47 protein-coding genes, 4 tRNA genes and 1 pseudogene (2 of these 52 only partly in view) are annotated in these 57,671 nt (G+C 61.6%); 29 read left to right on the plus strand and 23 right to left on the minus strand.

The features are described 5' to 3' along the window. The 11 genes from folC to ACVI9W_RS20080 all read left to right on the plus strand — a co-directional run. Window positions 1-974 carry the 3' portion of a bifunctional tetrahydrofolate synthase/dihydrofolate synthase gene (gene folC / locus ACVI9W_RS20030; protein ID WP_461530941.1) on the plus strand. It extends 334 nt beyond the left edge of the window, so the window shows 974 of its 1,308 coding nt (coding positions 335-1,308); the start codon falls outside the window, past its left edge; its stop codon occupies window positions 972-974. Continuing rightward, window positions 958-1,635: an SPOR domain-containing protein gene (locus tag ACVI9W_RS20035; protein ID WP_461530942.1), complete on the plus strand. Its 678-nt coding sequence runs from the start codon at window positions 958-960 to the stop codon at window positions 1,633-1,635. The genes folC and ACVI9W_RS20035 overlap by 17 nt, the downstream gene beginning before the upstream one ends. A 99-nt stretch (window positions 1,636-1,734) precedes the next feature. After that, the gene (locus tag ACVI9W_RS20040) at window positions 1,735-2,289 is read left to right on the plus strand and encodes a CvpA family protein (protein WP_038608687.1); all 555 of its coding nucleotides are present in this window, start codon (window positions 1,735-1,737) and stop codon (window positions 2,287-2,289) included. A gap of 41 nt (window positions 2,290-2,330) precedes the next feature. After that, window positions 2,331-3,836, plus strand: coding sequence for an amidophosphoribosyltransferase (purF, locus tag ACVI9W_RS20045; RefSeq protein WP_038608689.1), 1,506 nt, complete (start codon window positions 2,331-2,333; stop codon window positions 3,834-3,836). A 15-nt stretch (window positions 3,837-3,851) separates the two neighbouring features. Beyond that, window positions 3,852-5,063, plus strand: coding sequence for an O-succinylhomoserine sulfhydrylase (locus ACVI9W_RS20050; protein ID WP_461530943.1), 1,212 nt, complete (start codon window positions 3,852-3,854; stop codon window positions 5,061-5,063). A gap of 11 nt (window positions 5,064-5,074) precedes the next feature. Next, entirely contained in the window at window positions 5,075-5,833 is a 759-nt protein-coding gene (locus tag ACVI9W_RS20055; RefSeq protein ID WP_274297072.1) for an SDR family oxidoreductase, read from the plus strand. A 93-nt stretch (window positions 5,834-5,926) separates the two neighbouring features. Further along, a tRNA-Val gene (locus tag ACVI9W_RS20060) sits at window positions 5,927-6,002 on the plus strand. A 76-nt stretch (window positions 6,003-6,078) separates the two neighbouring features. Further along, a tRNA-Asp gene (locus ACVI9W_RS20065) sits at window positions 6,079-6,155 on the plus strand. Window positions 6,156-6,254: 99 nt separating this feature from the next. After that, window positions 6,255-6,331 (plus strand) — tRNA-Asp (locus tag ACVI9W_RS20070). A gap of 112 nt (window positions 6,332-6,443) precedes the next feature. Further along, a tRNA-Asp gene (locus tag ACVI9W_RS20075) sits at window positions 6,444-6,520 on the plus strand. A 157-nt stretch (window positions 6,521-6,677) separates the two neighbouring features. Beyond that, window positions 6,678-7,556: a DUF2242 domain-containing protein gene (locus ACVI9W_RS20080; protein ID WP_461530944.1), complete on the plus strand. Its 879-nt coding sequence runs from the start codon at window positions 6,678-6,680 to the stop codon at window positions 7,554-7,556. 215 nt (window positions 7,557-7,771) lie between these two features. On the opposite strand, the gene ACVI9W_RS20085 is transcribed toward ACVI9W_RS20080, so the two are convergent. Both ACVI9W_RS20085 and ACVI9W_RS20090 read right to left on the minus strand, forming a co-directional pair. Further along, window positions 7,772-8,812 carry an AraC family transcriptional regulator gene (locus ACVI9W_RS20085; RefSeq protein ID WP_461530945.1) on the minus strand — a complete coding sequence of 347 codons (1,041 nt, stop codon included), beginning with the start codon at window positions 8,810-8,812 and terminating at the stop codon, window positions 7,772-7,774. Window positions 8,813-8,819: 7 nt separating this feature from the next. Further along, the gene (locus ACVI9W_RS20090; RefSeq protein WP_461530946.1) at window positions 8,820-9,941 is read right to left on the minus strand and encodes a nitrilase-related carbon-nitrogen hydrolase; all 1,122 of its coding nucleotides are present in this window, start codon (window positions 9,939-9,941) and stop codon (window positions 8,820-8,822) included. A gap of 671 nt (window positions 9,942-10,612) precedes the next feature. Between ACVI9W_RS20090 and ACVI9W_RS20095 the strand changes: the two genes are divergently transcribed. The 5 genes from ACVI9W_RS20095 (at window position 10,613) to ACVI9W_RS20115 (ending at window position 19,208) form a co-directional block, all read left to right on the plus strand. After that, a complete protein-coding gene (locus ACVI9W_RS20095; RefSeq protein WP_461530947.1) occupies window positions 10,613-11,242 on the plus strand; it encodes an Hpt domain-containing response regulator in 630 nt (209 codons plus the stop codon). Then, window positions 11,239-11,889 (plus strand): response regulator, encoded by a 651-nt coding sequence (locus tag ACVI9W_RS20100; RefSeq protein WP_461530948.1) that lies wholly within the window; start codon window positions 11,239-11,241, stop codon window positions 11,887-11,889. The genes ACVI9W_RS20095 and ACVI9W_RS20100 overlap by 4 nt, the downstream gene beginning before the upstream one ends. Before the next feature lie 809 nt (window positions 11,890-12,698). Next, complete coding sequence (locus ACVI9W_RS20105) at window positions 12,699-15,899, plus strand: autotransporter outer membrane beta-barrel domain-containing protein (RefSeq protein WP_461530949.1); 3,201 nt, start codon at window positions 12,699-12,701, stop codon at window positions 15,897-15,899. Window positions 15,900-16,202: 303 nt separating this feature from the next. Beyond that, complete coding sequence (locus ACVI9W_RS20110; RefSeq protein WP_461530950.1) at window positions 16,203-18,239, plus strand: oxidoreductase; 2,037 nt, start codon at window positions 16,203-16,205, stop codon at window positions 18,237-18,239. 72 nt (window positions 18,240-18,311) lie between these two features. Then, window positions 18,312-19,208: a 1-aminocyclopropane-1-carboxylate deaminase/D-cysteine desulfhydrase gene (locus tag ACVI9W_RS20115; protein ID WP_461530951.1), complete on the plus strand. Its 897-nt coding sequence runs from the start codon at window positions 18,312-18,314 to the stop codon at window positions 19,206-19,208. On the opposite strand, the gene ACVI9W_RS20120 is transcribed toward ACVI9W_RS20115, so the two are convergent. Further along, window positions 19,205-19,753, minus strand: coding sequence for a cytochrome b (locus ACVI9W_RS20120; RefSeq protein ID WP_038608713.1), 549 nt, complete (start codon window positions 19,751-19,753; stop codon window positions 19,205-19,207). The genes ACVI9W_RS20115 and ACVI9W_RS20120 overlap by 4 nt on opposite strands. Before the next feature lie 171 nt (window positions 19,754-19,924). On the opposite strand from ACVI9W_RS20120, the gene ACVI9W_RS20125 reads away from it, so the two are divergent. Beyond that, window positions 19,925-21,211 (plus strand): arsenic transporter, encoded by a 1,287-nt coding sequence (locus tag ACVI9W_RS20125; protein WP_461530952.1) that lies wholly within the window; start codon window positions 19,925-19,927, stop codon window positions 21,209-21,211. Between the two features lie 59 nt (window positions 21,212-21,270). Here ACVI9W_RS20125 and ACVI9W_RS20130 read toward each other — a convergent pair whose 3' ends face one another. Beyond that, complete coding sequence (locus ACVI9W_RS20130) at window positions 21,271-22,212, minus strand: DUF1853 family protein (RefSeq protein ID WP_461530953.1); 942 nt, start codon at window positions 22,210-22,212, stop codon at window positions 21,271-21,273. Window positions 22,213-22,347: 135 nt separating this feature from the next. On the opposite strand from ACVI9W_RS20130, the gene ACVI9W_RS20135 reads away from it, so the two are divergent. From ACVI9W_RS20135 to ACVI9W_RS20185, 11 genes and pseudogenes are all read left to right on the plus strand, one after another. Next, a complete protein-coding gene (locus ACVI9W_RS20135) occupies window positions 22,348-23,238 on the plus strand; it encodes an NAD(+) kinase (RefSeq protein ID WP_422415277.1) in 891 nt (296 codons plus the stop codon). After that, window positions 23,238-24,209: a metallophosphoesterase gene (locus tag ACVI9W_RS20140; RefSeq protein WP_461530954.1), complete on the plus strand. Its 972-nt coding sequence runs from the start codon at window positions 23,238-23,240 to the stop codon at window positions 24,207-24,209. Before ACVI9W_RS20135 ends, ACVI9W_RS20140 begins: the two co-directional genes overlap by 1 nt. Then, on the plus strand, window positions 24,206-25,078 hold the full coding sequence (locus tag ACVI9W_RS20145) for a rhomboid family intramembrane serine protease (RefSeq protein WP_461530955.1): 873 nt from the start codon (window positions 24,206-24,208) through the stop codon (window positions 25,076-25,078). Before ACVI9W_RS20140 ends, ACVI9W_RS20145 begins: the two co-directional genes overlap by 4 nt. Window positions 25,079-25,091: 13 nt before the next feature. Further along, the gene (locus ACVI9W_RS20150; RefSeq protein ID WP_038608730.1) at window positions 25,092-25,352 is read left to right on the plus strand and encodes a YeaC family protein; all 261 of its coding nucleotides are present in this window, start codon (window positions 25,092-25,094) and stop codon (window positions 25,350-25,352) included. After that, on the plus strand, window positions 25,349-26,179 hold the full coding sequence (locus tag ACVI9W_RS20155) for a DUF2797 domain-containing protein (RefSeq protein ID WP_461530956.1): 831 nt from the start codon (window positions 25,349-25,351) through the stop codon (window positions 26,177-26,179). The genes ACVI9W_RS20150 and ACVI9W_RS20155 overlap by 4 nt, the downstream gene beginning before the upstream one ends. A 13-nt stretch (window positions 26,180-26,192) precedes the next feature. Next, the gene (pepN, locus tag ACVI9W_RS20160) at window positions 26,193-28,850 is read left to right on the plus strand and encodes an aminopeptidase N (protein ID WP_461530957.1); all 2,658 of its coding nucleotides are present in this window, start codon (window positions 26,193-26,195) and stop codon (window positions 28,848-28,850) included. A gap of 229 nt (window positions 28,851-29,079) precedes the next feature. Then, window positions 29,080-30,126 carry a WD40/YVTN/BNR-like repeat-containing protein gene (locus ACVI9W_RS20165; protein WP_461530958.1) on the plus strand — a complete coding sequence of 349 codons (1,047 nt, stop codon included), beginning with the start codon at window positions 29,080-29,082 and terminating at the stop codon, window positions 30,124-30,126. 20 nt (window positions 30,127-30,146) lie between these two features. Beyond that, window positions 30,147-32,528 (plus strand): efflux RND transporter permease subunit, encoded by a 2,382-nt coding sequence (locus tag ACVI9W_RS20170; RefSeq protein WP_038616321.1) that lies wholly within the window; start codon window positions 30,147-30,149, stop codon window positions 32,526-32,528. Between the two features lie 114 nt (window positions 32,529-32,642). Then, window positions 32,643-32,934 (plus strand): annotated as a pseudogene (locus ACVI9W_RS20175) (DUF5629 family protein). Next, window positions 32,900-34,039, plus strand: coding sequence for a lactonase family protein (locus tag ACVI9W_RS20180; RefSeq protein ID WP_461530959.1), 1,140 nt, complete (start codon window positions 32,900-32,902; stop codon window positions 34,037-34,039). The pseudogene ACVI9W_RS20175 and the gene ACVI9W_RS20180 overlap by 35 nt, the downstream one beginning before the upstream one ends. Window positions 34,040-34,160: 121 nt before the next feature. After that, the gene (locus ACVI9W_RS20185) at window positions 34,161-34,340 is read left to right on the plus strand and encodes a hypothetical protein (protein ID WP_038616324.1); all 180 of its coding nucleotides are present in this window, start codon (window positions 34,161-34,163) and stop codon (window positions 34,338-34,340) included. A gap of 236 nt (window positions 34,341-34,576) precedes the next feature. Here the strand turns inward: ACVI9W_RS20185 and ACVI9W_RS20190 are convergent, their stop codons facing one another. The 19 genes from ACVI9W_RS20190 to ACVI9W_RS20280 form a co-directional block, all read right to left on the minus strand. Continuing rightward, window positions 34,577-35,170 (minus strand): glutathione S-transferase, encoded by a 594-nt coding sequence (locus ACVI9W_RS20190; protein ID WP_461530960.1) that lies wholly within the window; start codon window positions 35,168-35,170, stop codon window positions 34,577-34,579. Then, window positions 35,167-38,814 carry an AAA family ATPase gene (locus ACVI9W_RS20195; RefSeq protein WP_461530961.1) on the minus strand — a complete coding sequence of 1,216 codons (3,648 nt, stop codon included), beginning with the start codon at window positions 38,812-38,814 and terminating at the stop codon, window positions 35,167-35,169. The genes ACVI9W_RS20190 and ACVI9W_RS20195 overlap by 4 nt, the downstream gene beginning before the upstream one ends. After that, entirely contained in the window at window positions 38,811-40,052 is a 1,242-nt protein-coding gene (locus ACVI9W_RS20200) for an exonuclease SbcCD subunit D C-terminal domain-containing protein (RefSeq protein ID WP_038608748.1), read from the minus strand. The genes ACVI9W_RS20195 and ACVI9W_RS20200 overlap by 4 nt, the downstream gene beginning before the upstream one ends. 51 nt (window positions 40,053-40,103) lie before the next feature. Then, the gene (locus tag ACVI9W_RS20205) at window positions 40,104-41,732 is read right to left on the minus strand and encodes a BatD family protein (protein WP_461530962.1); all 1,629 of its coding nucleotides are present in this window, start codon (window positions 41,730-41,732) and stop codon (window positions 40,104-40,106) included. Next, on the minus strand, window positions 41,729-43,447 hold the full coding sequence (locus ACVI9W_RS20210) for a vWA domain-containing protein (protein WP_461530963.1): 1,719 nt from the start codon (window positions 43,445-43,447) through the stop codon (window positions 41,729-41,731). Before ACVI9W_RS20210 ends, ACVI9W_RS20205 begins: the two co-directional genes overlap by 4 nt. Next, window positions 43,444-44,520: a vWA domain-containing protein gene (locus ACVI9W_RS20215; RefSeq protein WP_461530964.1), complete on the minus strand. Its 1,077-nt coding sequence runs from the start codon at window positions 44,518-44,520 to the stop codon at window positions 43,444-43,446. Before ACVI9W_RS20215 ends, ACVI9W_RS20210 begins: the two co-directional genes overlap by 4 nt. After that, window positions 44,513-45,007 (minus strand): DUF4381 domain-containing protein, encoded by a 495-nt coding sequence (locus ACVI9W_RS20220; RefSeq protein WP_191831971.1) that lies wholly within the window; start codon window positions 45,005-45,007, stop codon window positions 44,513-44,515. Before ACVI9W_RS20220 ends, ACVI9W_RS20215 begins: the two co-directional genes overlap by 8 nt. Next, a complete protein-coding gene (locus ACVI9W_RS20225) occupies window positions 45,004-45,948 on the minus strand; it encodes a DUF58 domain-containing protein (protein WP_038608762.1) in 945 nt (314 codons plus the stop codon). Before ACVI9W_RS20225 ends, ACVI9W_RS20220 begins: the two co-directional genes overlap by 4 nt. A gap of 4 nt (window positions 45,949-45,952) precedes the next feature. Next, the gene (locus ACVI9W_RS20230; RefSeq protein ID WP_038608766.1) at window positions 45,953-46,912 is read right to left on the minus strand and encodes an AAA family ATPase; all 960 of its coding nucleotides are present in this window, start codon (window positions 46,910-46,912) and stop codon (window positions 45,953-45,955) included. A 172-nt stretch (window positions 46,913-47,084) separates the two neighbouring features. After that, window positions 47,085-48,017: a phosphatidate cytidylyltransferase gene (locus tag ACVI9W_RS20235; RefSeq protein WP_191831970.1), complete on the minus strand. Its 933-nt coding sequence runs from the start codon at window positions 48,015-48,017 to the stop codon at window positions 47,085-47,087. Window positions 48,018-48,019: 2 nt separating this feature from the next. Then, window positions 48,020-48,640 (minus strand): lysophospholipid acyltransferase family protein, encoded by a 621-nt coding sequence (locus ACVI9W_RS20240; RefSeq protein WP_461530965.1) that lies wholly within the window; start codon window positions 48,638-48,640, stop codon window positions 48,020-48,022. A 15-nt stretch (window positions 48,641-48,655) separates the two neighbouring features. Then, window positions 48,656-49,105, minus strand: a complete 450-nt coding sequence (locus ACVI9W_RS20245; protein ID WP_157191783.1) for a hypothetical protein — start codon at window positions 49,103-49,105, stop codon at window positions 48,656-48,658. Further along, window positions 49,095-50,447, minus strand: coding sequence for a phosphatase PAP2/dual specificity phosphatase family protein (locus ACVI9W_RS20250; protein ID WP_461530966.1), 1,353 nt, complete (start codon window positions 50,445-50,447; stop codon window positions 49,095-49,097). Before ACVI9W_RS20250 ends, ACVI9W_RS20245 begins: the two co-directional genes overlap by 11 nt. Then, complete coding sequence (locus ACVI9W_RS20255; RefSeq protein ID WP_461530967.1) at window positions 50,447-52,204, minus strand: bifunctional alpha/beta hydrolase/class I SAM-dependent methyltransferase; 1,758 nt, start codon at window positions 52,202-52,204, stop codon at window positions 50,447-50,449. Before ACVI9W_RS20255 ends, ACVI9W_RS20250 begins: the two co-directional genes overlap by 1 nt. Before the next feature lie 10 nt (window positions 52,205-52,214). Further along, window positions 52,215-52,838 carry a CDP-alcohol phosphatidyltransferase family protein gene (locus ACVI9W_RS20260; protein ID WP_038608780.1) on the minus strand — a complete coding sequence of 208 codons (624 nt, stop codon included), beginning with the start codon at window positions 52,836-52,838 and terminating at the stop codon, window positions 52,215-52,217. A 189-nt stretch (window positions 52,839-53,027) separates the two neighbouring features. Further along, entirely contained in the window at window positions 53,028-54,356 is a 1,329-nt protein-coding gene (locus tag ACVI9W_RS20265) for an MFS transporter (protein ID WP_461530968.1), read from the minus strand. 45 nt (window positions 54,357-54,401) lie between these two features. Further along, window positions 54,402-55,595: an L-2-hydroxyglutarate oxidase gene (lhgO, locus tag ACVI9W_RS20270; protein ID WP_461530969.1), complete on the minus strand. Its 1,194-nt coding sequence runs from the start codon at window positions 55,593-55,595 to the stop codon at window positions 54,402-54,404. 118 nt (window positions 55,596-55,713) lie between these two features. Then, on the minus strand, window positions 55,714-56,424 hold the full coding sequence (locus ACVI9W_RS20275; protein WP_157191789.1) for a FadR/GntR family transcriptional regulator: 711 nt from the start codon (window positions 56,422-56,424) through the stop codon (window positions 55,714-55,716). 74 nt (window positions 56,425-56,498) lie between these two features. After that, window positions 56,499-56,852 (minus strand): hypothetical protein, encoded by a 354-nt coding sequence (locus tag ACVI9W_RS20280; protein WP_157191790.1) that lies wholly within the window; start codon window positions 56,850-56,852, stop codon window positions 56,499-56,501. A gap of 349 nt (window positions 56,853-57,201) precedes the next feature. On the opposite strand from ACVI9W_RS20280, the gene ACVI9W_RS20285 reads away from it, so the two are divergent. Next, window positions 57,202-57,671, plus strand: partial view of an NAD-glutamate dehydrogenase gene (locus tag ACVI9W_RS20285; RefSeq protein WP_461530970.1) — the 5' end (the start) only. The gene runs 4,396 nt beyond the window's last position; the window shows 470 of its 4,866 coding nt (coding positions 1-470); the start codon lies at window positions 57,202-57,204; its stop codon lies beyond the right edge, outside the window.

Raw genomic sequence — 57,671 nt, forward strand, 5'->3', positions numbered from 1 at the left:
CTTCCCTGACCTATTTCGAAGCCGGTACCCTGGCAGCGTTCTGGCTGTTCAAACAGTCGGCGCTGGATGCCGTGGTGCTTGAGGTTGGGCTTGGCGGGCGTCTGGATACGGTCAATATCGTCGATGCCGATATGGCGCTGGTCACCAGCATCGGTGTTGATCATGCCGATTACCTGGGCGATACCCGTGAGTCGGTGGCCTTCGAAAAGGCCGGTATTTTCCGCCAGGGCAGGCCTGCGCTGTGCGGCGACCTGAATCCGCCGCAACCGCTGCTGGACAAGGCCTGTGAGCTGGGTTGCCCGTTCTTCCTGCGCGGTCGTGATTTCGACCTGGCCAGCACTGATCAGTACTGGCAGTGGCGGGGCGTGGATAGCCGCGGCCAGCAGGTCGAACTGCACAACCTGCCGCTGCTCGATCTGCCAATGGAAAACGCCGCACTGGCGCTGCAGGCTTATTTGCTTATGGATCTGCCTTGGGATGCCGGGCAGATTGCCACGGTCCTGCAGTCCACGCGGATGGTCGGTCGCCTGGATCGTCGGGCGTTTCGCTGGCAGGGCAAGGCGTTGACTATCCTCATGGATGTCGGCCATAACCCGCACGCTGCCGAGTACCTGGCCCAGCGCCTGGCGGCACGGCCGGTAGCGGGCAAGCGCCTGGCGGTGTTCGGTCTGTTGGCCGACAAGGATCTGGCCGGGGTGGTGCAGCCCTTGCTGGGTGCGGTTCAGGATTGGGCGGTTGCGCCCCTGGATACTGCGCGCAGCCGTCCTGCAAGCGAGCTTGAAGCGGCGCTGGCGAGCCTCGGTGCTGATGTGAAGTCTTATTCCAGCGTGGCAGCAGCCCTTGACGGGCAGTGCGCGCTGGCAACGGCGGATGATGAAATCCTGCTGTTCGGATCGTTTTTCTGTGTCGGCGAAGCCTTGCAGTGGCTGGATCGGCAGGCCACGGAGGATGGGGCAAATGGCATTGCTGGATAAAGTGGTCAAACAACGGATGGTAGGTGCGCTGGTGCTGGTGGCACTGGCAGTGATCTTCCTGCCGATGCTGTTTTCCCGGGAAGACGAGATGCGTCAAGTACGCGTCGAGGCGCCTGAAGCCCCCGCCGCGCCGAGCATGGCGCAGGTGCAGGTCGAACCTGTGCCGGTGCCTGAACCCCAGGTTTTGCCAGAAGAAAACCCGGTGGTGGTTGACGAGTCCACTGCGCCAGTCCAGGCGCCAAGTGCGCCGATCGCTCCCGCGCCTGTTGCGGTGCCAGTACCTGTTCCGGCTCCAGCGCCGGCACCCACCGTTGCAGCCAAGCCTGCAACGCCGCCGCCAGCGGCCAAGCCGCAAACCCAGCCAGCTCCTGCTGTCGCCAGCGCGACCAAGCCAGCGGCAGGCAAGATCGACGCCAATGGCCTGCCGGTCAGCTGGTCGGTGCAATTGGCCAGCCTGTCCAATCGGGCTGGTGCCGAGAACCTGCAGAAAACCCTGCGCAGCCAGGGCTACAACGCCTATATCCGCTCGGCCGGCGGCATGAATCGGGTGTATGTCGGGCCGTTGATCGAGCGCGCCGAGGCCGAACGCCTGCGTGATGTGATCAGCCGCCAGCAGAAGCTCAACGGTATCGTCGTACGCTTCCAGCCTGAGCGCAGCTGATTGATCGTCGCCCGGCCAGCGCCGGGCGGTAAATCACTGCTTACCGACAGCCCGCTGCTCTGGTAAAATGCGCCGCCTTATCCGTTTGCAGGCAACACTGTGGCATTTACCTGGGTCGACTGGGCGATTTTCGCGATCATCGCCATTTCTTCGCTGATCAGTCTCAAGCGCGGCTTTGTCAAAGAAGCCTTGTCGCTGCTTACCTGGATCATTGCCGGCGCTGTGGCCTGGATGTTCGGTGGCTCGCTGTCGCAGTACCTGGAGTCTTACATCCAGACGCCTTCGGCCCGGGTCATCGCCGGATGTGCCATTCTTTTCGTCGCCACCCTGCTGGTGGGGGCCATGATCAATTTTCTCATTGGCGAGCTGATTCGCGTCACCGGGCTTTCCGGGACCGACCGCTTCCTGGGTATGGCCTTCGGTGCCGCCCGTGGAGCCTTGCTGGTGGTGGTGGCTGTCGGGCTGTTGAGCCTGGGGCCGGTACAACAGGATCAGTGGTGGCAGGAATCTCGCCTGATACCACAATTTCTATTGGTGGCTGACTGGTCGAAAAACCTCATTCTGGGGTTCACCAGCCAGTGGCTAGCCAGCGGGATCAGCGCACCGGCTGATCTCCCGTTCAAGGATCAGCTTCTGGGGCCCAAAACGCCTTGAGAGCTGCTCAGTCCAGTTTCATTAAGTAGGGGTTGCGTCGCATGTGTGGCATCGTCGGTATCGTCGGTAAGTCGAACGTCAATCAGGCGCTGTATGACGCGCTAACCGTCCTCCAGCACCGCGGCCAGGACGCTGCCGGTATTGTGACCAGCCATGATGGCCGGTTATTCCTGCGCAAGGACAACGGTCTGGTCCGTGATGTGTTCCAGCAGCGCCATATGCAGCGCCTGGTCGGACACATGGGTATCGGCCATGTGCGTTACCCGACTGCGGGCAGCTCGACCTCGGCCGAGGCTCAGCCGTTCTACGTCAACTCGCCATACGGCATCACCCTGGCGCACAACGGCAACCTGACCAACGTTGAACAGTTGGCCAAGGAGATCTACGAGTCCGACCTGCGCCACGTCAACACCAGTTCCGACTCTGAAGTCCTGCTCAACGTCTTCGCCCACGAGCTGGCGGTGCGCGGCAAGCTGCAGCCGACCGAAGAAGACGTGTTCGCTGCGGTCACTGACGTGCACAACCGCTGTGTAGGTGGTTATGCGGTAGTGGCGATGATCACCGGCTACGGCATCGTTGGCTTCCGTGACCCTAACGGCATTCGTCCGATCGTCTTCGGCCAGCGTCATACCGACGAAGGCGTGGAGTACATGATCGCCTCCGAAAGCGTTTCCCTCGACGTCCTCGGCTTCACCCTGATCCGCGACCTTGCGCCGGGCGAAGCGGTGTACATCACCGAAGAAGGCAAGCTGCACACCCGTCAGTGCGCGACCAACCCGCAGCTGTCGCCGTGCATCTTCGAACACGTCTACCTGGCGCGTCCTGACTCGATCATCGACGGTGTCTCGGTCTACAAGGCGCGTCTGCGCATGGGCGAGAAGCTGGCCGAGAAGATCCTGCGCGAGCGTCCGGATCACGATATCGACGTGGTCATCCCGATTCCTGACACCAGCCGTACCGCCGCGCTGGAGCTGGCCAACCACCTGGGCGTCAAGTTCCGTGAAGGCTTCGTCAAGAACCGCTACATCGGCCGTACCTTCATCATGCCCGGCCAGGCCGCACGCAAGAAGTCGGTGCGCCAGAAGCTCAACGCCATCGAGCTGGAATTCCGTGGCAAGAACGTGATGCTGGTGGATGACTCCATCGTGCGTGGCACCACCTGCAAGCAGATCATCCAGATGGCCCGCGAAGCCGGGGCGAAGAACGTCTACTTCTGCTCGGCAGCGCCGGCTGTGCGTTACCCTAACGTCTACGGCATCGATATGCCGAGCGCTCATGAACTGATCGCCCACAACCGCAGCACCGAAGATGTCGCCGAGCTGATCGGCGCCGACTGGCTGGTCTACCAGGACCTGCCGGACCTGATCGAAGCGGTTGGCGGTGGCAAGATCAAGATCGAGCATTTCGACTGCGCGGTGTTCGACGGCAAGTACGTTACCGGCGACATCGACGAGGCCTACCTGGACAAGATCGAGCAGGCGCGCAACGACGCCTCCAAGGTCAAGAACCAGGCGGTCAGCGCGATCATCGACCTCTACAACAACTGAGTTAGGAGCAGCGGCATGACACAGGAATGGGATGCCGGGCGCCTGGACAGCGACCTCGAAGGGGTCGCTTTCGATACGCTGGCGGTACGCGCCGGCCAGCATCGCACGCCGGAAGGTGAGCACAGCGATCCGCTGTTCTTCACCTCCAGCTACGTGTTCCGGACAGCGGCCGACGCCGCTGCACGGTTCGCCGGCGAGGTTCCAGGCAACGTCTATTCACGCTACACCAACCCGACCGTACGCGCGTTCGAGGAGCGCATTGCCGCCCTGGAAGGTGCCGAGCAGGCGGTGGCCACTTCCACCGGTATGTCGGCGATCCTCTCTACGGTAATGGCCCTGTGCAGCGCTGGTGACCACGTGCTGGTCTCCCAGAGCGTATTCGGTTCGACCATCAGCCTGTTTGAAAAGTACTTCAAGCGTTTCGGTGTGCAGGTCGACTACGTACCGCTGGTGGATCTTGCTGGCTGGGACGCGGCAATCAAGGCCAACACCAAGCTGCTGTTCGTCGAGTCGCCGTCCAACCCGCTGGCCGAGCTGGTGGATATCGCCGCACTGGCCGAGATCGCTCACGCCAAGGGCGCGCAACTGGTGGTCGACAACTGTTTCAGTACGCCAGCCTTGCAGCAGCCGCTGAAGCTGGGCGCTGACATCGTCGTGCATTCGGCGACCAAGTTCATCGACGGCCAGGGTCGTTGCATGGGCGGTGTGGTTGCCGGACGCAGCGAGCAGATGAAAGAAGTGGTGGGCTTTCTGCGCACCGCGGGGCCGTCGCTGAGCCCGTTCAACGCCTGGATCTTCCTCAAGGGCCTGGAAACCCTCAACCTGCGTATGCGTGCCCACTGTGCCAACGCGCAAGCCCTGGCCGAGTGGCTGGAGCAGCAGGACGGCATTGAAAAGGTCCACTACGCCGGGCTGCAGAGCCATCCGCAGCACAAGCTGGCCAAGCAGCAGATGAGCGGCTTCGGTGCCGTGGTGAGTTTTGAGGTCAAGGGTGGCAAAGAGGGTGCCTGGCGCTTCATCGATGCCACGCGGCTGATCTCGATCACCGCCAACCTGGGCGACAGCAAGACCACCATCACCCATCCGGGCACCACGTCCCACGGCCGTCTGTCGCCGCAGGAACGTGAAGCCGCAGGCATTCGCGACAGCCTGATCCGGGTGGCCGTGGGCCTGGAAGATGTGACTGACCTCAAGGCCGACCTGGCTCGCGGTCTGGCGGCGCTGTGATCGACTGGTCGGTGAGCGACAGCAGCCATAACGGCCGCGTCGCGCTGGTGACCGGTGCGGCACGGGGGATCGGCCTGGGCATTGCTGCCTGGCTGATCGCCGAGGGCTGGCAGGTGGTGCTCACTGACCTGGATCGGGTGCGCGGCGCCAAGGCGGCCAAGGTGCTGGGAGACAATGCCTGGTTCATCGGCATGGATGTTGCCGATGAAGCCCAGGTCAAGACCGGGGTGGCCGAGGTGCTTGGCCAGTTTGGTCGTCTCGACGCGCTGGTGTGCAATGCGGCTATTGCCGATCCGCACAACACCACCCTGGAAACCCTCAGCCTGGCTTACTGGAATCGCGTGCTGGCGGTCAACCTGGGTGGGCCGATGCTGCTGGCCAAGCACTGTGCGCCTTATCTGCGCGCTCACGGCGGGGCCATCGTCAACCTGGCGTCGACCCGCGCCGCTCAATCCGAACCCGATACAGAGGCCTATGCGGCCAGCAAGGGCGGCCTGTTGGCGCTCACCCATGCGCTGGCCGTGAGCCTGGGGCCGGAGATCCGCGTCAATGCCGTGAGTCCTGGCTGGATCGACGCACGGGACCCGTCCCAGCGCCGCGCCGAGCCGCTGAGCGAAACCGATCATGCCCAGCATCCGGCGGGCAGGGTAGGGACGGTAGAAGACGTGGCCGCCATGGTTGCCTGGCTGCTGTCGCGCAATGCCGGCTTCGTCACTGGCCAGGAGTTCGTGGTCGACGGTGGCATGACCAAGAAGATGATCTACACGTAACACTGCTTTTTGCCCTTTTTGAAAAAAACTTCAATGGGGGTATTGACTTAGGTTCGATACCTGCGTAAATTTCGCCACCTCAGCGAAGCACACGGGTGATTAGCTCAGCCGGGAGAGCATCTGCCTTACAAGCAGAGGGTCGGCGGTTCGATCCCGTCATCACCCACCACTTCCTGAGATGTTCCTGACCCGACACTTTCGCAAGAAGGTGTTACCAGAGAGGAACCGGACGCAAGTCCATATGCGCAGCGGTAGTTCAGTCGGTTAGAATACCGGCCTGTCACGCCGGGGGTCGCGGGTTCGAGTCCCGTCCGCTGCGCCACTTTTCTCCAGATCGGTTTAACGACCGGTTTGAGGTCGGAAGGCACCGAAGCCTTCAGGCCAGATCCCAGTTTCAAACAGGCGAAAGCTTGTGTGATACGCAGCGGTAGTTCAGTCGGTTAGAATACCGGCCTGTCACGCCGGGGGTCGCGGGTTCGAGTCCCGTCCGCTGCGCCATATTCGCTTTGAGGCCCTTGAACTCCTCGAAGCTACAAAGAGAGCGACCTAAGGTTCGCTTTTTTTGTGCCTGAGATCAGCGGCTATTGCGCAATCCAGGTCTGCACGACACGCAGCGGTAGTTCAGTCGGTTAGAATACCGGCCTGTCACGCCGGGGGTCGCGGGTTCGAGTCCCGTCCGCTGCGCCATATTGAAGTCACAAAGAAAGCGACCCAAGGGTCGCTTTTTTTGTGCCTGTCATTTGCTTCCGGCGATGAATTTTCTGTGGTGATTTCCCGGCTACGGTTTCAGTGATCCGCCGATGTGTTGCACAATAGGCACCGATCGTTTTACTCAGGATTTGCAATGTCAAAGTCAACCGTCTTCAGTGCGCTCGGGCTGGCCCTGGTGCTGGCGGGTGTTTCCGGCTGTTCTTCGAAGAAAGCTGCCATCTACGAACACGAGAATTTCGACGACTCGGGTACCTATTCACGCAGCTTCCCGGTCAGCGAAGCCAGTACCTGTGAAGCGGCCCGGCGTGCTTTGCTCAGCCAGGGTTACATCATCACCAGCAGCGATGCCGGGCAGGTCAATGGCAACAAGAGCTTTCAGCAGACCGGCGATTCGCACCTGCAGATCAGCTTCAACGTGGTCTGTGCCCGCGACAGCGGCGACGAGCAGCGCTCGACCATGTTTGCCAACGCCTTGCAGGACCGTTACGCGCTGAAAAAATCCAATACCTCGGCCAGCGTCGGTGTGGGCGTGCTGGGGTCGCTGTCGATGCCGATTGGCTCCACCGACGATTCGATGGTCAAGGTGGCCAGCGAGACCGTGACCTCGGCCAAGTTCTACGAGCGTTACTTCGCCCTGGTCGAAAGCTTCCTGCCCAAGGAGCAAAAGAAAAAGGCATCGCTGAAAAAGCCGGAAGCGACGTCTGCGCCAGCGTTGGGGATTCCCGAAAGTACTCCGGTGCCAGCACCTGCGGCCCTGGCTCCGGCCGAAGCAACTGCGCCTGCGCCAGCACCTGCGGCGATTGAGCCGGCTCCGGCGCCAGCCCAGCAGGTACCGGTTGTCGAAGCCGCATCGGCGCCTGTGGTCGACGACAGCAAGGGTTCCAAGCCGGTGCCGCCACCGGTCGAGGCGGAGCCGATCAATGCCGAGCAGCCTGCGCCAGCAGCCGCTGAACCGGTATCGAGCGTGGCGCCGGCAGCACCTGTCAGCAGCCCTGAGCAGGCGCCGCAGTAAGGGCGGATAATTTTTCCAACTGCTGCTACGTTGTTTTGATAAGCGTCATTGTCATTTTTCTTTCATCGCGGCACTTTAGGCTCGATGACGAATCAATGAAATGAATGAGAAACGACGGAGCAGACGATGGACGATTATCAAGAAGAACTACTCGAATACCGCGCCTTTGAGCTCGATCCACCCGAGCCTGCCGAAGACGCCACCGAGCTGTAGCTTCAGCCGGTACGCCGCTGGCTGCGGCGAAACTCGCCCGGGGTCATGCTGTTCCAGCGCTTGAACGCGCGCTGAAAGGCCTCGGCCGAAGCAAACCCGAGCAGATAGGCGATCTCGCCAAAGGCCAGTTCCGTATCACGGATATAGGCCATGGCCAGGTCGCGGCGGGTATCGTTGAGGATGGCGCGAAACTGCGTGCCTTCCTCGGCCAGCTTGCGCCGCAAGGTCCAGGTCGGCAGTTGCAGGTGCCGCGCCACTTCCTCCAGATCCGGTTCCCGGCCGCCATTGAGCAGCGGTCCGAGCAAATGGGCGATGCGTTCGCCCAGGCTGCGGATTCGCGTGAGTTGCTCAAGTTCCGCCTCACATAACTTCAACAGATGCTGCCAGGTGCTGGGGCAGTGCGCCGGATTGCGCAGGGCAAGGCTTGCCTGGCTCAGGCGTAACTGGTTGGTCTGCGCGCCAAACTGCACCGGGGTGCTGCACAGCGTCTGGTAGTGGGCGGCATAGGCGGGTGCCTCGAACTCGATCTCCATCCGCTCTGCCACCAGCTTCACGCCGGCCAGGCTCGACAGCTGCGCGAGCCAGCCGGACAGCAGCGAATCGACCACAAAGCGGTTGTAGGCGTTATAGGGGCTGATCGAGTAGAAGCGCAGCCAGGCACCGCCGCTGTCGGCGTGGAAGCTCGAATGGCCACGGTAGTTGGCGGCGTACAACGGCTCGAAGCGCAGCAAGGTGCGCGCTGCTTCGCCGACAGTGGGCGCCTGGGCCGCAGTGACGCCGGCCAGACCTGCCTGGCTGAGGCGGCTGATGCAACCCATGTGCAAGCCCAGGGCCGGATCTTCGGTCAGTTCGATGGCCGCATGGCCCAGGTGCATGTAGCGCGGGATGGACAAGCGCGCACCCGCTTCGGTCAGGCGTGCAGTGTCCAGGCCGTAGCGTTCCAGCAGCGCTGTAGGCTCGATCCCGCGTTGCTGCAGGATTTCACTCAGGGGCTGGATAAAGCCGACTGAGAGATCACCCAGGCGCATCCGTGGGCGGTTCATGGCTGACCTACAGCCACAGGTTCAGCAGACGCGCACCTGAAGTGCGGTTGCCGTTCAGATTGAGGCCGGCGCGGTTGGCAAAGCCCTGGCCATCGGCGATCACATCCCAGAAACGCCCGCGCAGGAACACGCTCATGCTGCTCATGTCGCCGGGATTGGCCTTCAGGGTCAGTTGTTGCCAAGCCTGGGCTTCACTGACTTCGCCGGGCTTGAACGGCAGTGAAGCCGCCAGCGGTTGATGGCGGTTGCCGCGCCAGGGTGCATTCCAGCTGTCTTTACCACCTAGAAACGCCGGATTGGCGATGAACTGCGCCGACTGATTAGCCAGTTGTTGCTGATTGCTCGGGTACCAGCTGTCGCTGCCGATCAGCACGCCCAGGCGTCCGGCCGGGGTCTGCAGGACTTGCGGCGGCTGGTCGATGCCGCTGTCGATGTAGCGGCGTACTTCACTGTCCGGGTGTTGCTGGCGTTGGGGCTGGCCGAGCACCGAGCCGTCGCCGGCAAACACCAGGCTGCTGTTGTACAGGGCGCCGGAGCCGACTTTCAGGGTGCCACGCTCGACATAGGGGGAGGGCAGGACAATCGAGCCCGCCACCAGGGTCACGCCGAATTCCCTGGCCAGGCCGCCGAAGAGTTGCTGGTAGTCGCTGGCCATTTGCTGCGCCTTCATGCGCAGGTGGGCATCGGTGCGACGGTCATCACCTTCGGCGCCGAGCATGGCCAGACCGTAGCTGATCGGGTTGCTCAGCTCCAGCCATTGCCAGGCTTCGCGGCGCTGGGTGACCTGGTACAGCTCGTTCTTTTCGCCCCGGGCCCAGAGCCAGGTGCCGATATGCTCAGGCAGGATGACGATGGTCCGGGCATTGATCAGGCCCTGGCTGCGCGCCTGCTGCAGATAGGCGGCCAGCTTGCGGTGCAGGCGTTGCAGGTTCTGGTAGTCACTGGGATATAGCTGCGGCTCGACCCCCAGCAGGTTGCCATGGTCGGCGGGAACGCCTTCGCTCAGGGCCAGCTCGATGCGCAGGTCCGACAGGTAATGCCCGGTCGGTCGTTGCCCGGTCCAGAACCCGTAGCCGCACAGCGCAGCAATGACAACCAGCGCCAGGGCGCTCAACAGAAATTTTCGCATGACTTTAATTTTCTTCGAAATCTGAACTAGAAGTACAGTAAATCAATGCGTTGGGGCAGCTTTTTCCTGAAATACCGGGAATTTATTTCGTTAGAAACTATATTTTGCGGGTGTTTATCATCGTCGTCCTGGATTGTCAATGTTCTGAATAACTGACGCAGGTGGGAAGTTAATCTCATCAGGCTAACGGCAGGGGGCAGTGGTGAGAGGGGGAATTGAACGGCACAAGCTCTGTTGATCGATTAATGAATATCGATTGTCAGTAGACCCTGGGGGTTGAGCCGCACAGCAAGCGCTTTGCAAAGCTGAATGTTCCCAATGTCTTGGTGGGGCCGAACAGATCACATACTTGCTTAATGAAAGAAGGTGAGTATGTGTGGTTTGGTCGTAAAAATTAAATAGAGTGCTTTCGCCAAAGTCGACCTACGGCCGCTCGGGCTGATTAAGCATGCCTGTAATCGGGTTGATAAAATTAGGTAATTTGGTTGATGAAATTAAGCAATTGAACTGTCTGTATTTCTGATTAATTAAGAATATTCCTATGTTTTGCTGGGGAGGGAGCAGCTACCCTTAAGTAGCATCTGTCAGCAAGGGGCAAGCTCTTTAGTTCACCAGCGGCGTAGCGCCAGGAGAAAGTCCTTCAGATCTCACGGGTATCGACCGCGCGCCCGGTGTGTAAAATAAGTTTCACGTTTGCCGTAGAAGATCACCCCGTCAATCAGAATGTACTAACCGAGCAACTGGAGCGGTTAGGCTGTCGGTTAACCATGGCATCGAATGGAAGGGAAATACTGCAACTATGGCAGCGCGGACTGACATTTGATGTTATGTTGAGCGACGTGAATATGCCACATTTAGATGGATGTCATTTGGCCGGTCAACTTCGGAACGTTCGTGCCAAAACACCTGGCGAGGGGGGCGCTAGCGCTCTTGCAGAAGCGGGAGAACGATGTCTAGCGGCTGGTATGGGGGCATACCTTGTTAAACCTGCTTCGCAGAGCAAGTCCGCACCAAGCATCTTGTTGACCTTGAATCGATTACAGTCGGCTATGCGTGACTTGTTTATTTTGACCGCAAAAGAGGATTGGTCAGCAATGACGTCCTCGTTTGCGGATGGAAATACAATAGGAGTCATAGAGCATGCACATCGCTTGAAAGGCTCGTTCGCTACTATTGGAGATATGGACGCTGCGTACATGTGCTCAGACATTGAAGCGCATGCGCAGGTGGGTCGCCAGATAGATGAGCAGTTAAAGAACCTGGCGCAGTATTTGAGTCCTATTCTTGAGGTAACATCATGAACCTAAAAGTGATTCTGGCAGACGACCATCCTATTGTATTGCTAGGTATGCGTATGTCCCTTGAACTTGAACCAGGTATCGAGGTTTGTGGTGAGGCTGCAGATTCGACCGAGTTGGTTGAGTTGATGGATCGGGTAAATCCGAATGTGTTGGTCAGCGATTTCTATATGCCAAGTGGGGCGCACGGTGACGGACTTACGTTGATCACCTTCGTCAAACGTCACTATCCACATGTCAAGCTGATCATTCTGACAATGATGACGAACGCCTCAATTCTGGAAAAAATAGTTGCAGCCGGGGCGGATGGAATTTTGTTGAAGAGTGGCCGGCAGGCTGATGTGGTAAACGCCATTCGCTTGGTTGCTTCTGGGCAAAAGTACATCGGAGTAGAGGTCAAAAAGATACTTCATGAGTTTCGGTTGGGTCAAACCAACTCAAAGGGTAAGTTTGACCAAAAGGCACTGTCGAAGAAAGAGTCTGAAGTACTGAGGCTTTATGTAGCAGGGCGTAGCGTTTCTGAAATCGCAAGCATGCTGAACCGGAGTGTCAAAACGATCAGTCACCAAAAAATATCTGCGCAACAAAAGCTGGGGATCGCCAATGACAAACAATTATATGAGTACGCCATGAAAAATGGCTTGCTGTGACTGGACGCTCCTCGACGTTTGTATGCCGAAACGAAAGCTATGCATTCGCGTTGCAAACCTCATTTCTCTCCCGGAAATGAGGCCTCAATGTAGGGCGTCAAAGCGGGAGAAATGTCAGACGAGCCTGCTTTTTTTGTCACCATGAAATGCGACTTGGCGTAAGTTTCCTGGCTTGAAAAGCCGTGCCGGCAGAGCAATTCTGCTCCTGCTGGTACAGAGCGGCCTCACCAGGCAGGGCGACTGCTCGCACGGCATCATTACTCCATTCCCGCCCCCTTCAGCTTTACGTAAATTTAAGAAAAATCTCATATTTTTAAGCAATCTTGTCGGCGATCATTCGTTTTGGGGCAGGGTGTCAGGTGTTCTTGTGATTCAGGTTTTTTATTTTTGAAAGTAGATGCCAGAGCGTGCGCATTCAAATTTTAATTTAAGAGATGCGATTTCGAAAAGCGTCCTATTTGAATCACATTAAACATTGCTTAAGTTCGCCTTCGTTTTCTGCTGGCTGCCATGCCGTTGTTGCTCGCTTTGGCGTTGCCCGGCGTGGCGGCGGCGACAGCCATAAACGTATTCACTGGCGCGCGGGCCCTGCATCACGGAATTGTTGATATGCAGTCATTCGCAAATCAACAACATCGTAAATTTGGCAGTCAGTATAAATCCACTCCTCCTGTGGGGTGCGGTGTTTTGCACCTGGCAGTGCGAGGGTGTTAGCTAGAAAAATCATTCAGGTATACTTTGTGAAAACCACGCCAAGAAAAACAGTTAGGAGTTTATACGGTCAAAGTATGGGCGTTCCCAGGTTGTCCGTGGAAAAAACATCTTTGGCCGCAGCGATCATTATCGCAATCGCCCCCGCCCACCTGCGAGCCGCGGACTATCTGAATGATTCCGGAAGAACCGATAACATTTCTGATAAAACGTATGGTTACGTGGAGGTTGGCGGCAGTAATAGCCGCCTCAATGGCACAAGGCTCACACTTGACTCGCCACTCGGCGCAGCAGCTTATATCTACGGTGGGGGTGTTTTCAATTTGGTGGATAGCACCATCAAGTCAAAAGACTCCGGTATAGTTCTTGATGAGGCTGGAACTACTGCATCCGTTTCGTCAAGCACTATTGAAACTTCGGGCGACGGCTTGAAGTTGTACTATGGTGCTACGGCTAATTTACATGACGTAACGATAACCACTAAAAAAAACGGCAGCCATGGTATTTCTGTTAGCGACGCCAGACTCACCGCGGACCATGTCAACATCACTACTAATGACCCCTATTCCCACGGTGTCTTCGCCGAGGGAGTTGATTCGAATGTGGTTATGGACGGTCTGAACATAACCACGCTGTCCGAAAACTCCTACGGGCTGGGACTTCGTAATGGTGCTCACCTGACTGTAACCAACGCCAGGATCAACACTAGCGGTTCTTATAGTGGAGGTGCCGGTACTCAGACAGGTTCCCAACTGAGCCTCAAAAGCACGAGCATCTCCACCTCGGGAACGTTCGGTGGCACTGGCGTGAGAGTGGAGTCTGGCAGCTCGGCTGATTTGGTTGATGTGACAATAACCTCGCGTGGTGAGTATTCCGATGGGATTTTAGTTAGGGGGCTAGATTCGAGTGTTGTTGCGGACCAACTAAACGTAACCACTCTGGGGGGCGACGCCTACGGGCTTCGGGTCGAGGATGCTGCGCACCTGACGGCAACCAATGCCCGGATCAACACCAGCGGCAATTCAAGTTTTGGTGCTCTCGCTAAAGGCGCAGCCACTCAGTTAAGCCTCAAAGATACAGAGATCACCACCTCTGGGGTCAAGGCCGTGGGTGCAGGGTCAAGCCTGGGAGGCAGCACCCAACTTGAAAACGCTACAGTCACCACCACCGGCAACGGTAGCTACGGCCTGAACGCAACTGGCGCAGGCTCGACGTTGACAGCGCGTAACGTATCGGTTGAAACCTCTGGCACAAACGATGGCACAACGTCCGCCTCAGGCGCGGTGGCCGAACTTGGCGCCAACATCACGTTGTCGAACAGCACTATCAAGACCACTGGCGAGGGGAGCGCAGGTATTTATGCTCGGGGCCAAGCGGCCACCGTGAATGCGACGGACACCAATATTGCCACCACGGGCGCCAAGGCAGCGGGTGTCAAGGTGGTCGACGGCACCGGCAATCTGCTGCGCAGCAACGTGCGCAGCGAAGGCGCCGATGCGTTTGCTGCAACTGTCAACAACGGCAGCCTGAATGTCGACGGGGGCTCGCTCTACAGCAAAAACTCTAGCGCCCTGCAGAGTGATGCTGCATCTATCGCACTGTCCAACGGTGCACAGGTCGAAGGCGGTAACGGTGTCTTGCTCGAAATTGCATCTGACAAACAAGCTTCCCTGGCCTTGGATGAGCAAGTGACGGCCGTGGGCGACATTGTGTTTGGCTCGGGCGTGACCTCCCCCCAAGTGTCCAATACTGACGTTTCCTTGAGTAATGCCTCACGCTGGACGGGCAGCACAACAGCGGTCAACAACTTGTTCATTGCCAGCGGCAGTCAGTGGACGATGACCAGAGATTCCACCGTCCATCAGTTGACCATGAACGACGGCAGCGTGGCATTCAGCGCCCCTCAAGGCAATGGCTTCAAGACGTTGACAGTCGATGGAGACTTGAGTGGTCACGGCAACTTCTTGATGCACAGCGACCTGGCTGCTTTGCAGAGTGACCTGCTGCGGGTAAAAGGCCAGACCTCTGGTGCCCATACTTTGGTAATTGCGGATTCCGGCCGTGATCCAAGTGCGGCGGGACAACAACTTCGTGTCGTCGAAAGCAATGGCGGTGACGGGAAGTTCTCGCTGTATGGCGATCATGTCGACGCGGGCGTGTTCCGTTACAACCTCGCGCAGCAGGCAGGCGATTGGTACCTGGTTAACTCGGCCACCGTACCGGGGAAGCCTGACGTGCCTGCGAAACCTGATGTACCTGCGAAGCCTGACGTGCCTGCGAAACCTGACGTGCCTGCGAAACCTGATGTACCTGTGAAACCTGATGTACCTGCGAAGCCTGACGTACCGGTTGCCCCTCATGCTCCGATACATCCCGGCCCAAAAAATCTGTCCAAAGGAGCTAACGCCGCAGTCGCCTCACAAAGTTCTGCCGCTAACATGTGGAACGCGCAAATGAACGCGCTTGTCAAACGCCTCGGTGACCTGCGTATGGGCAAAGACGAGGGCGGCGTCTGGACGCGTGCCATTGGCAAGCAGTTCAATGTGGATGGCGGTTCGAGTCGTGCGTACGATCAGAACGTCACGGGGATGGAGATCGGTGCAGACAAGGCCTTGGCGGTCGATGGCGGGAAGGTATACCTCGGCGCTGTGATCGGCAGCGCACACTCGACTGCCGACTTTGGTGAAAGTTCTTCCGGCGAAATCGACAGTACCATGGGCGGCGTGTACGCCACGTACATTGACGACAGTGGCTACTACGTTGATAGCGTATTGAAGTACAGCCACTTCAACAATGACATCAAAATCACTACCAATCTGGGCGATCGGGTCAAAAGCTCATATAGCGGTAACGGTATCGGTGGTGATATCGAAGTGGGTAAGCACATTGCACTTAAGGATGGTTGGTTCGTAGAGCCGCAACTTGAAATCACCGCGACTAAAACCGACGGCGGCGATTACACCGCAAGCAATGGCCTGAGAGTGAATGCTGATGACGTCGATTCGCTGCAAAGCCGTGTGGGCGGTTTGGTGGGGCGTACCATCACTATGTCCAATGGCATGCACATTCAACCCTACGTGAAAGCATCGTACGTGACCGAACATGCCGCAGACAACAACGTGTATGTGAACGACACCAAGCTGAAGGCCAAGCTGACTGGCAACCGGACAGAGACGGGCTTTGGCGGAGTCATGCAGTTGAGCGCGAACAGCAAGGTTTCCCTGGATGCCGAGTACGCAAAAGGCGCTGACATCGAACAACCGTATGCTGTCTCACTGGGCTACCGTTATCTGTGGTAAGTAATGACGGGTAAAGCATAAAGCTGCTTGATGTAAAAAACGCCCAATGCATTGCATTGGGCGTTTTCAATTGGTAGTGAAAAAATCAGTTCATAGTGATAAGCCAAACATGAATCAGCACAGCGCCAGCAAGGGGTTCAGCGCTTAGGGTCGATCTCGAGTGCAGCAGGATCAATAACTTGTCACTTTCGGTCATTGAGCCTTCGCGGCTGGCTCTTTAATGTCGGTCACAGATAACCGACGGGCCCCGCCATCCGTGCGAGGCGCCCGCATCCCGTGATTACGCCTGTTGTGGAGTTCACTATGGCTGCTGCTCATTACCCGCACCTGCTAGCCCCGCTGGACCTGGGGTTCACCACCCTGCGCAACCGCACCCTGATGGGCTCGATGCATACCGGCCTGGAAGAAAAACCAGGTGGTTTCGAGCGCATGGCCGCCTACTTTGCCGAGCGCGCCCGTGGCGGCGTCGGCCTGATGGTCACCGGCGGTATCGGACCGAACGTGGAGGGCGGGGTGTATTCCGGCGCCGCCAAGCTGAGCACGCCGGAAGAAGCCGATAAACACCGCATCGTTACCAAGGCCGTGCATGAGGCCGGTGGCAAGATCTGCATGCAGATCCTGCACGCTGGTCGTTATGCCTACAGCCCCAAGTCGGTGGCGCCAAGCGCCATCCAGGCGCCGATCAACCCGTTCAAGCCGCATGAGCTGGACGAAGAGGGTATCGAGAAGCAGATCCAGGACTTCGTCAACTGCTCGCTGCTGGCACAAAGCGCCGAGTACGACGGTGTCGAAATCATGGGCTCGGAAGGTTACTTCATCAATCAGTTCCTCGCCGCCCACACTAACCAGCGCACCGACTGCTGGGGTGGCAGCTACGAAAACCGCATGCGCCTGGCGGTGGAAATCGTTACCCGTGTGCGTGAGGCCGTCGGCCCGAATTTCATCATCATCTTCCGTCTGTCGATGCTCGACTTGATCGAAGGCGGCAGCAACTGGGAAGAGATCGTGCAACTGGCCCGGGCGATCGAGAAAGCCGGCGCAACGATCATCAACACCGGCATCGGCTGGCATGAGGCACGGATTCCAACCATCGCCACCAAGGTGCCACGGGCGGCGTTCAGCAAAGTCACGGCCAAGCTGCGTGGCGCGGTGCAGATCCCGTTGATCACCACCAACCGCATCAATACGCCGGAAGTGGCCGAGCAGATCCTCGCCGAGGGCGATGCCGACATGGTCTCCATGGCGCGTCCGTTCCTTGCCGACCCTGAGTTCGTCAACAAGGCGGCGGCCGGCCGGGGCGACGAGATCAATACCTGCATCGGTTGCAACCAGGCCTGCCTGGATCACACCTTCGGCGGCAAGCTGACCAGCTGCCTGGTCAACCCGCGGGCCTGTCATGAAACCGAGCTCAATTACCTGCCGGTCACCCAGGTCAAGCAGATCGCCGTGGTCGGTGCCGGTCCTGCCGGGCTTGCCGCCGCCACGGTGGCTGCTGAGCGCGGCCATCAGGTGACGTTGTTCGACTCGGCCAGCGAGATCGGTGGTCAGTTCAACGTGGCCAAGCGCGTGCCGGGCAAAGAAGAGTTCTACGAAACCCTGCGCTACTTCAAACGCAAACTGCAGACCACCGGCGTCGAGCTGTGCCTGAACACGCGCGTCGATGTCGAGCAATTGGCGGCAGGCGGGTATGACGAGATCATCCTGGCTACCGGCATCGCACCGCGCCTGCCGGCGATTCCGGGGATCGAGCACAGCAAGGTGCTGAGTTATCTGGATGTACTGCTTGAGCGCAAACCGGTGGGCCAGAAGGTCGCGGTGATCGGTGCTGGCGGTATCGGATTTGACGTCTCGGAATTCCTGGTGCACCAGGGCAAGGCCACCAGCCTGGACCGCGAAGCGTTCTGGAAGGAGTGGGGTATCGATACCGCACTGGAGGCCCGTGGTGGCGTGGCCGGAATCAAGCCCGAACCGCATGCCCCGGCGCGTCAGGTGTTCCTTCTGCAGCGCAAGAAATCCAAGGTCGGTGACGGCCTGGGCAAGACCACTGGCTGGATTCACCGGACGGGCTTGAAGAACAAGCAGGTGCAGATGCTCAACAGTGTCGAGTACCTGAGCATCGACGACGCCGGCTTGCATATTCGTATCGCCGAGGGCGAGCCGCAGGTATTGCCCGTCGATAACGTGGTGATCTGTGCCGGTCAGGACCCGCTGCGTGAGCTGCAGGATGGTCTGCTGGCCGCAGGCCAGTCGGTGCACCTGATCGGTGGCGCCGACGTGGCCGCCGAGCTGGATGCCAAGCGGGCGATCAACCAGGGCTCGCGCCTGGCTGCCGAGCTCTGAGTGCTTTGCGCGGCGGGGTGTCTGCCCCGCCGCGCTGGTAAACTGCCGCTTCCCTGCGGCAGTGATCTGTACATGACCGGTTTTGACACGCTTCCCAACGCCCCCCTGCAGCGCCTGGCGCTGAGCTGGCTGCGTCCGTTCGGCGTCGAGCTGGCGGTGCTGCGCCTGGACCTGATCGACCCGCTGATCAGCGGCAACAAGTGGTTCAAACTGCTTGAACACCTGCGTCTGGCCAGGCAAGCACAAGCCCCTGGCATCATCAGCCTGGGCGGTGCGCATTCCAATCACCTGCACGCCTTGGCCGCAGCTGGCAAGCGCTTCGGCTTCGCCACGACAGGCCTGTTGCGTGGTCATTTTCAGGACACCGCCACCGTTCGCGACCTGCAAGCCTTCGGTATGCAATTGCACTGGTTGGGTTACGCCGGCTATCGGGCGCGGCATCAGCCGGACTTCTGGCAACCCTGGCAGGCGCAATACCCGGGCTGGCACTGCGTGCCCGAAGGCGGTGGCGGCCCGCTGGGCGTCAAAGGCTGTGCGTTGATCGTCGAGCAGGCCCAGGCACAGTTGGCGAGCCTGGGTTGGGCGGACTACGACGCTTGGTGGTTGGCGGCGGGAACCGGCACCACGTTGGCGGGGCTGGTATTGGCTGAAGGCGCTGCTCATCAGGTCCATGGCGCTTTGGCGGTACGGCTGGACCATGGCGTACCCGCGCAGGTCCGGGCCTTGGCCGGGGACAGTGGATACCATCTGTACGAGGCCAGTCGCGGCGGCTTTGCCAAGGTCGATGAAGCGTTGCTGGCGTTTATCAATGCCTGCGAGGCTGAGTCCGGTGTGCCGCTGGAGCCGCTGTACACCGGCAAGGCGCTGCTGGCGCTGCGCGAGCAGGTTGAGGCCGGTGTTTTTGCCCCCGGCACACGCTTGATCTTTCTGCACAGCGGCGGCCTCCAGGGCCGCCGCGGTTTTGCCTAGTTGCTACGCGGCAGCATGCGCACCAGGGTGTTATCACGCTGAACATAGTGATGGTAGAGCCCGGCCAGGGCATGCAGGCCGATCAGCCAGTAACCCCAGCTGCCGATGCGCTCGTGCCAGCCCTTGATGAACTTGGCCATGTCCGGATCCGGTGCGATCAGGGCTGGCAGTTCGAAGCCATAGAACGGAATCGGTTTGTTGGCCGCGCTGAGAATCAGCCAGCCGGCAATCGGCAGGCCGATCATCAACAGATACAGGGCCAGGTGCATCAGGTGCGCAAGGCCGGTCTGCCAGGCTGGAGGGGCAGGGACGATGGGCGGCGTCGGGCGGCTCAGGCGCAGGGCCAGGCGTAGCCAGACCAGCACGAACACTGTCAGGCCGAGCATGAAGTGCAGATCTTTCATCAGGTTGCGCTCGACGCTGTCCTTGGGGAACAGGCCGCGCAGTTCGATCAGGGCATACACCGCCGCCAACAGCACCAGCATCAACCAGTGCAAGGTAATCGACAGGCCGCCATAGCGAGCCGGGGGAGTCTTCAGGGTCATGGACATTCCTCGTGATCAGGTCTGGATCCGCGCTCTTCTGGCGCAGTGACATCACTGTAATCGCTGGGCAGCCGATTACTCGCTTATTGCAACAAAAAATTGCCAACGCCGCATTGATCTGTCGCTAGAATTCGCCGCTTCGCCCACTTATTCGTTTTCAAGGCCTGTGTAATGTTGATGGCGTCGCTGATTTTCCTCCTGACCATTACTCTGGTGATCTGGCAGCCCCGCGGGCTGGGGGTTGGCTGGAGTGCTACTGGCGGTGCGGTGCTGGCATTGCTCAGCGGAGTGGTGCAGTGGGGTGATATTCCGGTGGTCTGGCAGATCATCTGGAACGCCACCGGCACCTTCATTGCCCTGATCATCATCAGCCTGTTGCTCGATGCCGCCGGTTTCTTCGCCTGGGCGGCGCTGCATGTGGCGCGCTGGGGGCGCGGCAGCGGGCGCCGGTTGTTCTGTTACATCGTGCTGCTCGGGGCGCTGGTTTCGGCGCTGTTCGCCAATGACGGCGCGGCCCTGATCCTCACGCCGATTGTGGTGGCGATGCTCCTGGCCTTGCGCTTCAGCCCGGCGGCGACCCTGGCGTTTGTCATGGCCGCAGGTTTCATCGCCGACACTGCAAGCTTGCCGCTGGTAGTGTCGAACCTGGTCAACATCGTCTCGGCCGACTTCTTCGGCATCGGTTTCAACCGCTATGCCGCGGTGATGCTGCCGGTCAACCTGGTCAGCGTGGCGGCGACCCTGGCGGTGCTGCTGTGGTATTTCCGCCGCGACATTCCGGCCGACTATGACCCGCTGCAACTGGACCGCCCGCGTAGCGTGGTGCAGGATCCGGCGACCTTCGTTGCCGGCTGGCTGGTGCTGGTGATCCTGTTGATTGGCTGCTTCGCTCTGGAACCGCTGGGTATCCCCATCAGTGCGATTTCGGCGGTGTGTGCCGCCGTATTGCTGCTGGTGGCAGCGCGCGGGCACAAGATATCCACGCGCAAGGTACTCAAGGAGGCACCCTGGCATATCGTGGTGTTCTCCCTGGGCATGTACCTGGTGGTCTATGGCCTGCGCAACGCGGGACTGACTGATTATCTGGCCGGTTGGCTCGATGACTTCGCTGGCGCTGGTGTATGGGGCGCGGCCATGGGCACGGGATTGCTGGCGGCGTTGCTGTCTTCAGTCATGAACAACTTGCCGACGGTACTGATTGGCGCCTTGTCGATTGATGCCAGCGCAGCCAGCGGTGTGGTCAAGGAAGCAATGATTTACGCCAACGTGATCGGCAGCGACCTGGGGCCGAAAATCACCCCGATTGGCAGCCTGGCCACCTTGCTGTGGCTGCATGTGCTGGAGCGCAAGGGGGTGAAGATTGGCTGGGGCTACTACTTCAAGGTCGGGATTGTGCTGACCGTGCCGGTGTTGCTGCTGACTTTGGCGGCGTTGGCGCTGCGACTAACTCTGGGCTAGTGCCAGATCTGTGGGAGCCGGCTTTGCCGGCGATCGCCTGCGTAGCAGGCGCACCCTGGTCATCCCGGTAAATTCGGCCACACATCAGACACCAGAAACACCCGCTGCGCTTCCTCCCAATCCCCATCGAGACCTCCCGCCAAGCGCACCAGCAGCTGTGCCGGTGCCAGCGGATCCAGCCCCTGCAACCAGGCACTAAAGCGTTCCTGGTTCCAACGCTCCTCAGGTACACAGCGTGCTGACGCCAGCCAGGCCTGGCGCGGCAATGGCTGCCAGCAGCCGGGATTGAGTTCGACAAAGGCTGGCCAGTCGCGCTGATGCAACCATTGCCCGCGCAGGTGCTGCGGGTGTGAGCCCGTAGGTGAATCGGCATGCCCGGGCCAAGGATAGAACAGGTAACCGGCGAGCCAGAGCTGGGCGCTGAACTGCTCGATATCCAGTGCCGCCAGGGCCTCGCGGCTTTCCGCGCGGGCGGAAATCGGCAACTGGTGATCGGCCAGGTGCGCAAGCTTGCGGTCCAGGCGGTCGTGGCAGCCCGGACCCAGCCAGTGCGCCGGGTCCTTGCCATCGCCGCCCGGTGGCCCCAGGTAGAGCTTGATGGCCAGCTCCTGGTGATGCACGCCTTCAGCATCGCGCAGCAGGATATCCAGCTCGCCCAGGGTGTGGCCGCCCGTGCGGATCGGCAGATTGGCGGCCAGCAACTCCACGCCAGGCGCCTGCTGCAGGGCAAACTGCCAGAGACGTTCGTAGTACAGGCCCAGGCGCCGGGTCGCGGTCTGCGCGAGCCAGTGATCCAGCGCACGGCTGTCGCTGTCCAGGGCACACAGCCATTGCTGCAGCTGTTCGGGGTGCGCAATCCAGTCACTGGCAGCCAGCGGATGACGCTGGGGCCAGGGCGTGTCGCGCAGCATCGGCGGCGCGAGGATGACCCAGGCCAGGTCGCGCACCTGAGGCTGGCGCAACTGGCGGGGCAGGTCGATCAGGCCGGGAAAAGGGTTCATCCAGCGAGCATAGCCGCTAAGCTCCAGGCCTTGGCGATTTTCTCCAGTGTTTGCCGCTACCCGGCGCTTTCGCCCATAATCGACTCTTTGGCGAGTCCCGCCTCTTTACCCGCTGTAGCGCCTAGCAGGAGCCCCATGGAGCAATTTCGCAATATCGGTATCATCGGCCGCCTCGGTAGCTCGCAGGTGCTCGATACTATTCGCCGACTGAAAAAATTCCTGCTGGAACGGCATCTGCACGTCATCCTCGAAGACACGATTGCCGATGTCCTGCCCGGCCATGGCCTGCAGACCTCTTCGCGCAAGCTGCTGGGTGAGGTCTGTGACCTGGTCATTGTCGTTGGCGGTGATGGCAGCCTGCTCGGCGCCGCCCGTGCCCTGGCCAAGCACAATACGCCGGTGCTGGGCATCAACCGTGGCAGCCTGGGCTTTCTCACCGATATCCGCCCGGACGAGCTGGAAGTAAAGGTCGCCGAGGTGCTCGACGGCCATTACCTGGTGGAAAACCGCTTCCTGCTCCAGGCCGAAGTACGCCGGCATGCCGAAGCCATCGGCCAGGGCGACGCGCTCAACGACGTGGTGCTGCACCCGGGCAAGTCGACGCGGATGATCGAATTCGAGATCTACATCGATGGCCAGTTCGTCTGCAGCCAGAAGGCCGACGGCCTGATCGTCGCCACTCCGACCGGTTCGACCGCCTACGCGCTGTCGGCGGGCGGGCCGATCATGCACCCGAAACTCGATGCCATCGTGATTGTGCCGATGTACCCGCACACCCTGTCCGGACGGCCGATTGTGGTCGACGGCAACAGTGAGCTGAAGATCGTGGTGTCCAAGGATCTGCAGATCTATCCGCAGATTTCCTGTGACGGCCAGAACCACTTCACCTGTGCTCCCGGCGACACCATCACGGTGAACAAGAAGTCGCAGAAGCTGCGCCTGATCCACCCGCTGGATCACAATTATTACGAGGTCTGCCGGACCAAACTCGGTTGGGGCAGCCGCCTGGGTGGTGGAGGCGAGTGATGCTCGATCCAGCCCGTAGTTACGACCTGATTGGTGACGTGCACGGCTGTGCGCACACCCTCGAACGCCTGCTCGATACCCTCGGCTACAAACGCCAGGGCGGGGTATGGCGCCATGCCCAGCGTCAGGCGCTGTTCCTCGGCGACATCATCGACCGCGGCCCGCGGATTCGCGAGGCGCTGCACATCGTCCACGACATGGTCGATGCCGGCCAGGCCCGCTGCATCATGGGCAATCATGAGTACAACGCCCTGGGCTGGAACACCCCGGCCTTGCCCGAGACGGGCAAGCAGTTCGTGCGCGAACACAACCCGCGCCACGGTAGGCTGATCTACGAAACCCTGACCCAGTTCGAGCAGCATCCGGGAGACTGGCATGACTTCCTCGAATGGTTCTACGAGTTGCCGCTGTTTCTCGATGCCGGGCGCTTCCGCCTGGTCCACGCCTGCTGGGACCATCGGTTGATCGATGCGCTGCGCCAGCAACACCCCGACGGCTGCATCGATGAGCATTTCATCCAGGCTTCAGGGGTGTCCGACAGTTTTGCCGCGACGGTCTGCAACCGATTGCTGCGCGGCACCGACATGCGCCTGCCGGATGGTCTGACCCTGACCGGCGGCGACGGCCTGACCCGCGCCTTCTTCCGTACCAAGTTCTGGGAAGAGGATCCGCAGACCTACGGCGATATCGTCTTCCAGCCCGACGCCTTGCCCGAAAAAGTCGCCAGTACGCCCTTGAGCCACACTCAGAAGAATGCCTTGCTGCGTTACGGCGAAGATGAACCGATGCTGTTCGTCGGTCACTACTGGCGCAGCGGCAAACCGGCACCGATCCGTTCCAACCTGGCCTGCCTGGATTACAGTGCGGTGCTGTACGGCAAACTGGTCGCATACCGTCTCGATGATGAAACCCGGATCGACCCGCGCAAATTCGTCTGGGTTGATGTCGACCGGCCGGAGGCCAGCCAATGACTGCAGTGGTGGTGTTACGCATGCCTTTGAACACCGACCTCAGCGGCTTTGTCGGCCTGCTGCGGCGTTTGCAGGTGCCGCACAGGGTCAGCGAGGAGGGCGGTGACCAAGTGCTGTGGGTGGCGGAAAACCTCGCTGAGGATGTGCGCGAGCTGTACCAGCGCTTTCCCGAGGGCGATGCCGATTTCCAGCTGCCTGCCGAGGCTGCCCTGAAGCCGCCTGCGCGGCCGGGCCTCGCCGAACAGTTGCGCGCCAGCAAGGCCACGGCAGTGGTGTTGTTGCTGTGCCTGATCGTCGCCGGCCTGACCGGCCTTGGCGACAACTTTGCAACCCTGAGCTGGCTGACCTTTCTCGATTTTCGCGTACAGGGCGACTACCTGTACTTCACGCCGCTGGCCGCGAGCCTGGCCGACGGCCAATGGTGGCGCCTGTTCACGCCGATGCTGGTGCACTTCGGCATCCTCCACCTGGCCATGAATGCCCTGTGGTACTGGGAACTGGGCCGGCGTATCGAGTTGCGCCAGGGGCCCTGGTCGCTGCTCAGCCTGACCTTGCTGTTCAGCCTGGTATCCAATGCCGCGCAGTACCTGTTCGGCGGGCCGAGCCTGTTTGGTGGCCTGTCGGGGGTGCTCTATGGCTTGCTCGGGCACATCTGGTTGTACCAGTGGCTGGCGCCGAACCCGGTCTATCGCATGCCGCGCGGGGTCCTGGTAATGATGCTGGTCTGGCTGTTGCTGTGCCTGTCCGGACTGGTCAGCCTGCTGGGCTTCGGCCAGATCGCCAACGCCGCCCACGTCGGCGGGTTGTTGGTCGGTTGCCTCAGCGGGCTCTTGGGCGGGGCGCTGGCCCGGCGTAAACTTACGGCTTGATTTGGGAGACGCTATGTCCACTTTTGCGCAAATGATCGAGAACATCACCCCGGAAATCTACGAGAGCCTGAAACTGGCCGTGGAACTGGGTAAATGGGCGGATGGGCGCAAGCTCACCACCGAGCAGAAAGAGCTGTCGCTGCAGGCGGTGATCGCCTGGGAGATGCAGAACCTGCCGGAAGAGCAGCGTACCGGTTACATGGGCCCGCAAGAATGCAGCTCGAAGTCGGCACCGGTCGCCAACATCCTGTTCAAGTCGGACGCGATCCATTGATCGAACTTGGCCGCGGCTCCATCAGTAAAATGTCGGCGCGTCTCGACGCGCCTGTGGTGCAGTACGCTTTTCGTCTGGGCGAGCAGGAAGTGCCGGTCAATCCGCTGATCGGCAAGACCCTGCGCCTGGAATATCTCGGTGCCATCCATTGCAGTCACTGCGGTCGCAAGACCAAGACCAGCTTCAGCCAGGGGTACTGCTACCCGTGTATGACCAAGCTGGCCCAGTGCGATGTGTGCATCATGGCTCCGGAAAAATGCCACTACGACCAGGGCACCTGCCGTGAACCGTCCTGGGGCGAGCAGTTCTGCATGACCGATCATGTGGTGTACCTGGCCAATTCCTCGGGGATCAAGGTCGGCATCACCCGCGCCAGCCAGCTGCCGACCCGCTGGCTTGACCAGGGCGCCAGCCAGGCTTTGCCGATCGTGCGGGTCGCCACCCGCCAGCAGTCGGGGCTGGTCGAAGACCTGTTCCGCAGCCAGGTGGCCGACCGTACCAACTGGCGGGCGCTGCTCAAGGGCGATGCCGAGGCAGTCGACCTGCTGGCGGTGCGCGATCAGCTGTTCGACAGTTGTGCCGAGGGCTTCAGTGCCTTGCAGACGCGCTTCGGCCTGCAGGCCATCCAGCCGCTGAGCGACGCCGAAGTCCTGGAAATTCGCTACCCGGTCGAGGCCTACCCAAGCAAGATCGTCAGCTTCAACCTGGACAAGAACCCGGTGGCCGAAGGCACGCTGCTGGGCATCAAGGGCCAGTACCTGATCTTCGACACCGGTGTGATCAATATTCGCAAGTACACGGCGTACCAGCTCGCCGTGCATCAGTAAAAAGGACCGCCACATGCGTACCGAACAGCCGCAAGTGATCTACCTCAAGGACTATCAGGCGCCCGAGTACCTGATCGACGAGACGCACCTGACCTTCGAACTGTTCGAGGACCACAGCCTGGTCCACGCGCAGCTGGTCATGCGCCGCAACCCCGCCCGTGGCGCCGGCCTGCCGCCGCTGGTCCTCGATGGCCAGCAGCTGGAGCTGCTCAGTGTCGCGCTGGACGACCAGGCCCTGAGCGCTGGCGACTACCAGCTCGACGACAGTCACCTGACCGTGCAGCCCAAGGCCGCGACCTTCACCCTCGACACCAGCGTGAAGATCCACCCGGAAAGCAACACCGCGCTGGAAGGCCTGTACAAGTCCGGCAGCATGTTCTGCACCCAATGCGAGGCCGAGGGTTTCCGCAAGATCACCTATTACCTCGACCGCCCGGATGTGATGAGCAAATTCACCACCACGGTGATCGCCGAACAGCATCGCTATCCGGTGTTGCTGTCCAACGGCAACCCGGTCGGCACCGGGCCGCAGGACGATGGCCGGCACTGGGCGACCTGGGAAGACCCGTTCATGAAACCGGCCTACCTGTTTGCCCTGGTGGCCGGTGACCTGTGGTGTGTCGAAGACAAATTCACCCGCCAGTCGGGCCGTGACGTGACCCTGCGCATCTATGTCGAGCCGGAAAACATCGACAAGTGCCAGCACGCCATGACCAGCCTGAAGAAGTCCATGCGCTGGGACGAAGAGGTCTATGGCCGCGAGTACGACCTGGACATCTTCATGATCGTCGCGGTCAACGACTTCAACATGGGCGCCATGGAAAACAAGGGCCTGAACATCTTCAACTCCAGTTGCGTGCTGGCCCGCGCCGAAACCGCGACCGATGCCGCGCACCAGCGGGTCGAGGCGGTGGTCGCCCACGAATACTTCCACAACTGGTCGGGCAACCGCGTGACCTGCCGCGACTGGTTCCAGCTGTCGCTCAAGGAAGGCTTCACGGTATTCCGCGATTCGGAATTCAGTGCCGACATGAACTCGCGCACGGTCAAGCGTATCGAGGACGTGGCCTACCTGCGCACCCACCAGTTCGCCGAAGACGCCGGCCCTATGGCCCACGCCGTGCGCCCGGACAGCTTCATCGAGATCTCCAACTTCTACACCCTGACCGTCTACGAGAAGGGCTCGGAAGTGGTGCGCATGGTGCGTACCTTGCTGGGGGCCGAAGGTTTCCGCAAAGGCAGCGACCTGTACTTCGAGCGCCATGACGGCCAGGCCGTGACCTGCGACGACTTCATCAAGGCCATGGAAGATGCTAACGGCGTCGACCTGACCCAGTTCAAGCGCTGGTACAGCCAGGCCGGCACCCCGCGTCTGGCGGTCAGCGAACATTATGACAGCGCTGCGCAGACCTACAGCCTGACCTTCCGCCAGAGCTACCCGGCGACTCCAGACAAGGTTGAGAAGCAGCCGTTTGTGATTCCGGTCGAACTGGGCCTGCTCGATGCCGAGGGCAACGACCTCGTCCTGCGTCTTCAGGGTGAAGCGGCTGCTGTCGGCACCTCGCGGGTGCTGTCGGTGACCGAGGCGGAGCAGACCTTCACCTTCGTTGACATCGCCGCCAAGCCACTGCCATCCCTGTTGCGTGGCTTCAGTGCGCCGGTAAAGTTGAGCTTCCCTTACGATCGCGACCAGCTGATGTTCCTCATGCAGCATGACAGCGACGGCTTCAACCGTTGGGAAGCCGGCCAGCAATTGTCGGTGCAGGTACTGCAGGAGCTGATCGCTCAGCATCAGCAGGGTAATGCGCTGGTGCTCGACCAGCGTCTGGTCACGGCGTTGGGCACAGTACTGGCCAACGAGCAGCTGGACCAGGCCATGGTCGCCGAGATGCTCTCGCTGCCAAGCGAGGCCTACCTCACCGAAATCAGCGAAGTGGCGGATGTCGATGCCATTCACGCGGCCCGTGAGTTCGCCCGCAAGCAGATCGCTGATCAGCTGTTCGACGCCTTGCATGCACGTTACCAGGCCAACCGCGGCCTCTCGCGGACAACCGAGTACGTTGCCGCAGCTGAACACTTCGCTCGTCGCAGCCTGCAGAACATTGCCCTGTCGTACCTGATGCTCAGTGGCAAGCCTGAAGTACTGGCTGCGACCCAGGAGCAATTCGACGCCTGTGACAACATGACCGAGCGTCTTACCGCGCTGGCCGTGCTGGTCAACTCGCCGTTCGAGGCCGAGCGGGGCAAAGCGCTGGAAGTCTTCGCGGAAAACTTCAAGGACAACCCGCTGGTCATGGACCAATGGTTCAGCGTACAGGCGGCCAGCACCCAGCCGGGTGGCCTGGCACGGGTCAAGGCGCTGATGCAGCATCCGGCGTTCACGATGAAGAACCCGAACAAGGTGCGTGCCCTGATCGGTGCCTTTGCCGGGCAGAACCTGGTCAACTTCCATGCGGCCGATGGCTCCGGCTATCGCTTCCTGGCGGACCTGGTGATCGAGCTCAACGCCCTCAACCCGCAGATCGCCTCGCGCCAGCTGGCGCCGCTGACCCGCTGGCGCAAGTACGATGCGGCGCGTCAGGCGCTGATGAAGGCCGAGCTGGAGCGCATTCTGGCCTCCGGTTCGCTGTCCAGCGATGTGTACGAAGTCGTGAGCAAGAGCCTGGCTTGACAGCCATATCGCGGGACAAGCCCGCTCCCACAGGTGTAGCTGAACCTGTGGGAGCGGGCTTGTCCCGCGATGTTTTTCCCCGCTTAACAAAAGATAACGTCCCGTTCGTTGTCAGCCCTTCGCAAACCCCGATAGGATGGCTTTCAGCTTTTGCGGGGCTCTGGAACACGGTTTCCACCAGCACCCGCAAATAGATTGACCCAAATAACAATAATCGGGGGACAGATCTATGACCGAGCCGTACATGGCAGGTCCCGGTTGCGCAGCGCGCGCACGACCAGGGGTATTGGCCGCCAGCGCAGTGCTGGTGTTGGCAATGGGGCTGTGGGCCAGCACGGTCGAGGCGGCAACGTCCGAAGCGCCGGTTTACTCCACCGAATCGGCCAGAGCCGAAAAAAGCCTGTTGCTCGACGTGACCCGTGCAGGTGCACGACTGGTCGCTGTTGGCGATCGCGGTCATATTCTCTTCTCCGATGACCAGGGCAAGTCCTGGACCCAATCCAAGGTGCCGACCCGGCAACTGCTCACGGCAGTGTATTTTGTCGATGACAAGCGCGGCTGGGCGGTCGGTCATGACGCACAGATTCTCGTCAGCACTGATGGCGGCGTAACCTGGACCAAGCAATTCGAAGATCTGCAACGCGAAGCGCCGCTGCTGGATGTCTGGTTCAAGGACGCCGAGCACGGCTTTGCCGTGGGCGCCTACGGTGCATTGCTGGAAACCACCGACGGTGGCAAGCAGTGGAGCGACGTTGCCGATCGCCTGGACAACGAAGACCAGTTCCACCTCAATGGCATCGCACAGGTGAAGGACGCCGGCCTGTTCATCGTCGGTGAGCAGGGCAGCATGTTCCGCTCCAGCGACGACGGCCAGACCTGGCAGAAGCTCGAAGGCCCTTACCAGGGTTCGCTGTTCGGCGTTATCGGTACTGCCCAGCCACGTGCACTGCTGGCTTATGGATTGCGCGGCAACCTCTACCGCTCCACGGATTTCGGTGACAGCTGGCAGCAGATCGAACTGAAAGCCGCCCGCGGCACCCTCGAATTTGGCCTGGCAAGCGCTACGCTTCTCGATGATGGCAGCCTGGTGCTGGTCGGCAATGGTGGCAGCGTCCTGCGTAGCAGTGACGACGGTCAGACGTTCAGCGTTTACAACCGCGCGGATCGCATCGCCCTGGCGGGCGTCAGCGGCAGAAACGGTGAAGGCCTGGTGCTGGTTGGCCAGGGTGGCGTGCACCTGGCCTCGGCCCAGGGTGCCGAAGGAGTGCAGCCATGAGCCAGCAGGAGCAGTTCAACATGAATCAGCAGCAACACCATCAGGACAAGGCGACGCTGCTTGAACGCCTGATCTTCAACAACCGTCCTGTGGTGATCCTCATCTGCCTGTTGGTCAGTGTGTTCCTGTTCTGGCAGGCCACGCAGATCCGTCCTTCGACCAGCTTCGAGAAGATGATTCCGCTTGAGCACCCCTTCATCGAGAAGATGCTCGAACACCGTAACGACCTGGCCAACCTCGGCAACACCGTGCGTATCTCGGTGGAAGCCACCGATGGCGATATCTTCAGCAAGGACTACATGGAGACTTTGCGCCAGATTCACGACGAGGTCTTCTACATTCCCGGTGTCGACCGCTCCGGGCTCAAGTCGCTGTGGAGTCCCAGCGTACGCTGGACCGAGGTAACCGAAGAGGGCTTCGCCGGTGGTGAAGTCATCCCCAATACCTACGACGGCTCGGCCGACAGCCTCGATCAACTGCGCAACAACGTGCTCAAGTCCGGGCAGGTCGGGCGGTTGGTGGGTAACAACTTCAAGTCGAGCATCATTGACGTGCCGCTGCTGGAGTCCTACCCGGATCCGCAAGACCAGAGCAAGCTGATCAAACTCGACTACCAGCAGTTCTCCCATCAACTGGAAGAAAAGATCCGCGACAAGTTCCAGGCGCAGAACCCCCATGTGAAGGTACACATTGTTGGTTTTGCCAAGAAAGTCGGTGACCTGATCGACGGCCTGGTCATGGTGGCGATGTTCTTCGGGATCGCCCTGGTGATCACCTGGATCCTGCTGTACTGGTTCACCTGGTGTATCCGCAGCACCATCGCCGTGCTGATCACCACCCTGGTGGCAGTGGTCTGGCAACTGGGGCTGATGCACGCGGTAGGCTTCGGGCTCGATCCGTATTCGATGCTGGTGCCGTTCCTGATCTTCGCCATCGGTATCTCCCACGGCGTGCAGAAGATCAACGGTATCGCCCTGCAATCGAGCGAGGCCGAGAACGCCCTGACCGCTGCCCGGCGTACCTTCCGCCAGTTGTTCCTGCCGGGGATGATTGCGATTCTGGCCGACGCCGTGGGCTTCATCACCTTGCTGATCATCGACATCGGTGTGATCCGCGAGCTGGCCATCGGCGCCTCCATCGGCGTGGCGGTGATCGTGTTCACCAACCTGATCCTGTTGCCGGTAGCGATTTCCTATGTCGGCATCAGCAAGAAGGCCATCGAGCGCAGCAAGAAAGACGCGACCCGCGAGCATCCGTTCTGGCGCTTGCTGTCGAACTTCGCCAGCGCCAAAGTTGCGCCGGTGTCCATCGTCCTGGCCTTGCTGGCCTTCGGTGGCGGCCTCTGGTACAGCCAGAACCTGAAGATCGGCGACCTCGACCAGGGTGCGCCGGAACTGCGTCCGGATTCGCGCTACAACAAGGACAACAGCTTCATCATCAACAACTACTCGACCAGTTCCGATGTGCTGGTGGTGATGGTCAAGACCCCGACCGAGGGTTGCTCGATCTACTCGACCATGGCGCCGATCGACGAGCTGATGTGGAAGATGGAGAACACCCCGGGCGTGCAGTCGGCGATTTCCCTGGTCACTGTGTCCAAGCAGATGATCAAGGGCATGAACGAAGGCAACCTGAAATGGGAAAGCCTGTCGCGTAACCCGGATGTGCTCAACAGCTCGATCTCCCGCGCCGACGGCCTGTACAACGCCGACTGCTCGCTGGCGCCGGTGCTGGTGTTCCTCAACGACCACAAGGCCGAGACCCTCGATCGTGCGGTCAAGGCGGTGCAGGAGTTTGCCGATACCCACAACAAGGAAGGCCTGGAGTTTCTCCTGGCGGCGGGTAACGCCGGTATCGAAGCGGCCACCAACGAAGTGATCAAGTCGGCCGAGCTGACCATCCTGATCCTGGTGTACATCTGTGTGGCGGTGATGTGCATGATCACCTTCCGCTCCTTTGCCGCGACCCTGTGCATTGTCCTGCCGCTGGTGCTGACCTCGGTGCTCGGCAACGCGTTGATGGCGTTCATGGGCATCGGCGTCAAGGTCGCGACCTTGCCGGTGGTGGCGCTGGGTGTCGGTATCGGTGTCGACTACGGCATCTACATCTACAGCCGCCTGGAAAGTTTCCTGCGCGCCGGTCTGCCGTTGCAGGAGGCTTACTACCAGACCCTCAAGTCCACCGGTAAAGCAGTGCTGTTCACCGGTCTGTGCCTGGCCATCGGTGTGTGCACCTGGATCTTCTCGGCGATCAAGTTCCAGGCGGACATGGGCCTGATGCTGACCTTCATGCTGCTGTGGAACATGTTCGGTGCACTGTGGCTGCTGCCAGCACTGGCGCGGTTCCTGATCAAGCCGGAGAAAATGGCGGGCAAGGCGGGGGGATCGATTTTCGCGCATTGATGAAACCCCATCGCGGGGCAAGCCCGCTCCCACAGGTCTGGTGATACCTGTGGGAGCGGGCTTGCCCCGCGATGCTTTCAGGTATCATAAGTTTTTTCTGACGATACCCTCCTGATGACAACCCTTTCCCAAGTCCTGCAGTCCTGCGACATGCTCCTGATTGACCGGCCTGCACGCCTTCGACTTCACCTTCGACGATACCGGTCTGCACATCGAGTGCATGGATGGCCGCGCCCTGAAGAAGTGGTCCTTCACTCCCGAGCAGATCGCCGCTGCCCGCGCAGACGGCGGCGATTGGCTGATCGCTGCCGACAGCACCGAGCATCGACTAGTCTGTATGAGTGCCTTTCGCGCCCCGGACGAGGATGACGATGAAACGCCAGCTGAAGACCCTGCTGATCGCTAGTGCCATGAGTGTGTTCGCCACCGCCCACGGCGCGCAGCTGCTGGTGGGCAGTTACACCGATGGCACCAGTGAAGGGCTCTACCGCTACGCGTTCAACAGTGACAGCGGTCAGATCGATGCCAAGCCATTGCAGGTGCTCAAGAGTGAAAACCCTTCCTGGCTGACCCTGTCGATCGACAATCGCCTGCTGTTCGCGGTCAACGAGAACGGTGCGGGCAAAGGCCAGGCCAGCAGTTTTTCCGTCAGTGCCAAAGACGGCAGCCTCAAAGCCCTCAATCAGGTCAGTAGTGCCGGCGACGAGCCGACCCATGCCAGCCTCAGCCATGACCAGCGCTACCTGTTCGTGGCCAACTACGGTGTGCAGCCGACCCCTGGCGGCAGCCTCAGCGTATTGCCGGTGGCCAAGGACAGCAAACTGTCTGGCTCGGTGCAGCAGGACCAGCACAAGGCCAGCGGCGCCAATCCGCAGCGCCAGGCCGGCCCGCATGTGCATTCGGTGGTGTCCTCGCCTGATGGGCATTTCGTGTTTGCCAGCGACCTGGGCGCCGACAAGGTGTTCATCTACCGCTATGACGGTGCCAGCCCGAAGAAACCGCTGAGCCCGGCCGACCCGCCAGCGATTGATCTGCCGCCGGGCAGCGGGCCGCGCCATCTGCTGTTCAGCAGCGACGGCAAGCAGGCCTACCTGACCCTGGAGATGAGCGCGCAAGTGGTGGTCTTCGCCCATGAGGACGGCAAGTTGACTGAGCTCCAGCGCCTGCCGCTGACCGAGCAGAACGATGCCTCGGCCAAGGCCGCAGGCGCCTTGCACCTGTCGGCTGACGGGCGTTTTCTGTATGTCAGCAACCGCGGCACGGCCAACGAGTTGCTGGTGTTTGCTGTGGATGAAGACAGCGGCAAGTTGATGCAGGTGCAGCGCCGCAGTGTCGAGGGTGATCATCCGCGGGAGTTCACCATCGATCCGTCTGGCAAGTTCCTGCTGGTGGCCAACCAGAAGAGCAACGAGATCGTGGTGATCCGCCGCGATCCACGCAGCGGCATGCTCGGTGAAACGCTGCAGAAGCTGCCTCAGGATGCGCCGTCGGACCTCAAGTTCATCGACTGACTATCAACCGCCTTGATAATGGCTACTGCTGCAATGAATTTCTGTGCGCCGCGTGAGCGGCGTAAGTTTGGACCACGGCCTGCAACGGCCACTTCAAACCACAGACTTCGAGGTCAGCGCCATGAACTTCAATCTCTTCCCGGTCATCGCCGCTTCTGCCATTTCTGCTTCGGTTGCCCTGCCTGCTCATGCTCAGGTTGAAATCAGCGAGCGTAAATCCTCTACCCTCAGCTACACCCAGAAATACCTGCAACAAAGCGCCAACTTCTATGCCGCGCTGGACCACAAGTCGCAGCACTGAAGCGTGTAAATATTCTGGTAATAGCATATCGCCATGTGATTGAATTTGACGCTAATTTATTGACGTTTGTCCTCAGGGGATAAAGACATGAAATGGCGAATCTTGGCGGTGTTGCTGTTCCTCTATTCTTCGCCGATTCTGGCGGTGTGACTTCTAGCCCTATCGCCGGCAATGCCGGCTCCCACAGGTAAGGTGTACACCGATCATTGTGGGAGCTGGCCTTGCCAGCGATGGGCTCACCGCGCCATGACGGCTTTGAACAACGCCGACTCCAGCCAACCCTGCAACCACCCACGCAGGTGCGGGTAGGGCGCGCTGGCGAACCAGTCCGGTTCGACCCCGGCAAACTGGCGCATCAACGGCAGCAAGGCAGCATCGGCCAGGCTCGGGTGGTCGGCGAACAGATACGCCCGTTGCGCCAGCCTTTCATCCAGTTCGGTCAACCAGACTTCAGCTTGCGCCCGGTAGTACTCACGTGAGTGCTCCGGGTAGCGCTCGGCGTATTTGTACAGGTTGACCTGGACCTTGAAATCCTGATCGTTGCGCGCAATCAGCGCATCGGCCGCTTGCGCCGCTTCCGGGTCGGTACGCAGTAGCCAGTCCTGCGGATCATGCCGGGCCAGGGCCCAGCGCATGATATCCAGGCTTTCATCCAGCACCTGCTCATCCGCGCTCAGTACCGGTACCGTTCCTTTGGGCGAAAGCGCGAGCAGCTCGGCCGGCTTGGCCTTGAGGCTGACTTCGCGGATCTCCACCGGACATTCGCTATAACGCAGGGCCAGGCGTGCGCGCATGGCCCAGGGGCAACGGCGGAACGAATAGAGAATCATCCGCTGACCTCCAGCGTACTCAAACCATTGCCCTGACGGCGCACCTGGATCTGCACCGGGATGCGCTCGTGCATTTCCTGCACATGGGAAATCACCGCGACCTTGCGGCCCTGGGCCTGCAGGCCATCAAGGGCGTCCATGGCCAGTTGCAGCGACTCCGGATCGAGGCTGCCGAAGCCTTCGTCGATAAACAGCGATTCGATGCGCAAGGTGCTCGAAGCCATCGACGCCAGGCCCAACGCCAGGGCCAGCGACACCAGGAAGGTCTCGCCCCCGGACAACGAGTGCACCGAGCGCAGCTCGTCGCCCATCTCCGTATCCAGCACCAGCAGACCCAGCAGGCTGCCGCCGCGCTTGAGGCGATAGCGCCGGGCCAGCTGGCGCAGCTGGGCATTGGCGTGATGCACCAGCAAGTCGAGGTTGTAGCCCTGGGCGATCTTGCGGAAGGTGTCGCCGGTGGCCGAGCCGATCAGGGCATTGAGCCGCGCCCAGCGTTGCCATTCACCGTAGGCCTGGGCAATTTGCTCGGCCAGGGCCTGGTTGGCCTGTTGACGGCGCTGGTCGTCAGCCTGTTCGGCACGCAGTTCGGCGCAGGCCTGTTCGCTGGCCGACAGTTGTTCCTGCAGGGTTTGCAGTGCTTGCTCCAGCGCCTCGGCGGGCACCTCCAGGCTGGCCAGGGCCTGATGCTGCTCCAGGCGCTGTTGGCGTTCCTTGAGCAGAATGTGCGCTTGCTCCAGGGCTTTCTCGCTGTCCTGCAGGCGCTGACGTAACTGACTGACGGCGCTGTCGTCCAGGGCCAGCAATTGTTCCAGGCCGCTGTCGTCCAGTTCAGGATGCCCCTGGCGCCATTGCTCGATCTGGCCGCGTACCTCGGCGTGTTCCTGTTCCAGGGCGCTCAAACGCTCGCCCTTGGCCTTGAGTTCGGCTGCCAGTTCAATCAGCCGTGCCTGGGTGTCCTGCAATTGCTGGGCTGCTTGCGCCTGTTGCTGGCGAGCCTGCTCCACCGCCTGCTCCAGGTGGTGCTGCCATTGCTCGGCACCTAGGTGTCCGGCGAGCAGGCTGGTGAGGCTGGCCTGGCTCTGTTGCTGTTGGCGTTCAAGCTCGGCGAACTGCGCCTGCAGCTCCTGCTGCTTTTGTGCCCGCGTCTGTTGCTGGAGCTGAGCCTTGTCCAGGGTCTGCTGGCGTTCGCTGTGCTCGAGCTGCTCATCTTTCTGCCGTTGCAGCAGGTCCAGGCGCTGGGCCAGTTGCTGGTCCAGACGCAAGAAGGTTGCGGCCGGCTCACGGCGCAGTTCATCGAGGGTGTCGGCGGGCAGCAGCGTGGCGAAGCTCGCCAGCTCCTGCTCCAGACGCTCTTGATCGGCGCCCAGGGCTTGCTGTTGTTGCTGCAGATGCTGGTTGGCCTGCTGGCTGGCTTCGCTCGCGGCTTGCAGTTGCTGCTGCAGACGGGCAGCGTCTTTTTGCAGGGTCAGCAGGGCGTTCTGGCGCTGTTCGTCGCGGCTGATGTCATCGTTCAGGCGGCGGGCCTGCAGCTCCAGCCAGGCCGTGCGCTGGCTGACTTCCTGGTCGGACAATGCCGGGTAGAGCAGGTGTGCCTGCAGGCTCGGCGCCAGGCCTTGCAGTTGCTCGGACAGTTGCTCCTGCTGGTGCAGGTATTCCTTGATCTGACCGTTGACACCACCCAGTTGCGTGCGCAGTTCGTCGAGCTTCTTCTTCAGCTCATCGACTGCCTGCTGGGCGTTGTGTTCTTCATCCTGGTCATGCCGCCCGAGGCTTTGCAGCAGGGCTTCGGGCTGATGGTAGGGATGTTCCTGGCTGCCACACACCGGGCAGGGTTGGTCATCCTGAAGTTGTGCGCGCAGCTCTTCGACACTCTGGCTACGGGCCAGGCGCTGACGTTCGAGCAGCTGGCGGGTGACATTGAGCGCTTGTTCGGCGGCGGTCAGCTGGTTCTTGCCGTTGAGGCCTTCGCTGATCAGCTGTTCTCGCTGCTTGAGGGCGATTTGCTGGCGCTCGCGCAGGGCACTCAGGCGTTGCTCCAGTTCTTGCTGCTGGCTCCACAGCCGGTTGAGCTCTTCCACCTGGCGCTGCTGCTGGCGATTTTTCTGCAGCAGCTCGCCAAGTAGGCCGATCTGCTCGGCCAGGGCTTCGGGTTCAGCCTGGGCTTCATGGTAGAGCAGGGCGATGGCGGCACGCTGTTGCTCGAGGGCGGCGCTTGCCTGCTCGGCACGGGTTTGCAGGCCGGGCAGTTCGGCGCGCCCCTGATTGAGGCGATTACCCAGTTGCATCAGCTGTTGCAGGCGATCGCGGTAGGCATTCCAGGCTTCGCTCAGGCCGGTCAGGGATGCACTCTGGGCCAGCTGTTGGCTGATCTGATCGAGGCGTTCTGCACTCAGGCGCTGCTGCTCAGCCAGATTGAGCAACTGCTGCTGGCCTTCGCTGCAGGCCTGCTCGGCCTGCTGTTTAAGCGCCAGGCAGTTGCCCAGCTCTTGTGACAGGCGGGCCACGCTGTTCTGCTCGGCAAAGGCCTGACGCAGCAAAGGCGCGCTGTCGCTTTGTTCGGCCAGGGCCTGGTTCAGTGCCTGCTGGGCGTTGTGCTGTAGGTCGTGCAGCTGTTGCTGGCGCGTGTGCAGTTCGTCGTGTTGTTGGCGCAAGGCGCTGATGCTCGCGGCCAAGGGTGAAAGCTGGCTGCTCAGTGCCTGCTGACGGGCAAATTGATGACGTTGCGGGGCCAGTTGCTCAAGGCGTACCAGGTTCAGGCGTTCGCCTTGCAGGCTGTCGCTGTGCTGCTGGGCGCTGAGCAGTTGCTCGTTGCTGCTGTGTACCTGGTTTTGCAGCTGCTGCAGTTCGGTCAGCCAGGCGCGTTGCAGTTCGAGCTGACGCAGTTGCGCCTGCTCGCCCTTGAGACGCTCCAGCGCCTGAGCATAACGTTGGTCGAGGTCGGCGCGGGCCTCAGGCGTCATCGGCATGACGCCGGCAGCCTGGTCTTCAAGGGCCTTGTGGACTTCTTCCGCTTCTTTGCTCTTGCTGTAGGCGCGACGCCCCAACTGGCTGTAGATCGCCGTGTTGGTGAGTTTTTCCAGCAGTTCGCTGCGGTCTTTGTCGTCGGCCTTGAGGAAGGCGCTGAACTCGCTCTGGGCCAGCATCACGGCGCGGGTGAACTGCTCGAAGTTCAGCCCCAGGCGGGCTTCGATCAGTTGCTTGTATTCACCTTTGCTCTGGTTGCTCAGCAGTTGGTCGCTGTCCAGGTCGTGCAGGCTCTGGCGGCTGCCTTGCAGCTTGCCGTTGGCTTTGTCGCGGGCGCGGTTGGCTTCCCAGCGTGCGCGATAACGACGGCCATCGACACCGACGAAGTCGACTTCGGCAAAACCGCTGCCGGTGCCGCGGCGTAGCAAGGTGCGCGGGTCGCTGGTGAGGATGTCGCTGTCGACTTCCGGCAGCTTGGTTTCGCGGCCGATATTGCTCAGTCGCGGCACCGCGCCGAACAGGGCCAGGCACAGGGCATCGAGCAGCGTGCTTTTACCGGCGCCGGTAGGGCCGGTAATGGCGAACAGGCCAGCGCTGGCCAAGGGCTCGGCAGTGAAGTCGATTTCAAATGGGCCAGCCAGGGATGCCAGGTTTTTCAGGCGGATGGCGAGAATCTTCATGGCTGCTCCTCTTGCTGTTGAACGTCCTGCAACAAAAGGGCGAAGTCGGCCAGGGTCTGTTCGTCCACGGCGTTGCCATAGGCCTGGGCCCAGGCGCGACTGAACAGTTCCTGCGGCGTCATCTGGCCCAGCTCCACCAGGGCGGCGTCATCCAGCGCTTCACCTTCGCGGTTACCCGCATATTCGGCGCCAATGCGTACCAGACGCACGGCCTTGCCGTGCAGGGCGCTTTCCAGTTGCTGGCGCAGGTCCGGTTGCGGCTCGTCGAGGCGCACGCGTACTTCCAGCCAGGGTTGGCGCTGCGGGTCATCGAGCAGGTCGACTACCGGCAGCTCGGCCAGTTGCTCAAGAATCTCCGCCAGCGGCGCCGGACCGAGGCGCTGCAGGTGCACGGCGCGGGGGATCAGGCGCGTTTCGACACTGGCCAGCTGGCTGCCGTCGAGTTCGATTTCGAGAATCTGGTGCTGATAGCCAATTTCCGAGAACGACAGTGGAATCGGCGAGCCGCTGTAGCGGATGCGCTCCTCGCGATTGACCCGCTGCGGTTTGTGCAGGTGGCCCAGGGCGACGTAGCTGATGTCCTTGCTGAACAGGCTGGCGGGCAGGGCTTCGGCGTTGCCGATGATCAGGCTGCGCTCGGAGTCTTCCGAGACCGAGCCGCCGGCCATGTGCGCATGGCTGACGGCGATCAGCGCCTGGCCGGGTTTGCGTCGTTCCAGTGCAGCTTCGATCAGGCGCTCGTGCACCTGGCCGATACCACGCAGGTAATCATCGCCCAGGTGCGCGCCGGTCACTTCGGCCGGCCGCAGGAAGGGCAGGGCCAGGCACCAGGCCGCGACTTTGCCGCGGGCGTTGGTCAGTGGAATCAGCAGGCGATCGCTGTCGAGGACGCCGTCATCGAGCCACTGCACCCGGCCCAGGGCATGGGTGCGCAGGCGCCGCATCAACGGCGCTGGCAGTTCGATGCGCGAGCCCGAGTCGTGGTTGCCGGCAATCATCACGATGTTCAGTTTCGGCTGTTGTTCGTGGGCCTGGACGATAAAGTCGTAGAGCCGCTCCTGGGCTTTGACCGGTGGGTTGACCGTGTCGAAGATGTCGCCGGCAATCAGCAGCGCATCAGGTTGGCGCAGCTTGAGCTGGCCGAGCAGCCAGTCAAGGAAACAGGCGTGTTCGAAGTCGCGTTCCTGGCCATGCAGGGTTTGTCCCAGGTGCCAGTCGGAGGTGTGAAACAGACGCATGAAGGGTTCCGCAGATTACCGGCGCAACGCGTTGAGCGTCACGCCTTGGGGTTATTTGGGGTACAAGGGCGGCAGGCTGCCGTTTTCGCTGGCCGTTGGCTGGAGCTGTTCAGCCGCGGGAATGGTGCCGATGGCACGCCACAGTTCCTCACCTTGCCAATACTGCCCGCTTTCGCTGTAGAGGGCACCGTTGAGACCATCCAGGGCGTCGGACAGCGGCACGAAGCGGGCGGCCATTTCCGCCAGGGTTTCCGGCTGTTGCCGGGCCCAGGCGTCCAGCGCCTGGCGGGTGGCCTGTGGGTCGTTGGCCTGGCACGCGCGCTTGAGATCGTCGAGCAGGGTGCGTGGGCTCGGTCCGCTCTGGGCGGCACGCAGCACCGCCGGTTGCGAACGGGCACGCCACCACAGGGCGAAGCCGAGCAGGGTGGTCAGGGCCAGCAACGCGGTACTCAGTTGCCAGGGCCAGAGCGGCCGGGTGGTGACACTGACCGGGTCGATATTGGCCGGTTTGTCGGCGCTCAGGGCCGGGTTGTCCTCGATCTGCAGGCTGCGCGCCGGCAGGCTGCTGTGCTCCAGGTGGTCTTCACGGGTGTTCCACCAGAACACCTCCTGAGCGGGCAGTTCCAGGTTGCCGCTGTGGGTCGGCACCAGCGCTTCACGTTCCTCGCGGATGCCGAGCAAGCCCCGGTCATTGACCTGGTTGCGCAGTTGCGGCTGGTCCGGATAGCGGCGCAGGCCGGTCACTTCGGTGGCCGGCAACGGTGGCAGTTGGGCACTGGACAGGCCTTCGGCCTGCACCGTCACGGTACGGGTCAGGGAGTCGCCGATCTGGGTCGGCTGTTGCGCCGGGTCGGGGCTCCAGTGTTCCTCCAGGCTCAGGTTGCTGGTCGGCAGCCAGGGTGCATCGGCCGGATAGTCGGCGGGGATGGGGTTGACCGTCAGCACCAGCGGCGTGGAGTCGACACGTACCTGTTTGCCGGCCCTGGGGGTATTGAGTTCTTGCTCGGCATCATTCTGTGCAGCCGTGGCGCTGAACGCCAGCGCCGGGATGTTGAGGTCGCCGCTTTGCTGCGGGTAGATCGCATAGCGCATTTCGATCACCCCGTGGCGCACACCGTCAATATCCTTCTCGAAGGTGCGCGATTCACCCAGCGGTTCGACCTTGGCGTTGTCGATCTGCAGCGGGCTCAGGCTGCTGTCATCGTACAGCGGCACCGAGTGATAGATGCTCAGGGTCAGTACCGCCTGGGCCTGCACATAGACTTCGGGTTGATCGAGGCTGGCATCGATGAACACCGGACCGTGATTCTCGCTGCTGGCTTGCTGCGTGAGGACTTGCAGGCTGATCGGCTCGCTGCGCAGCTCGCCCAGTTGCAGCGCCGGAATTTCCACACTGCCGCTCTGACGCGGCAGCAAGGTGATGATCCAGCGGGTGCCGGCAGCGTTCTGGTCGTCGAGGCTGTTCAGGCTGTTGACCTGGCGGGTGTCACGGACTTCGAAATTGGCTTGCAGCGGGCTCAGGTCCGGTTTGCCGAACTGGGTTACGTCGCGGGTCTGCAAGGTCAGCTCAAGGGTTTCGCCTGCGTTGAGGCGTGCGCGATCGACGCTGGCGAGCAGCGCCGCGGCCTGCACCTGCAGGCAGAGTAAGAGGCCGAGTACAAAGACGCAGGCGCGACTCATCGATGGGGTTCCTGATGTTGTTGCTGTTCGTACCAGAATTTACGCCGAAGCAGTTCTGCCGGGTTGTCCGGGATCTGCCGCAGCCATTGTTCCAGCGCCTGGCGCTGTTCGGCATCCAGGGTGCTGTCTAGCGGACGCTGGGGTGGCCGGGTGGTTTCTTCATCATCGCCGTTGTTGGCCAGGGTCTGTGCCTGCTCACTGCTGTTGCTGTCGTCCTTGTGGGCGTCGCTGGGCTGTTGTGCAGGCTTTTCGCTGGCCGGATCCTGACTGTTCTGGGCACTGCTGTTGCTGTCAGTCTGGGCGTTGGCGTCGCTCTGCTGGTTTTGCTCGGGCGGTTGCTCGGGCTGTTCGGCCTGACGTTGTTGCAGCAGTTGTTCGACCAGGGCCTTGTTGCTCAAGGCAGGCTGCAATTCCGGCTGGCGCTCCAGCGCCTGTTCATAGGCATCCAGCGCCGCTTCAAGTTCCCCGCTACGCGCCAGGGCGTTGCCGCGATTGTAGTGGTCTGCAGCGCTGTTGCCCTGGGCGAACAGGCGCGCGGCAGCGTCGTAGTCGCCGGCTTCATAGAGGGCCAGGCCTTTCCATTGGCGATCCTGGAAGTGCTCGGCGGCTTCATTCGGACGCTGTTGCTCGAGTAATCGCTGGCCTTGCTGGTCGGGACGCAGCCACAGGTCATTGAACTCGAAGGCGTAGCTCGGTTGCGGCAACACCAGCAGCAGCGGCAGGCAGAACAGCCAGCCACGGCGGCCGGCGCAGGCTGCCAATAGCAGCAGAGGCAACAGCAGCCAGTAGCCCTGGTCGGCCCAACTGTCCAGCTGCAGCGTCTGACCGTCGTCGCGCAGGCTTTTCGGGTTCTCGAACAGACGCAGACCGCGCAGGTCGAGGTCGTCGATACGGGCGTTGCGATAACGCCCGCCGGTGCTGCTGATAAATGCTCTAAGGCTGGCGCTGTCCAGACGTGGCAGAAGGATACCGCCCTGATCGTCCTTGAGGAATTCACCATTGGCTTGCCTGACCGGAGCGCCTTGTGCCGAACCGATCCCCAGCATCAGCAGGCTCGGGCCCTGGCGCCCCAGGGCTTGCTTAATGGCTTCGCGTTCCTGCGGGCTCAAGGACGAACCCACCAGCAGCAAGCGACCCTGGCCCAGGCCGGCCTGGGCGAGCAAGGCCAGGCCTTTGCGCACGGCGAGGTCGGCGCGCTGGCCGGTCTGCGGCATGATCGATGGGTCGAGGGCTTCAAGCAGGTTGCGGCTGGTGGCCAGGTCGTCCGATAGCGGCACCAGGGTATGGGCGCTACCGGCATAGACGATGATGGCGGTCTGGCTGTCGCGGCGGTGTTCGAGCAGGTCGAGAATCTTGCGCCGCGCCTGCTCCAGGCGGGTCGGTGCGACATCCTCGGCGAGCATCTGTGGGGTCAGCTCGAGCAGGATTACCAGCGGGTCGGCAGGGCGCTGGCGGGTTTCTTCCAGACGTTGCCAGCTGGGGCCGACCAGCGCCAGTACGCTGAGCAGCCAGGCCAGGCCCAGGGCAATCCACGGCAGTTTGCTGTCGCGGCCGCTGCCACCGCCCAGCAGTACGGCATGGAAGCTGGGCGGCAGGATCATCTGCCAGCGTCCGGCGCGTTTTTGCCGGTGCCAGAGCTTCCACAGCAACCAGGCTAACAGGGGTAAAACGATCAGCCAGGCCGGGCGCAGCCATTGAGGCCATAGAGCCATCATCGGCGTCTCCTCAGGCGCAGGCGCTTGAGCCGCTCACGCCACTGCACATGTGGAACAAGAAAGCTTGGTCGGCGCAGCAGACGTTGCAGGCGGTTGTCCGGCCATTGTTCCTGGATCACCAGCAATACGCTGAGCAGCAAGGCCAGCGCCAGTGGCCAGCTGTACAAGGCTTCGGCCGTACGCGCCTGGGTTGGTTGCTGGGCCACCGGTTCCAGACGGTCCAGGGCATCATCGATATTTCGGAGCTCTTCGCCGTCACGGGCGCGGAAATAGGTGCCGCCGGTCAGTCCGGCAATTTCCTTGAGCGAGGCTTCGTCCAGGTCCAGGCTCGGGTTGAGGCCAAGCAAGCCGGCAGTGCCGGTTTCTTCCGGGTCGGCGCCGATGCCGATGGTGTAGATCCGTACGTTTTCCTGGGCGGCCAGGCGGGCGGCGGTCAGTGGGTGGATCTGTCCGCCGTTGTTGGCGCCGTCAGTGACCAGCACCAGTACCCGGCTCTGCGCCGGGCGCTGGCGCAGGCGCTTGAGTGCCAGGCCAATGGCATCGCCGATGGCGGTGTTCTTGCCGGCAATGCCGATCTGCGCTTCGTCGAGGAAAGTGCGCACAGTACGCCGGTCGAAGGTCAGCGGTGCTTGCAGGTAGGCCTGGCTGCCGAACAGGATCAGGCCGACACGGTCACCCTGGCGGGCTTCAAGGAAGTCGCCGAGCAGGGCCTTGACCAAGGTCAGACGGCTGACCTCTTCGTCCTGCCATTGCATGTCGGGAAAGTCCATGGACCCGGAGACATCCACCGCCACCAGCAAGTCGCGGCCGCTGGCGGACACCGGCACCGGCTCGCCCAGCCACTGCGGGCGGGCGGCGGCCAGCAACAGTAACAGCCAGACCACGACGAAGGGGGCCTGCTGGCGCCAGGTTGGCAGGTTCAGACGCGCACGACGCCCGGCCAGGCCTTCGAGTTCATTGAGAAAGCTGACCTTGAGCACCGGTTCGCCACTGTCGGCGCCAGGCAGCAGCAAGCGCGCCAGCCAGGGCAGCGGCAACAGCAGAAACACCCACGGCCAGGCCAGTTCAAACATGTTTACGGATCCAGGTTTCGACCGCTTGATTGAGCCCGGCGATGGCCTTGTCGTCGAGCTTGCATTCGGGCTTGTAGGCGCCTTCGACCAGGACCATCCAGCGGGTCAGGCCGGCGGCCGGGCAACGGTTGTCGAGAAAGGCCAGCCACTGCCGGCCATTGAGGGTATGGCTGTGGCTGCCGGGGTAGTGGTTGCGGCACAGGCGTTTGAGCAGTGCGTTGATCTGCTGCAACCAGGCGCCGGCCGGTTCTCCGTCATAGGGTTTGGGCAGGCGCGCGAGTTCCGCCAGCGCTTCGATCCGGATCGGATCGAGGGGCAGTTCGGCGCGCACGATGGGCTTTTTGCCCGGGCGCCAGTGCCGCAGGCGCCACACGCCCCAACCCAGCAACGGTAGCAGGGCAAGCAACAGCCACCAGCCCGGTGCCAGTGGCCACCAGCTGATCGGCGGCGGGCTGATCAGTGGCTGCAGTTGCTCCAGCGGGTTCACTGGGCTTTCCCCGGTCGTTGCGCATTGAGGTACTCGCGCAGTTGTTCGATCATTTCGCTTTGCGTGCTCAGCGGCATCAGCACCACCCGCAGCTTCTGTGCCAGCAGTTCCCAGCGTTCGATACGCGCTTCGCTCTGTTGACGGTAGCTGCGGCGCAGGGTCGGGTCGAGGGTGTCGAGCTCCAGTTGCGCGCCGTGCTGGGCAAAGCGCAGCAGGCCGGCGGCGGGCAGGGCGTGGTCGAGCGGGTCGGACAGCGGCAGCAGGAGCAGGTCGCAGTGGCGCGACAGCAGGCTCAGTTGCTGTTCCACCGCCGGGCTCAAGGCACGCTCGTCGCAGATGATGATCGCCAGACTGCCCGGGCGCAGCACTTCACGGGCGCGGCGCAGGGCAAGTCCAAGGCTGTCGGCCTGGGGCTTGGCTTCGGTATGCAGCGACTGGTTGACCCGGGCCAGGCGGTTGAGCAATTGCAGCAGGCTCTGCTTGCTGCGCCGGGGCTTGATTTCGTAGTGCTCGTTGTCGCCGAACACCAGGCCGCCGATGCGGTCGTTGTGGCCCAGGGCAGCCCAGCCGATCAACGCCGCGGCCTGGGCGGCGAGCACCGATTTGAACATCAGTCCCGAGCCGAAGAACAGGCGCTGGCTTTGTTCGACGAGAATGTAGATCGGCCGCTCGCGCTCCTCATGGAAGAGTTTGGTATGCGGTTCCTGGGTGCGTGCGGTCACGCGCCAGTCGATGTTGCGCACATCGTCACCGGCCTGGTACACCCGCACCTGGTCGAAGTCGACCCCGCGGCCACGCAGCTTCGAGTGGTGCAGCCCCACCAGCGGGCTGCGCTGGCCGGGCCGGGAGAACAATTGCACTTCGCGCACACGATGACGCATCTCGATCAGCTCGGCGAGGCTGATACGGATTCCGGGCGCGGCCAGCAGGCGATCGGGCATGGCGTCAGGCGACGGCGACGACGTCGAGGACGCGCTGGATTACCCGGTCCTGATCGATCCCGGCGGCCTCGGCCTCGAAGGAAAGAATGATGCGGTGGCGCAGCACGTCGAACAGTACCGCCTGGATGTCCTCGGGGCTGACGAAGTCGCGCCCGGCCAGCCAGGCGTGGGCGCGCGCGCAACGGTCCAGGGCGATTGAGCCGCGCGGGCTGGCGCCATAGGCGATCCAGTCGGCCAGCTCCGGATCAAATTTGCCCGGCGTGCGGGTGGCAATGACCAGTTGCACCAGGTACTCCTCCACCGCATCGGCCATGTACAGGCCGAGGATTTCCTTGCGCGCGGCGAAGATCGCCTGCTGGCTGACCCGGCGCTCGGGCTTGGCCTCGCCATTGAGGGCTTCGCCGCGGGCCTGCAGGAGGATCCGGCGTTCTACTGAAGCGTCCGGGAAACCGATTTTCACATGCATGAGGAAACGGTCGAGCTGGGCTTCGGGCAGCGGGTAGGTGCCTTCCTGCTCGATCGGGTTTTGCGTGGCCATGACCAGGAACAATGGCGACAGCTCGTAGGTGCTGCGCCCGACGCTGACCTGGCGCTCGGCCATGGCCTCGAGCAATGCCGACTGAACCTTGGCCGGGGCGCGGTTGATCTCGTCGGCCAGTACCAGGTTGTGGAAGATCGGCCCTTGCTGGAACACAAAGCTGCCGGTTTCCGGACGGTAGATTTCGGTACCGGTGATGTCGGCCGGGAGCAGGTCGGGGGTGAACTGGATACGATGGAACTCGGCCTCGACGCCTTCGGCCAGTTCCTTGATGGCCTTGGTCTTGGCCAGGCCAGGGGCGCCTTCGACCAGCATGTGGCCGTCGGCCAGGAGCACGATGAGCAAGCGCTCGACGAGTTTTTCCTGACCAAGGATCTGGGTTGAAAGAAAGGTGCGCAGCGCGATCAGCGCCTCACGGTGTTCCATCGTTGAAGGTTCCTGGACAAATGCCTGGGCGTGCGGCGTGAAAGCGCCCGGGCGGGGGCTGCTACTTTAATCTATCCGGGCCTCAGGCTACTAATGGCGGCAGGTAATTTTGTGCAAATCGAGAACACCTTGCGGGGCAAGCCCGCTCCTGCCGACTGCGGTAGGAACAGGCTCAGGTCCACCAGTAACGCACCAGATGAAAGAAGATCGGCGCGGCAAAGCACACCGAGTCCAGGCGATCGAGCATGCCGCCGTGGCCTTCGATCATGTGCCCCCAGTCCTTGACCCCACGGTCGCGTTTGATCGCTGACATGACAATGCCGCCGGCAAAGCCCAACAGGTTGATCAGCAGCGCGATCAGGAACGACTGCCAGAGGTTGAACGGGGTGATCCAGCACAGCGCAGCGCCGATCAGCGACGCCAGTAACAGGCCGCCGACAAAGCCTTCGACGGTTTTCGACGGTGACAGGTTGGGGGCGATCTTGTGCTTGCCGAACAGCTTGCCGCAGACGTACTGCAGCACATCGGACAGTTGCACGACGATCACCAGGTAAGCGATCAGCAGCAGGTTGCGGCCCTCGTAGCCGGCGATGTCCAGGGTCAGCAGGGCCGGCACGAACGAGATGCAGTACACCGCGATCATCAGGCCCCACTGGACTTTGGAGGCGCGCTCGAGAAAGTGCGCGCTGTCACCGCCCAGGGACGCGAGGATTGGTAGCAGCAAGAACACGTAGACCGGGATGAAGATCGAGAACAATCCATACCAGTCGGCATAAATCAGCAGGTATTGCAGCGGCAGCGCCAGATAGAACGCTGCCACCAGGGCCGGGTAGTCGCTGCGCCGGGTCGGGGTCAGGGTGAGGAATTCACGCAAGGCATAGAACGATACGGCGTAGAACAGCAGGATCACTGCACCGTTGCCCAGCCAGAAGGCGATGCCGATGACCAGCACCATCACCCACCAGGCATTGATCCGCGCATTGAGGTTGTCGATCACGGCATTGGCGCTGCCAGCGGTTCGCCATTTGAGGATCAAGCCGATCAGCGAGGCCGACAGCAGCAGCGCGCCGATGCCGGCAAATAACGTCAGGGTCTGGTTATCCATGTTCAGCAATGCTCCGGGGCCAGGTCCAGTAACGCGGCACGGCTACGTTGAAGAAAGTCTGCTTTGCTCTCACCGTCTTCGAGCTGCAGCGGTGCACCGAAGCTCGTAGTGCAGAGCAACGGCAACGGCAGCACACGGCCCTTGGGCATGACCCGATTGAGGTTGGCGATCCACACCGGCACCAGTTGCACCTGTGGGTAGGCTGTGGCCAGGTGAAAGATTCCGCTTTTGAACGGCAGCAAGCCGTCTTCCTGATTGCGCGTGCCTTCGGGGAAAATGATCAGTGAGTCGCCCGCCTGCAGGGCATCGAGCATCGGTTGCAGGGGATTGGCCTGTGGGTCGTGGCGCTCGCGATCGATCAGCACGCCATTGAAGACTTGATTGATCACGTAGCGGCGCAGGGCGCCGGTTTGCCAGTAGTCGGCCCCCGCCACTGGTCGCGTGGCTTTACGCAAGGCTGGCGGCAGCGAGGCCCATAACAGCACAAAGTCGCCATGGCTGCTGTGATTGGCAAAGTAGATGCGCTGTACAGGCTCGGGCCCGCAGCCCAGCCACAGGCTGCGGGCACCGGTGATTGAGCGTGCGGCTGAGGTGATGAGGTGCGCGACCAAAGGTTCGAGCATGTGGATTCCTTATCCTTAAATGGTCCACCACGGGCTAGCCAGCAGCCCGCCGAGGGTCAGAAGAAGTTGTGCGCCGAGCACCATCGCCTGGCGGCGCAGCAGGGTCAATGCACTGCGACTGCGTTCCGGCCACGGCCGATCGCCGCGTTTGGCAGCTTGCAGGCCCAATCCGGCCAAGGCCTGATCCAGTGCCTGGGTGCGGTCGCTCAGTGTGGACGGGCTGTCGGCCATGCGTTGAAACAGATCGGCATCGAAGGCTACCCTGAATGCCCAATACTTTTGCACCGCGCCCAGTAGCAACAGCGCGCAGCCAATCGTCAACACCCAGGGGTTGTAGATGCCCTGCCACCACGGGGCGAGGCCGAGCGCTACGCCCAGCAACGCCAGACCGGTGGAGAACTGATCCAGGCTATGTCCGCGGCGTAGCAGGCTGGCCACGCAGTAAAGTTGCATGTCAGTGCTCATTCAGTCCTCTCAGGTTTTTACTCAGTGGCGCCAGGGCCTGACGGTGAGTGGCGTGCAGGACGATGCGTGGGCGTGCTTGTTGAAGCATCGCGATGGCCGCCTCAACGCTGGTGGCGCGGCCACTGTGCAATAGCCAGGCGGCAATAGCCGTTGCACTGCGCGAGTAGCCCAAGGCGCAGCACACCAGTACCGGGCCTTGTTGATGCAGGCGCTCCAGTGCCTGGGCCAGTTCAAGGCACTGTGCGGTGGTCGGCACGCTCAGGTCGAGCACCGGCACGCTGTAATAGGCCCGTGTGCCAGGGGCCAGGGGTAATTCTGCGCAGACATCGAGTACCGCCTTGAATGAGCTGTACCGCAGCTCTGTGCCTGTGGGGATGCGTCCAAGCCAGACGCCGTCAACGATCTGATCGGGCTGCGGGTGCTTGCGGGTCCACAGCCGCGAATTGATCCAGGCGGCCGCCAGGTACGGCGCCAACAACCAGTGTGCAGCACTGCTCAAATGGCCATCCGGCGCTTTTTGAAAGCCGCTGGCACCGAACAACGCATAGTTCAGCGCCACCAGCAGCAGTGCCGCTGCTGGCCAGAACAGCCACAATCCGCCGCCGCCCAGAGCGAAGGCCGCCAGGGCAAACAGCCCGGCACCGAGCGCGTAGCGCAGTGCCAGGCGCCAGCGTTGGTGGTCTCGTGTCAGTTGCATGGATTGCAGCATGCCTGGACGGTCCAGTGGCCACAGCCACACACATAACCACCCGGCCAGGGCGCCGGTGGGCACATCGATGAAGTGATGCTGGTAGGTGGTCAGTACCGAAACCCCGATCAAGGCAAACCAGCCGTGCACCAGCCAGCGCCACAGGCCCCGGCAATGCTCGGCGTAGCACACCCACAACACCACCAGCAGGGCGATGTGCAATGAGGGGGCCTGGTTGAACGGCTTGTCGAAACCGGCAAGAACGGCGAACAGCCAGCCGAACACACCGTCCAGCTCGGGGCGCTCGAAAGTAAAGCGCAAAGGCCAGAGCAAGAAACAACTGACGGCAATCAGCTGTGCAGTGAGCAGACGCAGGGCATGACGCTTAAGGGCCTGGCGGCTGCGCGGCAGCAACAGGGAAAAGCCGTACAGCAGATCGATGGACCAGTAGGGCACGATGGTCCACGGCCAGAACGGCATATGCTGTTCCCAGGCAAACACCAGGCTGCCGACATCATCGCGCTGGGAGGTGACCCAGGTGGCGAAGCCGTACGTGCTGAAAAACAACGGCGCCAGTAGCAACAGCCAGAGCACGGCGGGTTTCAGCAGGCCAGGCTCGCGTGCGGTCAGCGGGGCGGCGGCGCTCAGGCTCATCATTGCACCCGCTGGGCGAGCGAGACGCTGAAAATCCCCCATTGGTCGATGCGCTGGGTCACTTTGCGAAAGCCGGCCGCCTCCACCAACTGGTCCATCTCGGCCTGGCTGCGGCGGCGCATCACCCAGGCCTGGCCTGCGCGGTGGCTGGTCAGGGCGCGGGCGATCAGCTCCAGCTGCGGGTGCCAGGGTTGCCCGGTGTAGACCAGATAACCGCCAGGTTCGATGGCATCGGCCAGCCCGGCCAGGGAGCGGCCGACCATCTGATTGTCGGCAAACAGTTCATAGAGCCCGGAGACCACCGCCAGGCTCGGCTTTGGCGACAGCGCAGCCAGGTCCTGGCCGTCGAATGCATCGCCTTTGACGAATCGGGCGATGTCGCCAAGGCCTTTTTCAGCGATCAGCGCGCTGCCATCGCGCACGTTGATGTCGCTGTAGTCACGCAGCAGGATCGACTCCGGCAACGGGCTCATGCCTTGCACGGCCTCAAGGATATAGCGCCCATGGCCTGCCGCGATGTCGACGATGCGCACGGGCTGCTGCTGGTCGCGCAACCCGGTGATTGCCAGACGCAACAGCTCTTCGACGTGCAGCTTGCGTTGGCGGATGCCTCGCCAGCCGATGGAGTCGAGGTAATTGCGATCGATCAACCGGCCAATCGGCGAAAGCCCGGTGGCGCGGTTGCGGTACACGTAATCGAGGGTACTGCCCGAGTCGAAACCGGTGTCGAAGCCCAGCTTTACGCCGGCCGACAGTTTGCTACCCAGGCCGAGGCTGGCGCGGGTCATGCGCCAATACAGGTCGCGCAGGGAGTTGCGTGGCAGCGCGGTGGCCAGCGACTCGGCCTCGGCACAGGTGGCGCCGAGGCGGTCGGCATCCAGCAGTGACGGGCGGTTCAAGGGGTTGGCGAAATTCTGCAGGATAAAGCGACGCATGCGGGCGATGACCGGGGCGCGATCTTTTTCCCCCAGGGTGTCGTGGAAGAACCCCGGCAGAATGTGTTTTTCCTTGTGCACGCTGCCCAGGCGCTCGAAAAACTGCTCCTGGGGTTTGCGATGCACCACGAAGTCGGCGCCGGAGATCAGCAACTGGGTCGGTACCCCGATCGCCTGGGCATCGGCGACCACGCGTTCGCCGGCTTCGTAGAGGCCCAGGAGCACATTGACCGAAATGCTTTTAGTGATCAAAGGGTCCTGGTCGTAGGACGCTACGCGCTGCGGATCGTGAGTGAGAAAGCGCGCCTTGACGTAGCTGTCGACGAAAAAGTTGCCGCGCAGTTTACGCAGCAAGGCCAGCCCCGGCCGGGCCAGGGGCACGTAAAGTTTGACTTTGAACGCCGGAGACGCGAGCACCAGTGCGCGGATACGCGGGGCATAGTCGTGAACCCAGGTGGCAACGATTACCGCGCCTACGCTTTGGGCAATCACGGCGATGTTTTCTTCGGCGATGCCATGGGCCTGGGCCAGGTGCTCGCAGAAGGTCTGCACGTCCCGGGCGCTGGTGGCAAAGCTTGGGCTGTCGCCGCGGGCACCGGGTGACTGGCCGTGGCCACGGGCATCCCAGGCGAAGAAGTCGGTGTCTGCCAGGTCCAGTTCATCCACCAGGTGGGCAATGCGCCCGGAGTGTTCGTGACCCCGATGAAACAGCAGTACGGCCTTGCGCGGCTCGCCCGGCATGGCGTTGCTGGCTGGCCAGTGGCGATAGAACAGCGCTACGCCGTCATGGGTGATGAAGGTCTGATCCTGAGCTTCGCGCATTGCAACTTCCTTATGCTGATGGGGCGTTTTCCTTTACTTCTTTGAGTCCCTGGCGCACCCGGTTGATCAGGGTATACACCAACAACCCGGCAATCACCGCGAACACTGCGTTGATCCAGACGGCGCTGAGCCAACCCAGGGCGATCGCAATGGCCAAGGCGCCGAGCACGAAGGCGCGGTCGCTTTTGCCCATTGGGCCGTCATAGCGGCGTGAGGCGCCGACCATTGGCCCGAGCACGCCAGTGTACTCGCTGAACACCGCCAATAGCGCAACCAGCACCACAGCAAACGCGCTGACGCCAGGAACCAGTGCGAAAGGCAGGATCAGCGCACTGTCGGCAACGATGTCGCACAGTTCGTTGAGGTAGGCCCCCAGGTGCGACTGCTGGCCGAACTCTCTGGCCAGCATACCGTCAATGGCGTTGAGGGCCATGCGCAGGATCATCCATAACGGAATCAGGATGAACAGCCAGGCATGTTGCGCAAACAGGGCGATCAGGCAGCCAAGCAGCACCGAGCAGGCACCCGCCAGCAAGGTGATCTGATTGGCGGTGACGCTGCGCGCATGCAGGCGCTTTACCAGCGGTCGCAGGAGGTTCTGGAAGGCAGGTTTGAGTTGGTAGATGGACACCATCGGAGCAGGTCTCGACCGGGCAGGGAACAGGTTTAGGTCAGGATGGCGCCGGGCAAAGGCGCGGAGCGCCATCAGTGGCTGCAGCGTTATGCAGAAGCAACTGTAGAGGAAATCCCGGCAGTGCTACAGGTTACGACGCAGGCGGGGCCCGCGTAGCCCGAAGACTACGCGGGTGAGTGAGGCGATGTTTCAGTTCTTGAAGCTGGAATGCTTGTGTCCTTGGTCACAGAAGGCAAACACCACCACCAGCACTGCGGCCACCGCCAGGATCACCGCCACACCATCGGTGGAGTGGGTCGCGGAGCTGGCCACCAGGGCCAGGCCACCCAGTGGTGCCAGGCCACCGGCGACGGCCGTACCGATCTCGCGGCCGGTACCGAAGCCCGAGGAACGGGTCTGGGTCGGGAACTGGCGGCTGAGGAACGAGCCCTGAGGGGCGAACATCATCGGTGCGAGGATGCCGGTACCGATGGCGATCGCCAGGTAGATCATCGTCGGCTCGCCGGTGTTGAGCAGGGCCAGGAACGGATAGGCGAACAGCACCGAGAAAACCCCGCCGAGCATCAGCACGGTCTTGCTGCTCCACTTGTCGCACAGCCAGCCGAAGAACGGCACGGCGATAATCGCCACCAGGCTGGCGATGGTCACCGACAGCGAAGTGACATGCGCTTCAACGCCTTTGTACTGGGTCAGGTAGGCCAGGGAGAAGGTCTTGAAGATGTAGCTCAGGGCGTTGTAGCCGATGGCGACGAAGAACACCACGGCCAGACCCTTGAGGTCGTTTTTGAACAGCAGCTTGAGTGGCGATACCTGCGCTTTGCGCTGAGTTTTGTCGAGCTCTTTGAAGTCCGGGGTTTCCGGAATGCTTCTGCGTACCCACAGGCCGACGGCGACCAGCACGATGCTGCAGATGAACGGGATGCGCCAGCCACCGGAGAGCAGGAACTCGTTGCCGTTCATGGTCAACAGGTACACGGTCAGCGACGACAGCAGCAGGCCCAGGTTGAGTCCCAGTGCCGGCCAGGCGCCCTGGCTGCCGCGCTTGCCTTCACTGGCGTGCTCGTAGGAGGTGACCGCTGCGGCGGAGAGCTCGGCGCCGGCCCCCAGCCCCTGAATCACCCGGACCAGAACGAGGATGATCGGCGCCCAGATGCCGATCGAGGCATAGCTGGGGATCAGGCCGATCAGGGTGGTGCAGACACCCATCAGGCAGAAGGTGATGACCAGTACCTGCTTGCGTCCGAAACGGTCACCCAGGTAACCGAAGAGGATGCCGCCGAAGGGCCGGGCGATAAAGCCAATGGCAAAGGTGGAAAAGGCCAGCAGCGAGGCCACGGCTGGATTGCTCGGGTCGAAAAACACCTTGGAGAAGACAATCGCCGCCATGGTGGCGTACAGGTAGAAGTCATACCACTCCAGCATCGAGCCGAAGATGGTGGCCGCCGCGACCTTGCGCAGGCGCTTTTTGTTTTGTTCCGGGGTTTCTGTCGCGGCCGCAGCCGTCTCGTGTACCGACATCTGAGGTTTCCTTTTGTCTTTGTAGTTATGGTGTTCAGCAGGGTTTCAGCGGGTCTTGAAGATCCTGTCGGCGATCATCTGGCCGATCGGGATCGCCGAGGTGGCGGCCGGCGACGGGGCATTGCAGACATGCACCATGCGCGGCGTCTCGGCGAACAGGAAGTCGTGGACCAGGGTGCCGTCGCGCATCACCGCCTGGGCGCGGATCCCGGCTTCATAGGGCAGCAGGTCTTCGATGTTCAGCGATGGGCAGTACTTGCGGCATTGCTCCAGGTAGCCGCCCTTGAACAGCGAGTTCTTCATTTCGGTGGTGCCCGAGCCGAGGTTGGCCCAGATGGTTTTCCAGAAGCCGGGGAAGCGTGCGTATTCGGCAACGTCGCGCCAGTTCACCGAGAACTTCTTGTAGTTCTCCCGGCCCAGACCCAGGACGGCGTTGGGACCGACGGTGACGCTGCCGTCGATCATTCGCGTCAGGTGCACGCCGAGAAACGGCAGTTCCGGGTCGGGGATCGGGTAGATCAGGTGGTTGACGATGTCGTTCTTGCTGGCCGGCAGGCGGAAGTATTCACCGCGGAAAGGAATGATCTGGTGGTCGATCTTGACCCCGGCCATTGCCGCCAGGCGATCCGACTGCAGACCGGCACAGGCCACCAGCTGACGGGCTTGCCAGGCCTTGTCATCACTGCTGATGGTGACGCTGTCGCCGCTCTCGACGATCGCGCGCACGGTGGTCGACAAGTGCACTTCGCCGCCTGCGGCCTGGATCACCCGGGCCATGGCCTGGCACACCTGCTTGTAATCGACAATGCCGGTGGCATCGAGAAACAGCCCGCCGAGGCCGACGATGTTCGGCTCGCGGCGTTGCAGTTCAGTGGCGTCGAGACGTTCGACTTTCAGACCATTTTGCTGTGAACGCTCGTACAGGGCCTGCATGCGCTGGACTTCCAGCGGGGTAGAGGCCACCAGCAGTTTGCCGCAGACATCGAACTTGATCTTGTGCTCGGTGCAGAACGCCTTGGTTGCCTCGGCGCCGCGCTTGCACAGATCGGCCTTGAGGCTGCCCGGGGCGTAGTAGATCCCCGCATGGATGACGCCACTGTTGTGACCGGTCTGGTGCCTGGCCAGGCTCGCTTCCTTTTCCAGGATCAGCAGCGAAGCGCCTGGCTGGCGTTCGAGGAGCGCCATGGCGGTGGCGAGGCCAACGATGCCGCCGCCGATGATGCAGTAGTCGTAAATCATGCAGGTGTCACCTTGGCTTGTTCTTGTCAGAGAGTCTGCTTATCAGGTTGTCAGACTAAGTCGGTCAAACAAAAGGGCGCTTTGCACCAGCGCCCGCTATTCATGGCAGTTCTAGGGTTCAATCGATGCTTGGCAATTCCAGTTTCAGACGTTTGGCCGAGGCGCGCAGGTGGGCTTCGGCGCAGGCAGCCGCCGCATGACGGTCGCCGTCGGCGATGGCCTGGTACAGCGCTTGGTGCTCGCGGTTGGCATCCGCCGAACCACCCACCGAGTGGGCGGCCGAGTTTTCCCAGGCGGTTTTGCGGGCGGCGGCCAGTTGGCCACGAAGAAAGTCGTGGAAGGCCACGAAGTAATCGTTTTTGCTGGCGTCGGCGATGGCACGGTGAAACTCGACGTCAGCGGCTGCCGCTGCGGCAAAGTCGCTGCGCTTGTCGAGCATCTCCTGCAGGGCCTTGTTCATCCGCGCAAGGTCGGCAGCATCGCGGCGCTGGGCGGCGACCGAGGCCGCCTGGGTTTCGATCCACAGGCGCACTTCGAACATCTGCACCAGGTCAGGGCGTCGACCCTGGCCGGAAGGGAAGCGGAACACCGTGCCGGTTGGGGTTTGCGAAATGTACGAACCCAGGCCGCGACGGGCGATCAATACACCATCGGCCTTGAGCTGGGCCACCGCCTCGCGCACTACCGAGCGGCTGACGTTCAGCTGTTCGGCCAGTTGCTGTTCGGTGGGCAGGCGCGATTCGGCCGCCAGGCGCCCGGAATCGATCTCTGCACGGATGGCACCGACGACGCGTTCAACCAGCGTATCGGGGCGCTGAAGCTCAAGCATGGGGTATTGCTCATTAATCAGGTTGTCAGACAATGCCTTCGAGAGGGTTTCTTGTCAAGAAACCGCAGTCGCGATTACAGCTCGCTGATGTAGGTTCCAGTGCCCTTGAGGATGTTCTGCAAGGTCTCTTCAACCTCGGCCAGGTCGGTGCCGTCGCTGCTCAGGGTGATTTCCAGGTGATCATCGCCACCGAGGGCGTCGGCATCCAGAGGTGCAACCTCGATCAGCAATCGGGTTTTGCCCAGGGTGACCTTCAAACCTTCGACCGGGGCGTAATGGTCGTCGAGGGTGATGTCCACACGGTCTTCGTCCGGATAGCGGGTCATGAGGAACATCCGGCCCTTGTCGCTGTGGCAGCACAAGGTGGCCATGTTGTCTTCTTCATCATCGCAAGGGGTGGCGAAGAGCAGGGCGGTGGTCAGTTGCATGAGTGGCTCGATAAATAAGTTGAAACACGATTCTGCCAGTCTTCGGCCCCCGGATAAACGTGGACCTGCACCTCAATGACCGAATATGTCGCAGCACCGCAAGCAGGGGCGGGCGGGCACTCGTTAAGCTGCGCTGTCGATGGTCACCCGTAAAGACACAGCTCTGCCTGGAGCAGTCGTTTTTGCAGATGCCCATCCGTGGAGCAGGTGCATGTGACTTGTGAGTCATGATTTACACCTGTTCTGATGGTTTTTCCGTCCTCCTGCTACGGGTTGGCTATCGTTGATCCGTAGATGGCGGACGCGCGCGACGCTTCACTCCATAACAAAGCCCAGCGGAGTACCACAGATGGCGTTTTTCACCGCAGCCAGCAAAGCCGACTTCCAGCACCAACTGCAAGCGGCCCTGGCGCAGCACATCAGCGAACAGGCACTGCCACAAGTGGCGATGTTCGCCGAACAGTTCTTCGGCATCATTTCTCTAGACGAACTCACCCAGCGCCGCCTGTCGGACCTGGCCGGTTGCACCCTGTCGGCCTGGCGCATCATCGAACGCTTCGACCCAGCCCACCCTCAGGTTCACGTCTACAACCCCGATTATGAGCGTCATGGCTGGCAGTCGACCCACACCGCGGTCGAAGTCCTGCACCATGACCTGCCTTTTCTGGTCGACTCGGTACGCACCGAGCTCAACCGCCGCGGCTACAGCATCCATACCCTGCAGACCACCGTACTGAGCGTGCGTCGCGGGGCCAAGGGCGAGCTGCTGGAAGTCCTGCCCAAGGGCACTCAGGGCGAGGGCGTTTCACAAGAGTCGCT

It is taken from the genome of Pseudomonas sp. 210_17 TE3656, from assembly GCF_054821965.1.

Excerpts from the sequence above, each read along its gene's own strand:
- ACVI9W_RS20205 (WP_461530962.1), bottom strand. The coding sequence starts at position 41,732 with ATGAGTCGCGCCTGCGTCTTTGTACTCGGCCTCTTACTCTGCCTGCAG.
- ACVI9W_RS20100 (WP_461530948.1), top strand. The coding sequence starts at position 11,239 with ATGAACCTAAAAGTGATTCTGGCAGACGACCATCCTATTGTATTGCTA.
- purF (WP_038608689.1), top strand. The coding sequence starts at position 2,331 with ATGTGTGGCATCGTCGGTATCGTCGGTAAGTCGAACGTCAATCAGGCG.
- ACVI9W_RS20120 (WP_038608713.1), bottom strand. The coding sequence starts at position 19,753 with ATGACCCTGAAGACTCCCCCGGCTCGCTATGGCGGCCTGTCGATTACC.
- ACVI9W_RS20135 (WP_422415277.1), top strand. The coding sequence starts at position 22,348 with ATGGAGCAATTTCGCAATATCGGTATCATCGGCCGCCTCGGTAGCTCG.
- ACVI9W_RS20245 (WP_157191783.1), bottom strand. The coding sequence starts at position 49,105 with ATGAGCACTGACATGCAACTTTACTGCGTGGCCAGCCTGCTACGCCGC.
- ACVI9W_RS20260 (WP_038608780.1), bottom strand. The coding sequence starts at position 52,838 with ATGGTGTCCATCTACCAACTCAAACCTGCCTTCCAGAACCTCCTGCGA.
- ACVI9W_RS20180 (WP_461530959.1), top strand. The coding sequence starts at position 32,900 with ATGAAACGCCAGCTGAAGACCCTGCTGATCGCTAGTGCCATGAGTGTG.
- ACVI9W_RS20280 (WP_157191790.1), bottom strand. The coding sequence starts at position 56,852 with ATGCAACTGACCACCGCCCTGCTCTTCGCCACCCCTTGCGATGATGAA.
- ACVI9W_RS20170 (WP_038616321.1), top strand. The coding sequence starts at position 30,147 with ATGAATCAGCAGCAACACCATCAGGACAAGGCGACGCTGCTTGAACGC.
- ACVI9W_RS20190 (WP_461530960.1), bottom strand. The coding sequence starts at position 35,170 with ATGATTCTCTATTCGTTCCGCCGTTGCCCCTGGGCCATGCGCGCACGC.
- ACVI9W_RS20150 (WP_038608730.1), top strand. The coding sequence starts at position 25,092 with ATGTCCACTTTTGCGCAAATGATCGAGAACATCACCCCGGAAATCTAC.
- ACVI9W_RS20145 (WP_461530955.1), top strand. The coding sequence starts at position 24,206 with ATGACTGCAGTGGTGGTGTTACGCATGCCTTTGAACACCGACCTCAGC.
- lhgO (WP_461530969.1), bottom strand. The coding sequence starts at position 55,595 with ATGATTTACGACTACTGCATCATCGGCGGCGGCATCGTTGGCCTCGCC.
- ACVI9W_RS20035 (WP_461530942.1), top strand. The coding sequence starts at position 958 with ATGGCATTGCTGGATAAAGTGGTCAAACAACGGATGGTAGGTGCGCTG.
- ACVI9W_RS20265 (WP_461530968.1), bottom strand. The coding sequence starts at position 54,356 with ATGTCGGTACACGAGACGGCTGCGGCCGCGACAGAAACCCCGGAACAA.
- ACVI9W_RS20275 (WP_157191789.1), bottom strand. The coding sequence starts at position 56,424 with ATGCTTGAGCTTCAGCGCCCCGATACGCTGGTTGAACGCGTCGTCGGT.
- ACVI9W_RS20215 (WP_461530964.1), bottom strand. The coding sequence starts at position 44,520 with ATGTTTGAACTGGCCTGGCCGTGGGTGTTTCTGCTGTTGCCGCTGCCC.
- ACVI9W_RS20225 (WP_038608762.1), bottom strand. The coding sequence starts at position 45,948 with ATGCCCGATCGCCTGCTGGCCGCGCCCGGAATCCGTATCAGCCTCGCC.
- ACVI9W_RS20240 (WP_461530965.1), bottom strand. The coding sequence starts at position 48,640 with ATGCTCGAACCTTTGGTCGCGCACCTCATCACCTCAGCCGCACGCTCA.
- ACVI9W_RS20090 (WP_461530946.1), bottom strand. The coding sequence starts at position 9,941 with ATGCGAAAATTTCTGTTGAGCGCCCTGGCGCTGGTTGTCATTGCTGCG.
- ACVI9W_RS20185 (WP_038616324.1), top strand. The coding sequence starts at position 34,161 with ATGAACTTCAATCTCTTCCCGGTCATCGCCGCTTCTGCCATTTCTGCT.
- ACVI9W_RS20110 (WP_461530950.1), top strand. The coding sequence starts at position 16,203 with ATGGCTGCTGCTCATTACCCGCACCTGCTAGCCCCGCTGGACCTGGGG.
- ACVI9W_RS20140 (WP_461530954.1), top strand. The coding sequence starts at position 23,238 with ATGCTCGATCCAGCCCGTAGTTACGACCTGATTGGTGACGTGCACGGC.
- ACVI9W_RS20115 (WP_461530951.1), top strand. The coding sequence starts at position 18,312 with ATGACCGGTTTTGACACGCTTCCCAACGCCCCCCTGCAGCGCCTGGCG.
- ACVI9W_RS20210 (WP_461530963.1), bottom strand. The coding sequence starts at position 43,447 with ATGATGGCTCTATGGCCTCAATGGCTGCGCCCGGCCTGGCTGATCGTT.
- ACVI9W_RS20080 (WP_461530944.1), top strand. The coding sequence starts at position 6,678 with ATGTCAAAGTCAACCGTCTTCAGTGCGCTCGGGCTGGCCCTGGTGCTG.
- pepN (WP_461530957.1), top strand. The coding sequence starts at position 26,193 with ATGCGTACCGAACAGCCGCAAGTGATCTACCTCAAGGACTATCAGGCG.
- ACVI9W_RS20250 (WP_461530966.1), bottom strand. The coding sequence starts at position 50,447 with ATGAGCCTGAGCGCCGCCGCCCCGCTGACCGCACGCGAGCCTGGCCTG.
- ACVI9W_RS20130 (WP_461530953.1), bottom strand. The coding sequence starts at position 22,212 with ATGAACCCTTTTCCCGGCCTGATCGACCTGCCCCGCCAGTTGCGCCAG.
- ACVI9W_RS20195 (WP_461530961.1), bottom strand. The coding sequence starts at position 38,814 with ATGAAGATTCTCGCCATCCGCCTGAAAAACCTGGCATCCCTGGCTGGC.
- ACVI9W_RS20200 (WP_038608748.1), bottom strand. The coding sequence starts at position 40,052 with ATGCGTCTGTTTCACACCTCCGACTGGCACCTGGGACAAACCCTGCAT.
- ACVI9W_RS20235 (WP_191831970.1), bottom strand. The coding sequence starts at position 48,017 with ATGGATAACCAGACCCTGACGTTATTTGCCGGCATCGGCGCGCTGCTG.
- ACVI9W_RS20230 (WP_038608766.1), bottom strand. The coding sequence starts at position 46,912 with ATGGAACACCGTGAGGCGCTGATCGCGCTGCGCACCTTTCTTTCAACC.
- ACVI9W_RS20255 (WP_461530967.1), bottom strand. The coding sequence starts at position 52,204 with ATGCGCGAAGCTCAGGATCAGACCTTCATCACCCATGACGGCGTAGCG.
- ACVI9W_RS20165 (WP_461530958.1), top strand. The coding sequence starts at position 29,080 with ATGACCGAGCCGTACATGGCAGGTCCCGGTTGCGCAGCGCGCGCACGA.
- ACVI9W_RS20050 (WP_461530943.1), top strand. The coding sequence starts at position 3,852 with ATGACACAGGAATGGGATGCCGGGCGCCTGGACAGCGACCTCGAAGGG.
- ACVI9W_RS20125 (WP_461530952.1), top strand. The coding sequence starts at position 19,925 with ATGTTGATGGCGTCGCTGATTTTCCTCCTGACCATTACTCTGGTGATC.
- ACVI9W_RS20085 (WP_461530945.1), bottom strand. The coding sequence starts at position 8,812 with ATGAACCGCCCACGGATGCGCCTGGGTGATCTCTCAGTCGGCTTTATC.